This window comes from Pseudomonas sp. MWU12-2345, assembly GCF_023242385.1.
GTDB classification, from domain to species: domain Bacteria; phylum Pseudomonadota; class Gammaproteobacteria; order Pseudomonadales; family Pseudomonadaceae; genus Aquipseudomonas; species Aquipseudomonas gingeri_D.
This window is the reverse complement of the sequence record NZ_JALLJA010000019.1, coordinates 56,575-113,107: the sequence shown is the minus strand read 5'-3', so window position 1 is coordinate 113,107 and position 56,533 is coordinate 56,575. Positions and strand designations below refer to the sequence as shown.

The window sequence follows — 56,533 nt, the reverse complement described above, 5'->3', positions numbered from 1 at the left end:
TTTGAGAGTCTCGACCATGAATACCCAAGATAAAAAATCCGCCGCACTGCCGATCGCCCGCAAGCTGGGCATTGTCGGCGGCCTGGGCTCACTGGCCGGCGGCGATCTGTTCTTCAAGCTGGTCAAGTCCAGGGCGGTGTTGGCGGATCAGGGGCGCTATCACTTCCTCTTCGAACAGCATCCGTTCAAGGACGTGCTGCTGCCCCTGGACCGCGAGGCGAGCATGACCGCGCGCAAGTTCTATGTGTTCCAGGTCTGCCAGTCCTTCGAGGCGGGCGGGGTCGACGCGGTGGTGCTGCCGTGTTTCGCCAGCCAGACGTTCCGTGAAGAGATTCAGCAGGAACTGGGGATTCCGGTTCTCGACCTGATGGCGGCCCTGGCCGAACATATTCGCCGGATCGCCAAGCCGGGCACGCGATTGGGGATTCTGGCCTCGGACTATGTGCGTCACTCCGGTTTGTTCGAGCGCTATCTGGGCGGGGATTTCCAGCTGGTCTATCCCCCCGAACCGGACCAACGCGCCCTGATGGACGCCATGTATGGTCTCAACGGAATCAAGGACGGCTATCTGCAAGGTGTTTCGCTGGAAGGTGTGTACCAGGCTTGCCTGTCGCTACAGGAACTGGGCGCGAATCTGATCGTTCCGGGGTTGACCGAGCTTTCGCTGGTTTGCGCCGATTTGCAACGGCGCGGCCTGAGGGTGCTCGACATCAACGAGATCTATGCCGCCGCCGTGACCACCACCGACGATGAGCCAACCCATGCACCGTTTAAACTGGGAATCGTCGGCGGTGTCGGTCCGGCGGCCACCGTGGACTTTATGGCCAAGGTGGTCCGTCACACCCCGGCGGGACGCGACCAGGACCATATCAAAATGGTGGTGGAGCAGAATCCGCAGATCCCGGACCGCACGGCCAATCTGTTGTTCGACGAAGCCGACCCGACCCTGGCGCTCTATGCCACCTGCAAGCGCCTGGAAAGTGCCGGCGCGCAGGCCATCGCGATTCCGTGCAACACCGCCCATGCCTTCGTCGAGCGGCTCCAGCCTTATTTGCGGGTGCCGATCGTCAATATGCTCAGTGAAACCGTCGAGGCAATTGCCCGGCAACACGGCAGCGGCAAGCACATTGGCCTGCTCGCCACCTCGGGCACGGTGCAGAGCCAGGTCTACCACCAGGCCGCCCGCCATGCCGGCTTGCCCTTGCTGATTCCCGGCTTCGATTATCAGGAGCTGGTGATGAGCGCGATTTATGGCGAGCGTGGCATCAAGGCCGGGTTCACCGATGGCCTGTGCAAGGAGCAGTTGCTGCTGGCGGTCGAGCACCTGTGTGAGCTGGGCGCCGAGGTGATTATCCTCGGCTGCACGGAGTTGCCCCTGGTGCTCAGCCATTGCGACGACTTCCAAGTGCGCGGTCACCGTGTGGCGCTGGTGGACCCGACTTCCGTTCTGGCGCTGCGCTGTGTCAGCCTGGCGACCTCGAGCCGATCTGCACGGATAACCTATCGCGGCTGAAATGCTATCGCCGGCAAGCCGCCTCCTACAATGGGTCGCGTTGGGTGTTATCTACAGGCCTCAGGCGCTCCAGCGCTCCCGATACTCCAGCAGAAAATCGACAAACGCCTTCAACCGCAACGGCACATGTCGACCATGGGGGTAGAGCAGGGTGAACGGCCGCGAGCGGCCAGCGAAGGGTTGGAGCACTTCCACCAGCGAGCCGTCGGCCAGTTCCTTTTCGACAATGAAACGATAGGTCTGGAACAACCCTGCACCGTTCTTCGCCAGTGTCACTCCGCCCAATACATCATCGGAGCAGCAGTAGCTGCTCTCGGCCAGCAGCTCCCGCTCCTTGCCCTCGGCATCCTTGAACAACCAGGCAATCCGCCGACCGCTGCTGGGCAGTTCGAACTGGATGCACTCGTGCCGTGGCAGGTCTTCCAGGGTTTGCGGCGTACCGGCCCGTTGCAGGTATTCAGGCGTGGCGATCACCACCAGCGCGGCGTCTTCCAGGTGCCGGGCGATCAGCCCCGAGTCGGGCAGCACCCGAACGCGGATCGCCAGGTCGTAGCCTTCTTCGACGAAGTCGATATTGCGGTTGCTGATATGCACCTCGACCTTCACCGCCGGATGGCGTTCACGAAAGGCCGGTAGCAACGGCAGGATACGGTGATGGGCGTAAGGCGTCGGGATGCTGATGCGCAAGGTGCCGGCCGGTTCCTGTTGCTTGCCCATGACTTCCCGTTGCGCTTCGGTCAGTTGGGTCAGGGCCTGCTTGCATTGTTCGAAGTAGCCGCGGCCGCCCTCGGTCAGGCGTACGCTACGGGTGGTGCGGGTGAACAGGCGCACGCCGAGGCGTTCTTCCATGCGCGAGACCGAGCGACTCACCGCCGCCGGCGTGACCCCGGCCACCTGGGCGGCGGCGGTGAAACTGCCGGCCTCGGCCGCCAGGCAAAACAGCTCGATGCTGCCGAGCATGAGGTCGTCGAACTGTCGTTGCATGATTGATTACACTGGGGGATCAAATGAGGTACGGGCATCCGTATTTATCAAATGAGTGTGGGGCAATAAAGTGAGTTCCACCAGCGCGTCGCCAAACCTTCTTTCAACCACTGGAGCACAGCATGCCTTTTGTCAGCGTTCGTATTACCCGTGAGGGCGTGACCCGCGAGCAGAAAGCCCAGGTCATCGCCGAAATCACCGAGACCCTGCAACGGGTGCTCGGTAAACCGCCGGAGGTGACCCATATCGTGATCGAGGAGGTGGATACCGATAACTGGGGGCATGCCGGCTTGAGCGTCACGGAGCACCGCAAGTCCAAGGAGTAAAACCGGGTCCAATAGGGGGGCGAACCGATTCGCGTCTGCCGAGCATCAGGACGCGGTTGACCACGGTCTGTAGGAGCAGGGCTTGTCGGGACGCCGCATCGCCGCGAAGCTTTTGGCGATCTTGAAGGCCTCTTCGCTGGCAAGCCAGGCTCCTACAAGGGAGCGTGTTTCCAAGGTGAGTCTTGTGGTGTGGGGGCTGGCCTCAGTGGCCAGCTACCACCCGCGCCGAACCTTCGGCAGGCTCTGCATACACCGGCCCCAGTCGATCCAGTCGACCGCTCCAGGCCGTCAGTGCCAGGGCCACCAGCACCACCAATCCGCCAATCCAGGTGGTATGGATCAGGCCCAGGTTGGCGACGATCAGGCCACCGATCCAGGCCCCGCCGGCGATGCCGAGGTTGAAGGCGGCGATATTCAGGCCCGAAGCCACGTCCACCGCATGGGGTGTGTGATGCTCGGCCTGGCGCACCACGTAGATCTGCAGGCCCGGCACATTGCCGAAGGCCACTGCGCCCCAGGCCAGCACGGTCAACAGGACCAGCCACGGATTGCCGGCGGTGAAGGTCAGCACGAACAGCACGACCGCCAGCAGCAGGAAGATCAGCTTCAGCGCGCCAATGGGACCGCGTTTGTCCGCCAGTTTCCCGCCCCAGATATTACCCACCGCCACCGAGACACCGTAGACCAGCAGTACCAGGCTGACGGTGCCGGGCTGAAAGCCGGAGATGTCCTGAAGGATCGGCGCCAGAAAGGTAAAGGCGATAAAGGTGCCGCCATAACCGGCGGCGGTCATCGCATACACCAGCAGCAGACGCGGTTGCTTCAACACTTGCAGTTGTTGCAGCAGTGACGCCGGCTTGTTGTGCGTGATGTTCTTCGGCACATAGATCAGGCTGCCGATAAAGGCGATCACACCCAGGGCAGACACGGCGAGAAAGGTTTCGCGCCAGCCGAAATGCTGGCCGATAAAAGTCCCCAGGGGTACGCCGGTGACCAGGGCCACGGTCAGGCCGGTGAACATGATGGCGATCGCGCTGGCGGCCTTTTCCTTCGGCACCAGGCTGGTAGCGATGGTCGAACCGATGGAGAAAAACACCCCGTGGGCCAAGCCGGTGACGATGCGCGCGAGGATCAGCGACTCGTAGCTCGGCGCTTGCCAGGCCAGCAGGTTGCCGAGGGTGAACAGCACCATCAGCGACAGCAGCAGGAGTTTGCGCGGGACCTTGCCGGTGAGGGCGGTCAGCACCGGGGCGCCGATGGCGACACCCAGGGCATAGAGGCTGACCAGCAGGCCGGCGGAAGGCAGGTCGACACCGAGGTCGGCGCCGATGGTGGGTAACAGGCCAACGATGACGAACTCGGTCGTCCCGATGGCAAAGGCGCTGAGGGTCAGCGCCAGTAAGGCAATGGGCATGGCTGCAACTCCGGTAGGTTTGATCAGGAGCGCAGTGTCGGGGTTTCACTTGTGCGGAAAAAGACAGGTAAAGGCACAACATATTTGATCTGTAGGCAAATATTCATACGATATCGAACCGTCCAAATACCTATCGGGACGAACAAACGAACTTTGCCGCCCCATCGGCACTCAGTTTCTTACAGAGATGGTTGATGAGGTGTCCGGTTTTGTCCCGACTCAATACGACGCTACTGCTAACCCTGTTGCTCTTGTGTGCCTGCGCTGGGGCCGGGGCCGCCACGGCGCTGCCGCTGCCTGCCAGCGCACCCGCCAGCACGCCCGCCAAACCCGAGGTGCTGGTGCAGGGTGGATTGCTCGGCACCCTCAGTTCGAGCATCGACGAGGCGCAGAACCAGCTCGACCTCAATGGTCACCTGCTCGATACCTGGCGCCTGCGTGCCGACCGGGCGGCCGATGAGGTGGACCAGCTGGTCAGCCAGACCCACGAACGTTCGCCCTGGCGGGTGGCTGGCGACTTCCTGCTGCTGTCGCTGGTGTGGCTGGGTAGTTTCGCGGCCTTGAACACGGCAGGACGTCTTGTCGCCCGGCGTATCAACCGGCATCGTTGGTTACAGCCCCGTGAGCGCAGCCAGTCGGTGCTGGGTTACGCCTTGCCCTACTTGCTACCGGCGTTGCTCTCCCTGCCGTTGACCCTCTACGTCAGCCATTTTCTGCAAGCCTCGGTGGGGCGAGCGCTGGCGTTGTGCCTGTCCTACGCCACCAGCAGCGGTATTTTCACCAGCGCGGTGCTGCTTGGCCTGACGATATTGTTCGATTTCGGCCACAAGCGCCCGGCGGTGCGGATCATTCGCGCCGACAGCCCGCGCCAGTTGTTCGCGATCGGTTTCCTGGCCGCCTTGAGCGATGCCCTGACCAGCCCGCAGATTGCCTTGCAACTGGGTGGCAATATCACCAGCAGCATTGCCGTGTTCACCGGGCTGTTCGCCTCCATCCTGTTCGGCGTGCTGGTCTTCAGGTTGCGGCGACCGGTGGCGCACCTGATCCGCAATCGCCCGTTGAGCCAGCGCCTGAAGCAACCGGCGCTGCAGGAGTCGCTGCGGATCTTTTCCGGGCTCTGGTACTGGCCGATCCTGTTGATGGTGCTGGTCTCGACGGTCAATCTGATCGGTGCCGGCGAAGACAGCCAGAAGGCCTTGCGCTGCGCCTTGCTGACCACCGTGCTGCTGATTGCCACGGTGTTTCTCAGCACCGTGTTCCAACACCTGTTCAAGGCTCGTGGGATGGCGTCGATCCAGCGCAGCAGCGTGTACAAGGAGCGCTTGCTCAGCGTGCTGCATGCCGTGTTGCGTATCGCCCTGGCGGTGGGCTTTATCGAACTGCTGGGGCGGATCTGGGGTTTTTCGTTGTATGAATTCGCCGAGCAGAACAGCGTGGGCCGGGCCATCAGCGATTCCCTCAGCCGTATCGGCCTGATCCTGCTGGCGACCTGGTTGCTCTGGGTGGTGCTCGACACCGCGATCCAGGAATCCCTCAAGCCGCCGATCAACCGCCGCGCTTCGCGCCAGCCGAGCATGCGGGCAAAAACCATCCTGCCGCTGCTGCGCAATGCGTTGAAAGTGATCCTGCTGGTGATCGGTGCGATCACCACCCTGGCCAACCTGGGGATCAATGTCGCGCCCCTGTTGGCCGGTGCGGGGGTGGTGGGGCTGGCCATCGGTTTCGGCTCCCAGCAGTTGGTCCAGGATGTGATCACCGGGCTGTTCATCATCATCGAGGACACCCTGTCCATCGGCGACTGGGTGGTGCTCGATTCCGGTCATGCCGGTACGGTGGAGGGCCTGACCATTCGCACCTTGCGTCTGCGTGACGGCAAGGGGTTCGTGCACTCGGTGCCGTTCGGCCAGATCAAGGCGGTGACCAATCAATCTCGGCAATTCGCCTTTGCGTTTTTCTCGGTGCAGTTCACCTATGACACCGATGTCGACAAGGCCACCGAGTTGATTCGCGAGGCCGGGCGCTCGATCAGCGAGGACGCCCTGCTCAAGTTCAACCTGCAAGGTTCGTTGGAGGTGTTCGGGATCGATCGCATGGACCTCAACGGCGTGGTGCTGACGGCGCAGTTCCGCACGATCTCGGGTGGCCAGTACAGCGTGAACCGGGCGTTCAACGAGCGGCTGAAGAAGCTGGTGGACCAGAGTCCGTGGGTGCATTTCGCGCAGACTTATCCACAGCCGGTGATGCTGGCGTCGAGGATGCCGACGGTAGAGCAAGAGCCCGCGCCCCCAGGGGCCGTGTAGGCGTTTTCAGAGACGGTACTGGGTCAGTTTTTTTCGGACTTCGGCGGCGGCCACCTGATCCAGTTCCAGCCAATATGACTGCTGCCCGGCGATCTCCGCCGCAGCCGGAACACCGTCGCGATACACCAGGCGATTCCCCGCCAGCGCCGGCACCTTGGCGCCCGGCAGCAAGGTCCCCGCCAGATTCAACGGATCGGCGCCGCACACCGTGATCAGGCTACCGTCCGCCGGGCGCCGACGCACTTCGCGCAACAACGGAATCGCCTCTGGCAAGGCAAACTGCTCACCTGCCAGACCGCTGATAAAACGCCCACCACGAATCTCGCCGCGGGCTTCCAATCGATGAAAGGTACGCAGCAATTCCCGCCAACTCGGTAACCAGTCCGCCTCACGCTCCAGCAAGCGCCAGAACACCACGCCGTAACGCCGCAGCAAGGTCATGGCGATATATTCCAGGGTTTCGGCTGGCACTTGACCACCAGTCGGCACGACTACTGCGGAGCGCCGCAGCAAGGCCCAGCGTCCGGCATCGTCCATCCCGCCGACAAACGCCCCACGCCCACGCCGAGTACTGCGGGCCTGGCGTTTACTGGCCGGAGTGATCAGCGCCCGTAAGCCGGCAAAGCTGTCGGCATTCACCCAACCGGCGCCGACCAACTCCTGCAAGGCGGTTTCCAGCTCGGTGGGCAGCAGATGCGCCTCGTGCAGCAACTCATCGAAAAACAGCGCGCCCTGTTGCGTCAGCGCGGCATGAACCTTTTGCGTGCGCGGCGACAACTCTTCCATCGCCGTCTGTTCCGTCAGGCTGCTCCACAGCGCGACCTGGCCCCGGGGCAGCAACACCACCGGCGTACTGCGCGAGGCCGCGCTGGCGCTTTTGCCACGGGCACTGAGGCGGGCCCAGACCAGCTTGCCCGAGCGACACAACTCATCCAGCCAGCCCGGCGAATACTCCTTGATCCGCGCGGCCAGCACATCGCTGTCCCAGGCTCCGGCGGCAACCGGGTATCCTTCGAACTGGCTGACGATCATCGCCAGGGCCGCGCTGCCCTGGCCCTGGCAGGCGGGGGAAAGGTGTTGCCAGTCGAACAGGAAACGCATGAAGTCCTGCACCGCCACTGGCTCGATTTCCCGGCGCAGGCGCTTGACCGTGTAACGGTGGATGCGCGCCAGCAGGTGACGTTCGCACCACTGTTCCCGAGGTGCCCCCGGACTGAACTGACCCCGCAGCACATAACCTTCGCTTTCCAGCTTCGCCAGGGCCCGGGTCAGTGTGGCGCTGGAGAGCGCCAGGGGCTCGGCGATCTCGGGCAACGTCAGCGGGGAAAAACCGCTGAGGCGGGCGCGGACCACTTCGACGGCAGCCTCATCGGCCTCCCACGGCTGATCGAAACCCACTGGCGGTTGCAAGGGCGGGTTCCGCAACGCCTGTGGATAAAGTGCTTGCAGGCAGGTCAGGCGTTCCAGGGCGGTCCACAGTGCGTGGGATTTATCGACTTGCAAACGTGTGGCGCGACCTTGTACCGCGAGCGCCGCCAGCCAGGCTGACCACGAGGGATTGGCCTGGGCTTCGGCCTCGGTGATCGCCGCCAGGCTCATCAACGCCTCATGCATTTCATCCTCGCCGTTCGGTGCGGGCCAGGCTTCCTCGGCCACGGCCCGGATGGCTTCGGCATCCAAGGCGCCGAGGTCGTCGGTGCTGGTGGGATCGCTCCAGCGACGGTTCAGCACCGCCTGGGTGCGACGCTCTTCCAGCGGCGCGTCGTCGAGAAAAGTGTACGGCCGGGCGCTGAGAATTTCCGCCGCCAGGGGCGAGGGCGCCGGCAGGTCGCGGGCGATCAGCCGCACGTCGCCGGCCTCCATGCGCCGCAACAGGGCCAGCCAGCCTTCGCAGTCCATGGCCTCGTGCAGGCAGTCGTCGAGGGTCTGTTCCACCAGCGGGTGGTCGGGAATCTCGCGCTCGCCGGCAAGGTTTTCCAGGCAGGCGATCTGGTCCGGGAATACGCAGGCGGTCAGGTCTTCGCTTTTCATCCGCTGGATCTGCGGCGCCACCTTGCGTCCGCCGACAAAACGCGGCAGCGCCAGCGCGACCCCGGCATTCCAGCGCCAGCGCACGCCAAATAAAGGGGCGTCGAGCACGGCCTGGATCAGGATGTGTTCGGCCGTGCGGCTGTTGAGGTAACGCCAGACCTCGTCCAGGGCAAAGCTGTGGCTGGTGGACAGCGACAGCACGATGGCGTCTTCGCTGGCGGCAGCCTGCAATTCGAAGTTGAAGGTGCGGCAGAAACGCTTGCGCAAGGCCAGGCCCCAGGCACGGTTGATCCGGCTGCCGAACGGTGTGTGGATCACCAACTGGGTGCCGCCGGACTCGTCGAAGAAACGCTCCATGATCAGGGTGTCCTGCGAGGGCAGGGCACCGAGGCTTTGCCGGGCGCGGGCCAGGTACTCGACGATCTGTTCGGCGCTGGCCGGGTCCAGGCCGAGGGTCTGGCGCAGCCAGTCGAGGCTCGGCTGCAAGTCTCCCGGTGCGGCGCCCAGCAATTTATCCAGATGGGCCTGCAGGCGCGCCACGGCGAAGGACAGCTCTGTACTGCGCCCCGGTGCCTCGCCGAGCCAGAACGGAATGCTCGGCGGCTGGCCGTGGGCATCCTCGACCCGCACCTTGCCGGTCTCGACCCGCAGGATGCGATAGGAACTGTTGCCCAGCTGGAACACATCGCCGGCGATGCTTTCCACCGCGAAGTCCTCATGCACCGTGCCGATATTCAGGGCCTGGGGTTCGAGCAGCACGCTGTAGTCGGCGTTGTCCGGGATGGTCCCGCCGCTGGTGAGGGCGGTCAGTTGGCTGCCACGGCGGCCGCGCAGACTCTGGCTCAGGGCATCGCGGTGAATATAGGCGCTGCGCAGCCCCTGTCGACTGTTGAACCCTTCGGCGAGCATCCGCAGCAGCGCCTGATAGTGGGCCTCGTCCAGCTCGGCATAGGGCGCGGCGCGGCGGATCAGTTCCAGCAGCGGCTGTTCCTGCCATTCCTGGCAACTGACCTCGGCGACGATCTGCTGGGCCAGCACGTCCAGCGGCGCGCGGGGAATCAGCAAGGTGTCCAGTTCGCCCCGGTGCACGCAGTCGAGCAGGGCGGCGCACTCGATCAGTTCGTCCCGCGAAGTGGCGAACAGCCGACCCTTGGGCGTGCCGCCGACCTGGTGGCCGGAGCGTCCGACCCGTTGCAGAAAGGCCGCGATGGAGCGTGGCGAGCCGATCTGGCAGACCAGTTCCACCTCGCCGATATCGATCCCCAGTTCCAGCGAGGCGGTGGCGATCAGCACCTGCAGTTCGCCGCGCTTGAGCCGTTGTTCGGCATCCAGGCGCTGTTCCTTGGCCAGGCTGCCATGGTGGGCGGCCACCGCCTCCTTGCCCAGGCGCTCGCTCAAGTGCCGGGCCAGGCGTTCGGCCAGGCGTCGGGTATTGACGAAAATCAGCGTGGTGCGGTGCTGCCGGGCCAGTTCGGCCAGGCGTTCGTAGACCAGCTCCCAGACATCGTTGGCCATCACCGCCGTCAGCGGTACTGGCGGCACCTCGATGCCCAAGTCGCGGGGGCGGGCGTGGCCGATATCGATGATTTCGCAGGCGCGCCCCGTGCCCACCAGAAAGCGCGACACCGCGTTGATGGGCTTTTGCGTGGCCGACAGGCCGATACGCAGCAACGACTCGCCACACAATGCCTGCAAACGCTCCAGGCTCAGGGCCAGGTGGCTGCCGCGCTTGCTGGCGGCGATGGCGTGGATCTCGTCGACGATCACCGTACGAACAGTGCCCAGCATGCGTCGGCCGGAATCGGAACCGAGCAGTACATAAAGCGATTCCGGCGTGGTCACCAGGATATGCGGCGCGGTCTTGCGCAGGCGCGTGCGTTCGTTCTGCGGGGTGTCGCCGGTGCGTACCGCGGTGGTGATTGAGAGCGGCGGCAGGCCCTGCAGTTCGAGTTGTGCGGTGATGCCCGCCAGCGGGTCCTGCAGGTTGATACGGATATCGTTGGACAGCGCCTTGAGCGGCGAGACATAGACGATCAGGGTTTCGTCCGGCAGTTCGCCGCCCTGGGCCAGACCCTGCTGAACCAGGTCGTCGATCACCGCGAGAAAGGCCGTCAGGGTCTTGCCGGAGCCGGTGGGCGCGGCGACCAGCGTCGAGCGGCGCTGGCGGATCAACGGCCAGGCACGGGCCTGGGCGCCGGTCACGTCCGGGAAGGTGTTGCGAAACCAGGCGCTGACGGCCGGGTGGAAACCTGCCAGGGCGTCATGGGCCGATTCGGGAAGATTCATGGGTTTATTTATGCGGTCGTACGGGCCAAGTTGCAAGCCGATGGGCGCTCTCTGGCACTTTATCCGTGACGGTTGCGCGCAAAACCCGCAAAATGCAAGGATTCTGGCTATTGCCAGCGGTCGGCCACAAGCTGGCCGCCAATCACCATCGTTCTGAACAGACCTGGGCCTGCTGACTCTATGCGAATGCGCCTTATGTTACTGGGCGGCGGAAATGCCCTTGGGCAGGCGCTGATTCGCCTCGGTGCGGAGGAAGACATCGGTTTCCTCGCCCCCCGTCCGCCACAAGACGGCTGGGATGCCGCGAGCCTCACGCAACTGCTCGACGACACCCGTCCGGATGCGTTGATCAACCTCGCCTTCTACTTCGACTGGTTCCAGGCGGAGACGGTCGGCGAGGCGCGCCTGGCCGACCAGGAGCGCGCGGTCGAGCGACTGGCCGAACTTTGCCAGCACCACAACATCATCCTGCTGCAACCTTCCAGTTATCGGGTGTTCGACGGCTCGCGGGCCACCGCCTACAGCGAAAAAGACGAACCCGTGCCCCTGGGGCTGCGTGGCCAGGCGTTGTGGCGGATCGAGCAGAGCGTGCGCGCCACCTGCCCGCAACATGTGTTGCTGCGCTTCGGCTGGTTGCTCGACGACAGTACCGAGGGCACCCTCGGACGTTTCCTGGCCCGGGCCGAGAAACCCGACGAACTGCTGATGGCCGATGACCGACGTGGCAACCCGACGCCCGTGGACGACGCGGCCCGGGTGATCATCTCGGTGCTCAAGCAACTCGATTGTGCCGCGCCGCTGTGGGGCACCTACCACTACGCCGGCCACGAGGCGACCACGCCGCTGGCCCTGGGCCAGGCGATTCTCACCGAAGCCCGGCAGTTGCACCCGCTGGCGATCGAGGCGCCTACCGCCCAGGCTCATGCCGCGCGTCCAGATGCGGCGGAAGAGCCGCAGCACGCGGTGCTGGCCTGCAAGAAAATCCTCCATACCTTCGGCATCAAGCCGCGTGCCTGGCGTGCGGGGTTGCCGGCGCTACTCGACAGGTTCTATCGTCATGGTTGATGCCCCCATTCTTATCACCGGCGGCGCTGGCTTCATCGGCTCGAACCTGGCCGAAGCACTGCTGGAGCAAGGTTACTCGCTGCGTATCCTCGATGACCTATCCACCGGCAAACGCGGCAACCTGGCCCTGGACAATCCGCGGGTCGAACTGATTGAGGGCGATGTGGCCGATGCCGCCTTGGTGACACAAGTCATGCGTGGTTGTCAGGCCGTGGTGCACCTGGCGGCGGTGGCTTCGGTGCAGGCTTCGGTGGAGGACCCGGTGCGGACCCACCAGAGCAATTTCATCGGCACGCTGAATGTTTGCGAGGCCATGCGCCAGACGGGCGTCAAGCGGGTGTTGTTCGCTTCCAGCGCGGCGGTCTACGGCAATAATGGCGAAGGCGAGTCCATTGTCGAGGACACCACCAAGGCCCCGCTGACGCCCTATGCCTCGGACAAGCTGGCCAGCGAGCAGTACCTGGACTTCTACCGCCGCCAGCATGGCCTGGAACCGGTGATCTTCCGTTTCTTCAATGTCTTCGGGCCGCGCCAGGATCCGTCCTCGCCGTATTCCGGGGTGATCAGTATTTTCTGTGAGCGGGCGTTGAAGGGTTTGCCGATCACCATCTTCGGCGATGGCGAGCAGACCCGGGACTTTATCTACGTCGGTGATCTGGTGCAGATCCTGCTGCAGGCGCTTGAGGCACCGCAGGTGCAGGAAGGCGCGATCAATGTTGGCCTGAACCGGGCTACGACGCTCAGGCAGGTGCTGACGGCGCTGGGCGAGGTGGTCGGCGCACTGCCGCCGGTGACCTACGAGCCGGCGCGTTCTGGCGATATTCGCCATTCGCGGGCGAATAACCAGCGGATGCTGGAGCGTTTCGAGCTGGCCGAGCCGACGCCCATGAGTGTCGGCCTGGCGCGTTTGCTGGGGCGCTGAAGTCGATCACCCGAAATGAAAAAAGGCGCCTGATCGAGGCGCCTTTTTCATGGGGTGATGGAAAGCCGGTTTTGCTTAGAATTTATAGCCGATACCGACCATGTAGACCCATGGATCGACTTTCACGTCCACCTTGGTCTGGCCGACGCCCAGGGCGCTCGGCCCGTCGACGGTGGCCTTGGTGTCGATGTCCACGTACCAGACCGAGGCGTTGAGCAGCATGCGGTCAGTGAGCATGTAGTCGAAGCCCAGTTGACCGGCCAGGCCTACCGAGTTCTGCAGCTTCAGGTTGCTGAAGCCTTCATCCTTGCGCTTGCTGGTCAGGTCTTCACCGAAGAACATGGTGTAGTTGATGCCGACACCGGCGTAAGGCTGGAACTTCGAGGTGGCATCCAGTGGGTAGTACTGCAGCGACAGGGTCGGTGGCAGTTGCTTGATATCCCCCAGCTTGCCGTCCAGCGCCGGGCCGAGGCCCTTGACGGCGACTTCGTGGTGGAAAGGCGTTGCGGCCAGCAGTTCCAGGCCGATATGGTCGGTGAACATGTAGGCGAAGGCCAGGCCCAACTGGGTGTCGCTGTCCACCGTGGCCTTGGTGCCGGAGATTCGAGTGCCGTCGAGCTTCAGGTCGCCGCTGCTGTCGTTCGGTGCGACGGTGGCGGTACCGGCGCGGACGATGAAATCACCGGCCTGGTGGGCGTGGGCGAGGGGCGCGGCGAGTGCAAGCGCAACGAGAGAGGCGCTGAGCAGGGACTTGTGCATGGGGGGGCTCCAAAGGACGTTTTGAATTCACTGTGTCCAATGGTAATGAGCGCCCCGGGCCGGTCGTTGACTCAGCTCAATGAAAGGCCAATGGCGGGGGCGAGTCGGGAACTTTTGTGGGGGCCTGCCGGCCTCTTCGCGGGCAAGCCCTGCTCCTACAGTTTCATGTCGGTCACAAAACCTTGATCAGATCCTAATCCTGTAGGAGCAGGGCTTGCCCGCGAAGAGGTCCGACCAGGCACCGCTGGGCGACCAGCCTTACTCCGGTAATTCGTACACGTAGATCTTCTGCGCCTCCATGCTGTACCCCGCATCCGCCAGGTCGCTGGTGCTCTGCTTGACCTGCATGTCACCCTCGATCCAGTACGGCTGGTACAACTCGTCGACCTTGACCCCCAGCTCACTGGTCACATGCACGATCTGGTTTGACGGCGGCGGCGGTACATGGATGCAGGCGCCGAAGTACGGCACCAGCAGAAACTCCGTGGTCCGCCCTTCCTCGCTGACTTCCAACGGCACGATATACCCCGGCAGGCGCACATGCTGGCCGTCCAGCGCCTTGACCACCGGCGCATCGGGCAGCGACTGCTTGGCCGCCGGTGCCGCCTCGATGTTCATGCTGCCGATTTTCGACAGGTCATGCAGCGGCGTCATCTGCGGGATTTCCGGCGGCGCATCGGGCGGAATCATGTCCTGCCAGGCCAGTTCCTTGGGCTTGTCATCGGCCCACAACGGCGTGGCCGTCACCACGGACAGCGCCAGTAGCACAGCGGCCAGGACTTTATTCTTCATCGCAACACTCATAAACGGATGGACAGGCCATCGGCCAGGGATTGTCGATAGGCGCGCCACGCCGGCACGCTGCCCATCAACAGGGCGGCGACGAGGATACCGCCGAGCAGCGTCCATTCATATTCGCTTGGCCAGGAGAGTGGCAGGTACAGCCCGTAATTCGACTGCACATATCCCTGGGCCAGGGCGATGCACAGGTACAACAGGCCGACCCCGGCCACCACCCCGGACAACGCCAGGGCAAAGGCTTCCAGTATCAGCAGACTGGCAATATGCCAAGGCCGCGCGCCCACCGAGCGCAGGATCGCCATCTCCCGGCGCCGCTCGTTGAGGCTGGTGAGGATCGCCGTGAGCATGCCGATCAACCCGGTCAGGACCACAAACAGTGACACCACGAACAACGCCTTTTCCGCCGTGCCCATCAGGCTCCACAGCTCCTGCAAGGCCACGCCCGGGAGGATCGCCAGCATCGGCTCGCCCCGGAATTCATTGATCTCCCGTTGCAGGGCGAAGGTCGAGACCTTGTTGTTCAGGCCGAGCATGAAGGCGGTGATGGCTTGCGGCGTCAGGTCCATATTGCGGGCCTGATCGGCACTGATGCGTCCGGCACCATGGGCGGGTACGCCGTCGTGCCAATCGATGTGGATCGCCTCCATGCCGCCGAGGCTGATATGCAGCGTGCGGTCCACCGGCGTGCCGGTGCGCTTGAGGATGCCGACCACGGTGAAGGGCTTGTCGTCATGCTTGACCAGGCTGATGGCGGCCACGCCATGGGCCAGCACCAGCTTGTCGCCAAGCTTGTAGTGCAGGGCGTCGGCCACTTCGGCGCCGAGCACCACCTCGAACGGATCGGTGGCGAACGGGCGGCCTTCGGCCAGTTGCAGGTTCTGCTGGTGGCCGTACTGGTAATGCTCGAAATAGGCCTGGCTGGTGCCCAGTACGCGGTAGCCGCGGTGGGAGTCACCGAGGGACATCGGGATCGCCCACTTCACTTTCGGGTTATTGGCGAAGTGCTCGAAGCTGTCCCAACGGATGTTGTTGGTGGCGTTGCCGATGCGAAACACCGAGTACAGCAGCAGGTTCACCGAACCCGAGCGGGCGCCGACAATCAGGTCGGTGCCACTGATGGTGCTGGCGAAGCTGGCGCGGGCTTCGGTGCGCACGCGCTCCACGGCCAGCAGCAGGCAGACCGACAGGGCGATGGCGAAGGCCGTGAGCAGGGCGGTGAAGCGGCGGTTGGCCAGGCTGGCCAGGGCCAGACGAAACAGATACATCTCAGACCTCCGCGGGCGTGGCCGCGCGATTCAATTCGGACAGCGACAGGTGACGATCGAACAGCGGCGCCAGGCTCTGGTCATGGCTGACGAACAGCAGGCTGGAACCGGCTTCGCGGCATTCGGCGAACAGCAGTCGGATAAAGGCTTCGCGGGCATCGTAGTCCAGCGCTGAAGTCGGTTCGTCGGCGATCACCAGTTCGGGTTGGCCGATCAGCGCGCGGGCGGCAGCGACCCGTTGCTGCTGGCCGATGGACAGCGAGTCGGCGCGCCGTTCCAGCAGGGCCGGATCGCTCAGGCCGAGGTGGGCGAGCAGGGTCGCGGCGGCCTGGTCGGCACTGCCGTGGCGCTGGATTGCGCGGCGGGCGCGCAATTTGGAAAAGTGGCAAGGCAGCTCGACGTTCTCGCGTACCGAGAGGAACGGCAACAGGTTGAACTGCTGGAAAATATAACCGGTGTGATCGACGCGAAAACGGTCGCGGGCACCGGCGCCCAGTTCGGTGAGTTCCTGGCCGAGCAGGCGGATGCTGCCGCGGCTGGGTTTCTGCACGCCGCCGAGCAGGCCGAGCAAGGTGGTCTTGCCGCTGCCGCTGGGGCCTTTGAGGAACAGCGTTTCGCCCGGTTCCAGGCGGAACGCCGGGATGTCCAGCAACTGCGGATGACCGGGCCAGTTGAAGCCCAGGTCGGACAGTTCGATAAGTGCTTGGGTCATAAAGGCCGATTCACAGGTGGTGTGCTCTTGTAGGAGCCGGCTTGCCGGCGATGCGGGCGGCGCAGTGCTTCATGCAGACCGCGTTATCGATCATCGCCGGCAAGCCGGATTCCACAAGGATTGAGGTCGATCAGAATTTCAGGGTGGCAGCCTCAGGCGTGACGTCAACCCCTTGTTGACCACTGCCGGAAATCAACTGCACCTGGATCTTGTGGGTAGCCGGGAACGTCTTGAACACCTGGCCCAGGTCCAGGGTCTTCAGCGCGGCCGGGGTGGTGCAGGTGAACTGGTAGTGGGCGTGGATCTCGCTGTGATCGTGATGATGCTCGGCCACGGCGGGTTGGGTGCCGGCGGCGGCCTCCGGAGCGTGATCGTCGTCATCATCGTCATCGGCCTCTTCAGGCGCCGGATCGCCGAACAGCGGGCTTTGCAGTTCCTGGTTGGCCACTACGCAACCGGCGCCTTTCGGCAGGTTGAACAGCTCCAGCGGCTTGTCCAGCAGCGCGCGTACGGCGGCGACCTTGGCCTTGTCGGCGTCGCTGGTGGCCGGGTGTTCGAAGCCCACCAGGTTCATCGCCGGGCTTTGCAGTTCGAGTTCCAGGGTCTGGCCGTCCAGCGCGGCGTTCAGCCGGCCAACGCCGTGCTCGTGGGCACCGAGGCTGCCATGTTCGTGGGCTTCATGGGCCTGGGCGGCAACCAGCGGGAGCAGGGCAAAAGGCAGGGTGAGCAGCAGGTGGCGCATGGCGTTTCTCCAGGAACGGCAACAAGGGTGTTTTGTTATGTGATCTTATAACAATTTATGGCTTGTTCGGCCACCGACTTGGCGTCTCGGGTGACGCGTGGGAGCATGGGCGCCTGCAATCGCGAGGTGAGCATCATGGTGCGAATTCGAGGCACCATTGGCCAATGGCCGGTGGATTTGACGTTGGAGCTGGATGAGAGCGACTGGGCGCGCTTGGGGGCGCAGTTGCAGGTGACGGTGCCGGCCGAGTCGGGCGCTACGGTAGCGGCAAGGCCGGTGAGCCAGGACGACGCGCTGTGGCAGACGGCCAGGGACCTGGTGCGCCAGGCCGGGCAGATCGACGGGCCGCAGTTGCTCGGGCAGTTGGAAGCGTTGGCGGGGAGCACGGCGGCGGCCAAGCGCCTGTTGGTGCGCTTGCGTCATTGCAGCGAGGTCAAGGTGCTGAGCGGAACGGATTCGCCGCTTTACAGCTGGGTTGAGGCCTGAGGGCGGAACAGTCTTTGAGTGTGGGAGCGGAGCTTGCCCGCGAAGCTGTTGACGGCCTCAAGGGCCTCTTCACAGACAAAGCCAGCTCCCCACAAGGTCAGTACAACGCAGCAAACAGCCGGCGACGGTAGGTGGTCACCAGCGGATGGTCGTTGCCCAGCAGGTCGAACACCTGCAGCAAGGTCTTGTGCGGCAGGCCTTCGCTGTAACCACGATTACGGGTAAACAGCTTGAGCAAACCCTCCAGTGCCGCTTCGTACTGCTGGCGCGACAGTTGTTGTACCGCCAACTGATAAGCCGCTTCGTCATCCTGTGGGTTTTGCGCCAGGCGCGCTTTCAAGTCAGCGACCTCCGGCAGGTCAGCCGCCTGACGCAAGAACGTCAACTGCGCCTTGGCCCCGGCCAGCGCGGCCTTGTGCTCGTCGCTCTTCACGGCGTCGAGCACTGCCTGGGCTTCACCCAACTCACCGCGCTCGGCCAGGCAACGGCCATAAAGGATCAGCGCCTTGGCGTTGCTGTTGTCTTCACCCAGCAGTTCCTTGAGCACAGCTTCGGCATCGCCGATCCGACCGTCGGCAAACAGTGCTTCGGCCTGTTCAAGAGGATCGGCCTCCGCCGGCGGTGGCATCTGCACATGGGGTTCAAGCAGTTTGCGCACCGCCGATTCCGGCTGGGCACCCGCGAAACCGTCCACCGGCTGGCCGTCCTTGAACAGCACCACGGTGGGCAGGCTGCGAATGCCGAAGCGGGCGACGATGTCCTGCTCGGCATCGCAATCAACCTTGGCCAGCAGCAGTTCGCCCTGATAGCTCTCGGCAATCTGTTGCAGCATCGGCATCAGGGCCTTGCAGGGGGCGCACCACTCGGCCCAGAAGTCCACCAGCACCGGCTTGTGGAACGAGTTCTCGATTACCGACTGGTCGAAGTCAGCGGTGGTGGCGTCGAAAATGTAGGGGGAGGGCTGAGTCATCGGAATCTCGGAAAACGGGGAATGGAGCCACTATAAAGCCTGGGCCCGATGGCCGGAAGCAGGCTGACGCTGAGCATGGTAAAGGCTGACATGGCGAAACTCTTCCGGCTCCGCCAGGTCCGGCAGGGTGAAGGCTTCGAGCATTTCCAGGCGGCGATACAGCGGATGACGGAAATCCCGTACCCGTGAATCGGCCACCAAGGCCTCCTGGCCGCGACTGAGAAACTGATCGAGCAATGGCAGGTTTTCCCGGTCATAGAGCACATCCGCTACCAGGATCAGGTCGAAGCGATCGCTCTCGGCAAAGAAGTCCTCGCTGTAGCTCAGCTCCACGCCGTTGAGCGTGGCATTCGCCCGGCAGGCCGCGAGGGCCAGCGGGTCGAGGTCGCAAGCGACCACTTCGATTGCCCCGGCCCGGGCTGCGGCAATTGCCGCCACGCCGGAGCCGGCGCCGAAATCCAGCACCCGCTTGCCCGCCACCCAGTGGGGGTTTTCAGCCAGGTAGCGGGCCATGGCCAGACCGCTCGCCCAGCAGAAGCTCCAGTAGGGCGGCTCATGGAGGATTCGCCGGGTTTCCTCGGGGGTAAAGGCGCGATCCATGTTGTGCGCGTCGATCAGCCACAACTGCAATGCGGTCCCTGGCAACTCACAGGCCACCAATTGCGCATCGCCCAGCAACTCGCTCAAGGAGTGTTGCAGGCCTGGCGGTGCACTCATGGCGCGGTAAAAAATTGCAACTGGCCCAGGGCCTGGGTGGTCGGTTCGGTGATACTTCGCGATGGCAGATGCAGGATCAATTGCCCGGACAGGCTGGCCCGCCCGCGCAATTCCACGCGGCTGCCCACCGGGAACACTTCCGGGTTGAAGCGCAGGCGGAACGGCAGGATCTGGCCAGTGCCGTTGATCTTGCTGCTGGACAGCAATTGCTGCGGACGACCGCGTTCGTCGATCACCAACAGCGCCAGTTCCACCTCCGCGCCCTTGGGCACGCCCTGCAAGGTGCCGCTCAATTCACGCTGAAAAGCGGGCAAGGGCCCGAGCTCTTCATAGGGACTGACCGGTTTGCTCGTCTGCTGTTGGGCCGGTGCCACCGGAGCAGGCTTGGGCGGCGGGCTGCCGCAAGCGGCCAGGAGGCCGGCGAGACTGAGCAAAACAAGCGGTCGTACTGACATGAACGGCTCCAACGCAAGACGAAATCCGGTGCATCTCTATGGATAAAAGGTAGTCGGGCGACTGTATACCGCAAACCCTATGGCTTGTCTTGCCACGGGGATGCGCTACCATGGCCCTCCCATTTTTTGTTGCCTGCCACCATGCACTGTCCCTTCTGCGGTGCCAACGACACCAAAGTCATCGACTCGCGTCTGGTCGCCGAGGGCGAGCAGGTGCGCCGCCGGCGCGAATGCCTGGCCTGCGGTGAACGTTTTACCACCTTCGAGACCGCCGAACTGGTCCTGCCACGCCTGATCAAACAGGACGGCAGCCGCCAACCCTTCGACGAAGAAAAACTCCGCGCGGGCATGCAGCGCGCGCTGGAAAAGCGCCCGGTCAGTGTCGAACGCCTGGAGGCCGCACTGGTGCACATCAAGCACAAGCTGCGGGCCACCGGCGAGCGCGAGGTCAAGTCGCTGGTCGTCGGTGAACTGGTGATGACCGAGTTGCAGAAACTCGATGAAGTCGCCTATATCCGTTTCGCTTCGGTCTATCGCCGCTTCCAGGACCTCAACGAGTTCCGCGAAGAGATCGACCGCCTTGCCCGCGAGCCCGCCAAAGAATGAGCCTTTCCACCGAGCAGGCCGTCCTCGACGCCCACTACATGGCCCGTGCCCTGGAGCTGGCCCGCAAGGGCCGCTACTCGACGCACCCGAACCCACGGGTCGGCTGTGTGATCGTGCAGGCGGGCGTGGTGGTCGGCGAAGGCTGGCACGTGCGCGCCGGCGAACCCCATGCCGAGGTGCATGCCTTGCGCGAGGCGGGCGAAAACGCTCGCGGGGCCACGGCCTACGTGACCCTGGAGCCGTGCAGCCACTTCGGCCGTACACCGCCGTGTGCCGATGCGCTGGTCAAGGCCGGCGTGGGGCGGGTGGTTGCGGCCATGCAGGATCCCAATCCGGAAGTTGCCGGTCGCGGCCTCAAGCGCCTGGCCGATGCCGGCATCGCCGTACACAGCGGTGTGCTGGAAGGTGAAGCGCGGGCGCTGAACCAGGGTTTTCTCAAGCGCATGGAACACGGCATGCCGTTTGTGCGGGTCAAGTTGGCGATGAGCCTGGACGGTCGCACCGCCATGGCCAGCGGCGAAAGCCAGTGGATCACTGGCCCCGAGGCGCGTTCCGCCGTGCAGCGCCTGCGGGCCCAGGCCAGCGTGGTGCTGACCGGCGCCGACAGCGTGCTGACGGACAATGCGCGGATGACCGTGCGCCCCGCCGAACTGGGCCTCGATCCCGAACTGACCGCCCTGGCCGAACGCCGTCCACCCCTGCGGGTGTTGATCGACGGTCGCCTGCGGGTGCCGCTGGATGCCCCGTTCTTCACGGCAGGTCCTGCCTTGGTGGTGACCTGCGTTCCGGGTGCCGCCGAACGCTATCAAGCCCTGGGCCATGAATTGCTGGAAGTGCCCGGCGCCGAAGGTCATGTCGACCTGCGCCGGTTGCTGACGGAACTGGCCGCCCGTGGCATCAACGAAGTGCTGGTGGAAGCCGGCCCACGTCTGGCGGGCGCCTTTGCCCGGCAAGGCCTGGTGGACGAATACCAATTGTTTGTCGCTGGTCAGTTTCTCGGCTCCACGGCGCGCCCATTGTTGGACTGGCCGCTGGAACGGATGAACCAGGCGCCGCGGCTGAAAATCACCGAAATGCGCGCTGTCGGTAGTGACTGGCGAGTCACCGCAATACCTGATCCCGCACCCGGCGTATAATTTTTGGCTTGCGCCACGCGCGGGCCTGTTCTCGAGGAGGACTTCATGTTTACCGGCATTATCGAATCCATCGGCAGTATCCGTGCCCTGAACCCCAAGGGCGGCGACGTCCACGTCTACGTGGAAACCGGCAAGCTGGACCTGGCCGACGTCAAGCTCGGCGACAGCATCGCGGTCAACGGCGTCTGCCTGACCGCCGTCGAGCTGCCGGGCGACGGCTTCTGGGCCGACGTCAGCCGTGAAACCCTGGACTGCACCGCCTTCAACCAATTGAAGGCCGGCAGCCGGGTCAACCTGGAAAAAGCCCTGACCCCGACCACCCGCCTGGGTGGGCACCTGGTCAGCGGCCATGTCGACGGTGTCGGCGAAGTCGTCGCCCGTGAAGAAAACGCCCGGGCCATCCAGTTCCGTATCCGCGCGCCGAAAGACCTGGCCAAGTACATCGCCCACAAGGGCTCGATCACCGTCGACGGCACCAGCCTGACGGTCAACGCCGTGAACGGCGCCGAGTTCGAACTGACCATCGTCCCACACACACTGGCTGAAACCATCATGGCCGACTACCGTCCAGGCCGTGAGGTCAACCTCGAAGTCGACCTGCTGGCCCGTTACCTGGAGCGCCTGCTGCTGGGCGACAAGGCCGCGGAACCGTCGAGCGGCGGTATCACCGAAAGTTTCCTGGCCGCCAACGGCTACCTCAAATCCTGACACTCAAATTTTGAAAGAAGGAGGGTGCCGCGTGGCGCTCAACACGATTGAAGAACTGGTCGAAGACATTCGCCAGGGCAAGATGGTCATTCTCATGGATGACGAAGACCGCGAGAACGAAGGCGACCTGATCATGGCCGCCGAATGCTGCAAGGCCGAACACATCAACTTCATGGCCAAGCACGCCCGTGGCCTGATCTGCATGCCGATGAGCCGTGAGCGTTGCGAACTGCTCAAGCTGCCGCTGATGGCGCCGCGCAACGGTTCCGGTTTCGGCACCAAGTTCACCGTGTCGATCGAAGCCAGCGAAGGGGTGACCACCGGCATCTCCGCCGCCGACCGCGCCCGCACCGTGCAAGCGGCCGCGGCCAAGGACGCCAAGGCTGAAGACATCGTCAGCCCTGGTCATATCTTCCCGCTGATGGCCCAGCCCGGCGGCACCCTGGCCCGCGCCGGCCACACCGAAGCCGCCTGCGACCTGGCGCGCATGGCCGGTTTCGAGCCAAGCGGGGTGATCTGCGAGGTGATGAACGATGACGGCACCATGTCCCGTCGCGCCGAACTGGAAACCTTCGCCGCCGAACACAACATCAAGATCGGCACCATTGCCGACCTGATCCACTACCGGATGATTCACGAGCGTACCGTTCAGCGGATTGCCGAGCAGCCGCTGGACAGCGAACTGGGGCATTTCAACCTGGTGACCTATCGTGATTCGGTGGAAGGCGACGTGCACATGGCCCTGACCCTGGGCAGCTTCTGCGCCGAAGAGCCGACCCTGGTGCGGGTGCACAACATGGACCCGCTGCGTGACCTGCTGATGGTCAAGCAACCCGGGCGCTGGAGCCTGCGCGCGGCCATGGCCGCGGTGGCCGAGGCCGGCAGCGGTGTGGTGCTGTTGCTCGGTCATCCGCTGGATGGCGACGTCCTGCTGGCGCATATCCGTGAGACCGCCGAGCAGGTGCCGGCGAAAAAACCGACCACCTACAGCATCGTCGGTGCCGGTTCGCAGATCCTGCGGGACCTGGGCGTGCGGAAAATGCGCTTGATGAGTGCGCCGATGAAGTTTAATGCGATATCCGGTTTCGACCTGGAAGTAGTAGAATACGTGCCCTCCGAATAAAGACTGGCTGCTCGCGGCCCTTGATTCGCGGTTCAAATATCCCTGAGGGGCGCGTACTAGGCGCGCCCCGGCTCTTTAAGAGAATTGTCGAATGACCCTGAAGACCATCGAAGGTACCTTCATCGCCCCCAAAGGCCGTTACGCCCTGGTGGTCGGCCGCTTCAACAGCTTCGTTGTCGAAAGCCTGGTGAGCGGCGCCGTTGACGCCCTGGTTCGCCACGGTGTCAGCGAAAGCGACATCACTATCATCCGCGCACCGGGTGCCTTCGAAATCCCACTGGTGGCGCAGAAAGTCGCCCAGAAAGGCGACTTCTCGGCGATCATCGCCCTCGGCGCGGTCATTCGTGGCGGTACTCCGCACTTCGAATACGTGGCCGGCGAATGCACCAAGGGCCTGGCCCAGGTCTCCATGGAATTCGGCGTGCCAGTGGCCTTCGGCGTGCTGACCGTTGACTCCATCGAACAAGCCATCGAACGTTCCGGCACCAAAGCCGGCAACAAAGGCGCCGAAGCCGCCCTTTCCGCCCTGGAAATGGTCAGCTTGCTGGCGCAATTGGAGGCTGTGTGATTAGCGACGAAAGCGATCGTTTCAACCCGCGCGATCCGAAGCCTGAAGGCGCCGGCAAGCCTTCCAAAAGCGTCAAGCGTCGCGAAGCCCGTCAGCTCGCGACCCAGGCCCTGTACCAGTGGCACATGGCCAAGCAGTCGCTGAACGAGATCGAAGCGCAGTTCCGGGTCGACAACGATTTCAGTGACGTCGACGGCGCCTACTTCCGTGAAATCCTCCACGGCGTTCCGCAGTTCAAGAGCGAGATCGACACCGTTCTCAAGCCGTGCCTGGATATCGAGATCGAAGAACTGGATCCGGTTGAGCTGGCGGTATTGCGCCTGTCCACCTGGGAACTGCTCAAGCGCGTCGACGTGCCCTACCGCGTGGTGATCAACGAAGGGATCGAACTGGCCAAGGTCTACGGTTCCACCGACGGTCACAAGTTCGTCAACGGCGTGCTCGACAAACTGGCGCCGCGCCTGCGTGAAGCTGAAGTAAAGGCGTTCAAGCGCTGATCCGCGCTTGACCTGTGCATGGGCGAGTTCGAGCTGATCCGCAATTTCTTCGCCGCCGCGCCCTGTGCACAGGCCGGCGAGGGTGTTGCCCTGGGCATCGGCGACGACTGCGCCCTGCTGAGCGTCCCCGCCGGGGAGCAACTGGCGATTTCCACCGACACCCTGGTGGCCGGTGTGCATTTCGCCGATCCCTGCGACCCTTTCCTGCTCGGCCAGCGCGCGCTGGCTGTTGCCGCCAGTGACCTGGCCGCCATGGGCGCCACGCCCCTGGCCTTTACCCTTGCCCTGACCTTGCCGCACAACGATGCCGGTTGGTTGCAGGCTTTCGCCCGTGGCTTGAACCTGATGGCACAACACTGCGACTTGCGCCTGGTGGGCGGCGACACCACCCGTGGGCCGCTGTGCCTGACGCTGACGGTATTCGGCCGTGTGCCGACGGGCCAGGCGCTGACCCGCAGCGGCGCACAGGTCGGCGACCTGCTGTGTGTCGGCGGCGAGCTGGGCAATGCGGCGGGTGCCTTGCCGCTGGTGCTGGGGCAGTGTACGGCGGATTCGGCGATTGCCGGGCCGCTGCTGGACCACTACTGGTCGCCCAAGCCGCAACTGGTACTGGGTCAGTTCCTGCGCAACAAGGCGACCTCGGCACTGGATATCTCCGACGGGTTATTGGCCGATTGCGGACATATCGCGGCGGCATCCTCCGTCGGATTGCAGGTGGAGCGCGACGCGCTGCCCTTGTCTTCGGCGCTGCTGGCCTTTCTCGGCCAGGACGACGCCCGCGAGGCGGCCCTCAGCGGTGGCGATGACTACGTATTGGCCTTCACCCTGCCACCTGCCGAGTTGCCCGGGTTGCTGGCGGTGCACGGCTCGGTGCGGGTGATCGGACAGGTGGTGGCCGGGCAGGGCGTGGTCCTGCTGGACAGCGTCGGCCGCGATATCACGCCGGCACGCAGGGGCTACCAACATTTTCCGGAGACACCGTGACAGATCATCCCAAGCAGGTCCCGGCCGAGTTCGTGCCGCCCTCTGTGTGGCGCAATCCCTGGCATTTCCTGGCTTTCGGCTTCGGTTCCGGGACCTTGCCCAAGGCGCCGGGCACCTGGGGCTCGCTGGTTGCGCTACCCTTTATACCGTTATGGCAGATGTTGCCCGACTGGGGCTACTGGCTGATGCTTGGCGTCACCATGCTGTTCGGCTTCTGGCTGTGCGGGAAGGTCGCCAACGATCTGCGGGTACACGACCACGAAGGCATCGTCTGGGACGAGATGGTCGGGATGTGGATCACCCTCTGGCTGGTGCCGGACGGTTGGTACTGGTTGCTGGCGGGTTTTGCGCTGTTCCGCTTTTTCGACATCCTCAAGCCCTGGCCGATCCGCTGGATCGACCGGCATGTCCATGGCGGTGTCGGCATCATGCTCGACGACGTCCTGGCCGGGGTTTTTGCCTGGTTGGCCATGCAAGGGCTGGTGCACCTCTTTAGCTGAGGATTCAGGCATGTCTGGCTGTCGGTTGTGGGTCGTGCTGCTCTGTCTGTGGGCGGGTGGCGTTGTAGGCAATGTCGTTCAGGCCCGTGAGGAAACCTCTCTGCCCGGTGTGATCCACCTTGCCAGTGAGGAGTGGGTCGATTACACCGGCGCCGACGGACGTGGCATGGCCTGGGATATCATGCGCGAGATCTTCGAGCCCAAGGGCGTCAAGGTGCTGATCAGTACCGAGCCCTACGTTCGGGCCATCGGACTGGTGCAGCGGGGGGAGGCGGACGCCTGGGTCGCGGCTTATCGGCGCGAGGTGAAGGGCGCTCTTTATCCGCGCTGGCATTTCGACGTCGATCATCTCTATGCCCTGGGGCTGGCGAGCAACCCGCAGCCGAGCCTGGAAACCCTGGGTGTTTATCGTCTGGCCTGGATGCGCGGCTACAAATACCAGGATTACCTGCCCAACGTCCGCCATTACAACGAAATCGTGCGGCGTGACGGTGTCTTGTCGATGCTGGCCCACAGTCGTGCCGACTATTACATCGATGCGTTGTCCGAGGTGAACGAGGTACTGGGACATGCCGCGCACCCTGAAATGTTCCGGAGCAGCCATTTGCTCGACCTGCCGCTGTACCTGGGGTTTGCCGACAATGCGCGGGGGCGTGCACTGATGGCCCTGTATGATCAGCGTATGGAAGAACTGGTCAAAAGTGGCGAGTTACGGGCCATTTTCAAGCACTGGACGCAACCTTATCCGTTTGACACCCTGCCGGCGCCGGTGCCGACGAATCAAACTTATTGATAGTTATCATGGACAATTCAGCCTAAGCGTCTGTAGGAACCTACTGTTACAATGCGACCTCTGCGAATTTCCAGTCCTCATACTGATCAGGAGCACACGGTGCCCGTCGTTTTCGTCGCTGCTTCCAAACTGCCAACCCCCTTTGCGACCTTCACCATGAATGGCTTTCTCGAAGAAGCCACCGGTCGTGAACACGTCGTGCTGACCCTCGGGGATGTGGCGGATGGCGCACCGGTTCTTGGCCGTGTGCATTCCGAATGCCTGACCGGCGATGCCTTGTTCAGCCAGCGCTGCGATTGCGGATCCCAGCTGGAGGCGGCCCTGCGGGCCATTGCCCTCGAAGGTCGTGGCGTCTTGCTCTACCTGCGCCAGGAAGGACGCGGCATCGGCCTGATGAACAAGATCCGTGCCTATGAGTTGCAGGACGGTGGCGCCGACACGGTCGAGGCCAACGAGCGTCTGGGCTTTGCCGCCGACCAGCGTGACTATTCCATCTGCCGGCCGATGCTCGAACACCTGGGCATCAAGTCCTTGCGCCTGATGACCAACAATCCGCGCAAGGTCAAGGCCTTGACCGAGATGGGCATCACCGTGGCCGAGCGCGTGCCGCTGCAGACCGGACAGAACCCGCACAACAAACTCTACCTGGCGACCAAGGCCGGCAAGCTCGGCCATATGATGGGCAACGAGCACCAGAGCGAGGCCGACCCGGCGTGACCCGTGGTCAGGTGAAGCGTCGGCTGTCGGTGGGCTGGTGGAAACAGCTGGTGCTGAGTGTGTTGCCGCTGTTTGTCGCCAACTGGCTTTTTGGTCAGGCCGATCCCTTGCTGCCAGTGCTGGCGATGCCGTTTTTCATTGCCGGCGTGGCCTCGATGTTTGTCAGCTTGCGGTTTTTCGGGGCTTATAAGCGCTCGTTGATCGCGACGCAGGCGGCGCTGGATAGCCCGGAAGAGCCCGCGGCCTGGATCGAGCTGGCCAGCATGCGGCGCAAAGCCCTGGTGGTGGCCGCCTTGCCGACCTGGATCGGCACCCTGGCGGTGTTCGTCGGGCTGGAAGCAGTCCCATTGATGTTGCTGGTGTTATCCAGCGTGGTGCTGTTCTACCTCTATCGCATTCCGCGCCAACTCGGCTGATGCTTCGCTGGCGGGTGGCTGCTCTCGAGCCATTGGCAGGCACACATCAGCCGCTCTTTTGCCAATACTCCTACTCGATACTCAGAGGCGTCCGTCAATACGCTTTGAGAAGGTTTCCCTAAAATTCTTCTGCTCAAGCCTTGAGCTCTGTTTGCATGCAGACAGTCATTGAGTTTGATCAGGAGGGAAACCATGCGTCTGATATTGGCGGGAGTGGCTGCGATATTGACACTCAGTGGTTGTTTAGGCGGTATATCGACGTTGCTCGACTTCGGCGATCATCCGGTTACGAGCAAGGCAGCCCAAGGTAGTACCGTCAGCAAACAAGACATGCTGGCAATACAAAACCCCTCGCAGATCACGGCTATTCGGGGTGGAACCGCGCAATGCTTTGACTACGACCTGCACAATGAAAGTGGCAAGCGCCAACCGCTCTATGTCGGCTTCACGTCAACGGGCTTCGTCAATGCCTATGGCTTTTCCACTTGCGGGGACGCCATTCGCGCGGGCTATCTCAACTCGGACGGCCCGATGAAGCGCAATAACTGACGTTGGTTTGAGACCTGTACCCAGCGAGGCAGGCTCTCGCTGGGTATGAGTCAAAGATTCAAAAGCTGCATGCGTTCGCTGACCGATGCTTCGATCCCGGCCACATCCAACCCGCACTCCGCCAGCATCTGCGCCGGCTTCGCATGCTCGACGTACGCATCCGGCAGACCCAGGTGCAGGATCGGCTTGAGCAGGTTGTCACGCGCCAGGAACTCGCTGACTGCCGCACCGGCACCGCCCATGATGGCGTTTTCCTCGATGGTCACCAGCAACTCATGGCTGCCGGCAATCTCGCGTACCAGGGCTTCATCCAGGGGTTTGACGAAGCGCATGTCGACCACGGTCGCGTCGAGCTTCTCGGCGACGATCAGCGCTTCGGTCAACTGCACGCCAAACACCAGCAAGGCCACTTTGCTGCCCCGACGGCGAACCACACCCTTGCCGATCTCGATCGGTTCCAGGTTTTTCTCGATGGTCGCGTTCGGTCCGGTGCCACGCGGGTAACGCACTGCCGCCGGACCGTTGTACAGGTGGCCGGTGGTCAGCATCTTGCGCAGTTCGTTCTCGTCACTCGGCGTCATCACCAGCATGCCGGGGATGCAGCGCAGGTACGACAGGTCGAAACTGCCGGCGTGGGTCGGGCCGTCTTCGCCCACCAACCCGGCGCGGTCGATGGCGAACAGCACGTCGAGGTTCTGCACCGCGACGTCATGCACCAACTGGTCGTAACCGCGTTGCAGGAAGGTGGAGTAGATCGCCACCACCGGCTTGGCGCCTTCGCAGGCCATGCCGGCGGCGAAAGTTACCGCATGCTGCTCGGCAATCGCCACGTCGAAGTAGCGCAGCGGGAAACGCTCGCTGAAGGCCACGAGGTCCGAGCCTTCCTTCATTGCCGGGGTAATGCCCACCAGGCGCGGGTCGGCGGCGGCCATGTCGCACAGCCATTCGCCGAACACGCCGGAGTATTTCGGTCCGCTGGCCTTCTTCGGCGCGGCGGCCGGGGCGTCCAGGGGTTCGAGCTTGGTGATCGCGTGGTAACCGATCGGGTCGACTTCCGCCGGGGCGAAACCCTTGCCCTTCTTGGTCACCACATGCAGGAACTGCGGGCCCTTGAGGTCACGCATATTGCGCAGGGTGGCGATCAGGGTCGGCAGGTCATGGCCGTCGATCGGGCCGATATAGTTCCAGCCCAGCTCTTCGAACAGGGTGCCGGGGACCAGCATGCCCTTGGCGTATTCTTCGGTACGACGGGCGATTTCCCAGGCACCGGGCAGGCGCGACAGCACTTTCTTGCTGCCTTCGCGCATGCTCGCGTAGGTGCGGCTGGAGAGAATCTTCGCCAGGTAGTTCGACAGACCACCGACATTGCGCGAAATCGACATGTCGTTGTCGTTGAGGATCACCAGCATGTTGGCGTCGACTTCCGGCGCGTGGTTCAGCGCCTCGAAGGCCATGCCGGCGGTCAGCGCGCCATCACCGATCACGGCGATGGCCTTGCGATCACTGTTCTGCAGGCGAGCGGCGATGGCCATGCCCAGGGCGGCGCTGATGGAGGTGCTGGAGTGACCGACGCCAAAGGTGTCGTACTCGCTCTCCGAGCGGCGCGGAAAGGCGGCCAGGCCGCCTTTCTGACGCAGGGTGTGCATGCGCTCGCGCCGACCGGTGAGGATCTTGTGCGGATACGCCTGATGACCCACGTCCCACACCAGCCGGTCGTCCGGGGTGTCGAAGACATAGTGCAACGCGATGGTCAGTTCGATCACGCCGAGGCCGGCACCGAAGTGCCCGCCGGTCTGGCCGACCGAATAGAGCAATTCCAGGCGCAGTTCATCGGCCAGGGTTTCCAGCTCGGCTTCACCTAACCGGCGCAGGCCGGCCGGCGTGTCGGCACGGTCCAGCAGGGGCGTGGTCGGGCGCTTGCGGGGAATCTCATGGAACGTCGTGGGCATCAGGCGAATCGTTATAGGTATAGAAGAGGCGGCAGTTTACCTGATGCATCGCACGCTGCCCACGCGGAGCGTCGAAGTTGGCCGATATGTGGCCTTGGGCGCGGCGTTTGGCTCAGCTGCGACGTTCGACGATATAACGGGCCAGCTCTCTCAACGGCTCGGCGCACGCGTCAAACGGTCGCAGGGCGTGCAGCGCCTGGTCGCGCAGTTCCAGGGCGTAGGCCTTGGCCGCGTCCAGTCCGAGCAGGGCCGGGTAGGTCGGTTTGTCGCGGGCGATATCGGCGCCCTGGCGTTTGCCGAGGGTGGCGGTGTCGCTTTCCACGTCGAGAATATCGTCCTGCACCTGGAAAGCCAGGCCGATGGCCTGGGCGTAGGTCTGCAGCGAGCGCAATTCGTCTTTTTGCGCCAGGCCGCTGGCCAGGGCGCCGAGCTTGACGCTGGCTTCGATCAGCGCGCCGGTCTTGTGCCGGTGCATGGTTTCCAGGGCTTTCTGGTCGAGCTTGAGACCCACCGCACCGAGGTCGATGGCCTGGCCTCCGACCATGCCGGCCGGGCCGGCGGCCTGGGCCAGGGCGGTGACCATGCTCAGGCGGATCTCGCTGCTCAGGTCGCTCAGGCCCGGGTCGAGCAGGGCGCTGAAGGCCAGGCTTTGCAGGCCGTCGCCGGCGAGGATTGCGCAGGCTTCGTCGAAGGCCTTGTGGGTAGTCGGCTGGCCGCGACGCAGGTCGTCGTCGTCCATGGCCGGCAAATCGTCGTGGACCAGCGAGTAGGCGTGGATCAGCTCCACCGCGCAGGCCGCGCCGTTAGCCTGTTCCGGCTTGCCACCGAGGGCTTCGCAGGCGGCGTAGGCCAGTAGCGGGCGGACGCGTTTGCCGCCATTCATCACGCTGTAGCGCATGGCTTCATAGAGACGGGCGAGTTCGGGACTGGGGGCGCTGAACAGGGTATCGAGTGCGGCGTTGACCCGGGCCTGGCTGCTGGCCTGATAAGCTTTGATCATTCTGCTTGTTCCGCGTCGAAGGGCTCTTCGGCCAGCTCGCCGTCGCGCTCGAGGAGGATCTGCACCTTCTGCTCGGCCTGGGCGAGGGCGCCCTGGCAGTCACGGGTCAGGCGGATGCCTTGTTCGAAGGCGGTCAGCGAGTCTTCCAACGACAATTCGCCGTTCTCCAGGCGTTCGACCAGGGTTTGCAGGTCGGCAAGGGATTGCTCGAAGTCCAGGGAAGCTTTTTTGCGGGCCATGGCGGCGATCTCGGTAGGCGTTGAACGGGCGCGACACTAGCAGACGGCGGGTTTAGGGGCAAATGCGAGGGTTTGGCAATCATGGGTCAAGTGTTGGCCCGTGCTGGATGATTATCCTGATTTTCGATGAGGGGTATCCCGGTTTGTCCTGCTAGTCGGCACAAAGTTGTCTCTTTTATAGTAGTTCATCGATCAAGGATGAATGATCGATACGGACCTCCCTCTCGTCGCCTCCGATGTTCTCCTGCGCTTCTACCCATAAGGCTGTGATCCATGGCGTCTTCTTCCGCTCGTATTCCCGGTTCCGGCGTACTGCTGCTGATCATCCTGGCCTGCCAGTTGATGATCGTGCTCGACGTTACTGTGCTCTATACCGCTTTGCCGCATATTCAGAAGGCCCTGGACCTGTCGCTTCCCGACCTGACCTGGGTGCAGAACGCCTACACCCTGGCTTTTGGCGGCATGATGCTGCTCGGCGCCCGGGCCGGCGATCTGTTGGGCCGGCGCCGGGTGTTCCTGGTGGCGGTGACGGTGTTCACCCTGGCCTCGTTGCTGGGCGGCCTGGCCCAGTCGGCCCATGAACTGTTGATCGCCCGGGGCGTGCAGGGGATTGCCGCGGCATTTCTCGCGCCCTCGACCCTGGCGCTGATGATGACCTACTTCCCGCCGGGGCCTCAGCGACTGCGGGCCATCAGCTTCTACACCGCCGTGTCCGGTGGTGGTGGCGCGCTGGGGCTGGTGCTTGGCGGGGTGCTGACTGACCTGCTGTCCTGGCGTTGGGTGATGTTTATCAACCTGCCGGTGGGCATTGCGCTGCTGGCCCTGGCTTGGCGCTATCTGAAGGAAACCGAACGGCATACCGGTCACTTCGATCTGGCGGGGGCGTTGACCGTTACCTTTGGCATGAGCGCGCTGGTCTACTGTTTCGTCCGGGCCGGTGCCCAGGGTTGGGATGACGCCCTGACCCTCGGCGCGCTGGCCTGCGCCCTGGTGTTGCTGAGCCTGTTTGTCTGGATTGAACGGCGCGCCGAACAACCGATCATGCCGCTGCACCTGTTTGCCAGTGCCGAGCGCTCGGGTGCCTATGTCAGCCGTATGCTGTTGGTGGGCGGGATGGTCGGCACCTACTTCTTCCTGATCCAGTATGTGCAGGAAGTGCTGGGCTACACCGCGCTCAAGGCCGGTGAGGCGTTTCTGGCGCTGACCCTGACCCAGTTCGCCATGTCGGTGTATGGCGTGAAATGGCTGGCGCGGTACATGAGTTCGGCGGTGATGCTGTTCTGCGGGCTGGCGACGGCGCTGGTGGGGATGGCATTGCTGACCGGGCTGGGCTCGGACGTGGCCTATTTTCCACATTTGATGCTGCCGTTGATCATCCTCGGGATCGGTTGCGGCGCGGCGTTCGTGCCGCTGACCAGCGCCGGGATCGCCGGGGTGGAACCACAGAATGCCGGGGCCGCGTCGGGCTTGGTTAATGTCGCGCATCAGGTCGGTGGTTCGCTGGGGACGGCGGTGATCGTGGCGATTGTCGGCATGGCGGCGCGCTTGTCGCCTGCTCCGGCGGGGCTGGATGCTGACGCCCAGGCGCGGTTTGCCTTGAGCCATGCGCTGTCCGTGGGCGCCACCAGTTCGGCGACGTTTTTCGGGCTGGCGCTGCTGGTGGTGCTCTTCACCTCGCGCCATGCCCGTCGGCGGGAGCGCATTCAGGCGGCTGACGCGGCATCCTGAAGTCGTTCGGCGCCCGCGTCCAATTTGAGTGCCGATAAGGGCTGATGCTGTCGCGATTGTAATAATGCGATACAGGCACAGGTTTGTCCTGAGGTACGGCAATGTCGTATTTTTTATTCATGCACGCCATTACAAATGGCTTAATCCAACAACTTGCCTTCCGCGGTTTTGAAGCCATGGAAAGAGGAACTCAGTGATGAGTGATGAGCGGGAGCAGTTCCAGAAGGATCTGCTGGCCTCAGTCCGGCAGATGAAAGCGGGTAAAGAAGCGCGCGTCACCGGGGTGACATTGACTGCAGCTACCAATGTCGAACGGCCGCTCCGGCAGGTTGATTGGGTGGCATCGTCTACCTGTTTCCTATTGATGCAAGTGCGACGGGGCGATCAGGAAATCCTGCCAGAATAATGGCCTTTTGCCTTGTTTTTCGGCGATTTTTGGTTCAAAAACGACGATCCAGGTTCATTTGATGAGCCACCTCACAAATACCGCTTTGTCTCCATTGTCTAACAACCTTCGAATCGCTAACCTCTGCGGCTTCCCCTACCTGTCATCGACAGGTCTTCTCTGACCGATACCGTGTCGGGAGTGCGCTGTGGATCTTGCGCAGGGTTTTATAAAGCATGGCAAGGAGGCTGTTGATGCGCCGGTTTTTTCCCATCCTGATCGCTCTCTGGGCCACGACCGCCTGGGCCGAGCCCTCGGCCGAGCTTCAGGAGCCGACCGGCGGCTGGCGTTACGCAGGTCTCCTCGACCGCAAAGATGCGCCGCAAGTGGCCTATCCCACTCCGCCCATCGACCGTGGCATCCAGCGCAGCCGCACACCCATCGAAGGCCGGATCAATCCGCCCTCCGGCCCGCGTGAGCCCCATATCCTGTCGGTCAACGGCAACCCCCTGAATCTCTACACCGACGACGCCGGCCGCTTCGTGCGCCCCTATGCCTTCGGTGCCGGCTCAAACAGCGTCGAAGTCCGCAGCTCCACGGGCAAATCCCTCAAGCGCGTGCAGTTCTACGAAGCCAACAAGCAGATCACCCCGGCGCGTATCCGCGTGGTCCTTGGCTGGGACGACCCCAAGGCCGAACTCGACCTCCATATCATCACCCCCGACGGCCAGCACGCCTTCTACGCGCATCCCGCGTTGACCAATGGCGGCGGCCTCGACCCGGACGGCGTCGACGGCCCGGGCCCGGAAATGTTCACCATGACCGCGCCGCTGCACGGCACCTACCTGATTTATGTGAACTACTGGGGCAACTACAGCGCCAGCGACGGCTATAACTTTACCGAGCGCGCCAATCAGAACGAGGTCATCACCTCGCAGATCAACCTGGTGCTCAACGAAAACACCGTCGATGAAAAGCGCGAGAGCTTCACCGTGCCCCTGCGAGCCATCGGCGACCTGCTGCTGGTCAAGACCTTCAACTATTGAACATCCCGCTCCACGGATGAATGGGCTTTGCGAACATGAGCGATAACACAGCTTCCCCGGACGCCGCTGTACCGGCTGCCCCTCAACCTGCCGGCTCGCGCCGTTGGCTGGGCCTTGTGCTCGGGCTTTGCGTGGCCGGTACGGTGGCGGGCGGCCTGGGCTGGTTTTTCCACCACAAGCCGGCCGCCCCGGCGCCGGAACTGGCCCTGGAAAAGCTCGGCGTCAGTCGCCCGGATGCGCTGCTGGAAACCGCGTCGCTGAGCCAGTTGCCCAAGGACCTGCTCAGCGTGCCGTTCCTGCGCGACACCCTGACCGAGGATTTCGTTTTCTACTACGAAACCCACGGCGACCGTCTGGGCCTGATCGGCAGTCTGCGGCGGATCATCTACGAGCATGACCTCAAGCTGCAGGACAACCTGATCGAGCAACTCTTCGACCAGCCGGCGGATATCGCCCTGTGGCGCGGTGCCGATGGTCGGCTCAAGGACTTCCTGCTGGTGATGGACCGCGGCGGCCTGGCCAAACTGCTTGAGCCCCTGGCCCATGTCGCCCTGGACGACACCCAACTGACCAAGGTCGGCGAAGTGAAAGTCGGCGGCGACAGCGTGCCGCTCTATCGCCTGGCCTACAACGCCAGCAAAGCCCTGCTGTTCGCCTCCCGTGGCGATAAGCTGGTGGTGTTGTCCAACCCGGACAGGCTCTATGAGCAAACCAGCGACGACAGCGAAGTGGCACCGGGCGAGGTTTCGACCCAGGCCCTGGCGGCGTTGCTCAATGGCGACAAACTGTTCCCCGAGGCCTTCGGTCTCAAGCCCCGCGAAACGGTCGTGAAGCAGCGTATCTCGATTGCTTCCAGCGTCCTGGCCATGGGTTACCAGCGCTTTATCCCCAACTTCGCCGGCCTGCGCCTGGATATGGACGACAAGGGCTGGCACAGCTTTCTCGCCCTGGATGAGCAGGACAAAGCCGCCGACTTCGACTTCAAGCCGATCTGGCAAGCCATGCCGGTAGGCGCCAGCGCCTGCGTTGCCCTGCCACTGGCCGCCGAGCAGCAGCAACCGCTGCTGGTCAAGCTCGGCGCCGACGAGGCCACCGCGAAGAAACTCACCGAACACATGAGCGGTGCCGCCGGACTCTGCTGGTACGCCGACTCGCGCCTCTATACGCCGTTGCTGGTGGCCAACCTGACCAAGGACAACGACAGCCTCGACGCCGACCTGGGCAAACTCTTCGGCTCCATGGTCGGGAGCAAGGAAAGCAATGTCGACGGCGGTCTGTTCCCTATCGCTGAGCAACAGAAAGACGGCGTCCATGAGTGGAAGCGCCAGGTCAGTTCGAGCTTCGGCCAGTACGCCGCCAAGGAAGCCGAGAACCCCGACGCCATCACCGGCAAGGGTTTCTTCCGCGTAAGCCTGGCGCGACACGGTTCGACCTTGCTGTTCTCCCTGGACGACAAGCTGGTGGACAAGGCCCTCGGCACCCTCGACAAGCACTTCCCGCCGCTGGCCGACGTGCTGCCCAAGGACGTGCTGATGCCGGTCTACCTCGGCCCGGACTCCCTGGCGCAACTGATGCAGCAGGAAACCCTCGACAGCCTGCCCCAGGATATGGAGCCGGTGTTCCGCAACGCCGCCCAGACCCACCTGATTCCCAAGCTGCAAAAGCTCGCCGGTTTCGGTAAGTATGCCCTGACCCTGCCGGAAGGCAGCGAGCCGGACGGTCACTGGCAGTGGTTGCCTTTGCAATGGCGTGCAATGTGATTCCTCTGTTCAAGAGGTTGGGCTTGCTGGCGCTACTACTGAACACCGCGTTCAGTGCGCCCGCGTTCGCCCTCGAAACACCGCCCCTCGATGTCGAGCAGTCCCAGGTGTTCCGCGCCTGGTTCGTGCGCATCGCCCAGGAGCAACTGACCCAGGGCCCGAGTCCGCGCTGGTACCAGCAGGACTGCGCCGGCCTGGTGCGCTTCGCCGCCAACGAAGCGTTGAAAACCCATGACGACAAATGGTTGCGGGCCAATGGCCTGTCCAACCGCTACCTGCCGCCCGAACTGGTCCTGAGCGAGGGCCAGCGCAACCTGGCCCAGCAATGGCAGCAGGGCGGCGGCAAGGTCGGGCCCTATGTCAATGCGATCAAGCTGATCCAGTTCAACAGCCAACTGGTCAGCCGCGACCTCAACCAGGCGCGGCCCGGTGACCTGCTGTTCTTCGACCAGGGCGACGACCAGCACCTGATGATCTGGATGGGCCGCAACATCGCCTATCACACCGGCACCACCACCCCCACCGATAACGGCATGCGCTCCGCCAGCGTGCAGCAACTCATGACATGGAAGGACACCCGATGGATACCCGATGCAACGAACCCCAACTTCATCGGCGTCTACCGGCTGAACTTCCTCTCTCGATGAACGGGTCTCCCATGAAGCGTCTGTTTTCCCGAATGGTTTTCGCCCTGGCCGTGCTGCTGCCGGTTGTCGCCGGCGCCGCCGATGATTCCGTGCCGCCGAGCAACTACACGCCGGTGGCCGGCGAGAGTTTCTTCCTGCTGGCCGACAGCAGCTTCGCCAGCGACGAGCAGGCCCTGGTCCGCCTCGAAGCACCGGGCCGCGACTACCGGCGTTTCCGCATGGAGCCCTACGGCGGCGCGGATATCCGCGTGTACCGCATCGACCAGCCGCTGGAATTCCTCAAGCGCCAGAAAAATCTGCATCGGGTGGTCAGCGACGGCCAGTTCAAGGGCGAAGGTCTGTCCAACACCCTGGCCTACCTGTGGGACAACTGGTACCGCAAGTCCCGTCGCGTGATGCAGCGGGCGTTCTCCTACGAGTCGCGCAAGCAAGTGACCGAGGAAGTACCGGAACTGAAAATGGGCCAGGCCATCGCCGCGCCGACCCCGTATGACAACCACCCGCAATACGCGCCGCTGCCCGGCCTGCCGCTGGTCAGCCAGTTCCGCTACCCGCTGTGGGACGCTAAGCCGATCCAGCCGCCGAAGGGCGTCGACCTGGCCGGCTCCTCCAGCCAGTTCATCAGCGTCGCACCCGGCAACGTCTATATCCCGCTGGGTAAACTCAAGCCGGGCCTGTACCTGGTGGAAGCGCTGATCGGCAAATACCGTGCGACCACCGTGGTGTTCGTCTCCAACACCGTGGCCGTGAGCAAGATCGCTGGCGACGAGTTGCTGGTGTGGGCCGCGCGCAAGCATGAAGGCAGCTCGGTGCCCAAGGTCAAAGTGCTATGGACCGACGGCCTGGGCGTGATGAGCAGTGGCGAGACCGATGCTGATGGCCTGCTGCGCCTCAAGCACGTTAGCCCGGAACGCTCGTTCATGATTGGCGAGGACGACGAGGGCGGTGTGTTCGTCTCCGAGAACTTCTACTACGACAGCGAAATCTACGACACCAAGCTCTACGCCTTCACCGACCGGCCGCTGTACCGGCCGGGGGATTGGGTGTCGATGAAGATCGTCGGTCGCGAGTTCAAGAACGCCCGCGACTCGGTCAACCCGACCACCGCCCCGGTGCGCGTCAGTGTACTGGATGCCACCGGTACCACATTGCAGACCCTGGACCTGAACCTGGACGCCAAGTCTGGTACCCAAGGTCGTTTCCAACTGCCGGACAACGCCGTAGCCGGTGGTTACGAGTTGCGTTTCAACTACCGCGACCAGACCTACAGCAGCGCCTTTCGCGTCGCCGAATACATCAAGCCGCACTTTGAAATTTCCATGGACCTGGCCAAGCAGGACTTCCGCACTGGCGAGCCGATCAAGGGCAAATTGCTGCTGCTCTACCCGGACGGCAAGCCAGTGGCCGATGCCCGTGTGCAACTGAGCCTGCGTGCCCAGCAACTGTCCATGGTCGACAACGAGCTGCAATACCTCGGGCAATTCCCGGTGGAACTGACCAGCGCCGAGCTGACCACCGACGACAAGGGCCAGGCCGTGCTTGACCTGCCGGCGGCGGAAAAACCGAGCCGCTACATGCTCACCGTGTTCGCCAGCGATGGCGCGGCGTATCGGGTCAAGACCACCAAGGAAATCCTCATCGAGCGTGGCGCGGCCCGCTATCGCCTGTCGGCGCCACAGCGTTTCAGCGCGACCGGCGAGAAGGTTGCGTTCGGCTATGTCAGCGAATCCACCGTCGCCCAGCCCAACGCCGGCACGCCGAGCACCTATAGCTGGGTCCGTCTGGAAGACCAGTCCACCGGTGGCGGCAAACTGGCTGCCAATGACAAAGGCTTCAGCGTTACCTTCGACCGTCCTGGCACCTACAACCTGTCGCTCAAGGACGACCACGAACGCGTCCTCGGCGCCACCGGCCATTCGGTGACCGGCGATGGCGTGAAAGCCGTGCCCGGCACTGTGGAAATCCTTCTCGACAAACCCGAGTACCAGACCGGCGACGAAGCCCTGGCGCTGATCACCTTCCCGGAGCCCGTCACCGACGCGCTGCTGTCTCTGGAACGCGACAAGGTCGAGGCCACCGCGTTGCTGTCCAAGGGCGGCGACTGGTTGCGCCTGGAAAAAATCAGCGACACCCAATACCGTGCGCGGATTCCGGTGAAGGACAACTACGCCCCCAACCTGACCTTCTCGGTGCTCTACACCAAGGGCGGCGAATACAGCTTCCAGAACGCCGGCCTCAAGGTCACCACACCGCAGATCGATGTGGCCATCTCCACCGACAAGGACAGCTACCAACCGGGCGACACCGTCTCGGTGGACCTGACCACCCAGTTCGCCGGCAAGCCGATCCCGGCGCACCTGACCGTCAGCGTGGTGGATGAAATGATCTACGCGCTGCAACCGGAAGTGGCGCCGAGCATCGACCAGTTCTTCTACCACCCACGGCGCAACAACGTGCGCACCAGCGCCAGCCTGTCGTTTATCAGCTACGACGTGGCATTGCCGGGCAGCCCTGGCGCGCCGGGCAAGGCCAACCGCAGCGAGCGTGGGGTGAAAGTGCTGGAGCGGCCGCGTCGTGAAGACGTCGACACCGCCGCCTGGCAGCCGGAGCTGGTGACCGACGCCAACGGCAAGGTGCGTTTCACCTTCCGCATGCCGGACTCCCTGACCCGCTGGCGCATCACCGCCCGGGCCATTGCTGATGCCGGGCAAGTGGGGCAGAAGAACCAGTTCATCCGTTCCGACAAACCGCTGTACCTGAAATGGAGCGGCCCGACCCACTTCCGCACTGGCGACCAGCCGAAGCTTGGCCTGTTCGCTTTCAGCCAGGCCGACAAACCGGTCAAGACCGAACTGGTGATTCGTTATGCTGGCCAGGAACAGCGCCTGCCGCTGTCCCTGAACAAAGGCATCAACTACATCCCGCTGCCGGCGACCCCATTGAGCAGTGGCGACTGGAGTGCCGAGCTGCAACAGGATGGCAAGCCCCAGGATGCCCTGGCGGTGCGCTTGAGTGCAGTGGGTGATGGCTGGCAAGTGACACAAAGCCAGAGCCTCAGCGTGGCCAGCGGCGACACCCCGCTGAACCTGCCGGCGGACGCCAGCGATATTCGCCTGCGCCTCGACGACAGCCCGCAAGCGCTGTTCCGCGCCAACCTCGACGACCTGCTCAGCTACCCCTACGGCGGCGTTGAACAGACCGCCAGCCAACTGCTGCCATTGAGCATCGCCTACCCGGCGCTGTCGGCCAACGCCCAGGTCCGCGACCGTCTGCGCCTGATCATGCAGAACAGCCGCCTGCGCCTGGTCTCGATGGCTGGCCCGGATGCCTGGTTTACCTGGTGGGGTGAAGATGTCACACCGGATGCTTTCCTGACCGGTTACGCCTATTACGCCGACTGGCATGCCAGCAAGGCGCTGGGTATCAGCTTGCCGCCGGATCACTGGCAGCGGGTGCTGGATGTCTACGGCAAACAGGCTTCGGTCACGCCGTTGCTGCAACGGGCGCTGGTGCTGTCGTTCGCCAAGGACATGCAGTTGCCGGTGAGCACCCTGCTGAGCGGCCTGATGGACGAACTGGCGAAAGCCGGCGAGGGCGCCGACGGCAACCTGATGGACGATGGCCAGGACAGCGTGATCATGAGCGCACCGGATTCGGCTCTGGGCCTGGCCAGTGCGCGGGTACTGACTGCTGCCCTGGCGCGCCAGAGCAAAGTCGCTTTGCCGGATGCGTTCAGCAAGCAACTGCCCGCGGCCGAACAGCGCCTAGGCGCCAGCTCGCAGCCGTTCGCCAGTGCCTTGAACCTGTCGATCAAACCGTTCAACGCCGACCTGGCCCAGGACCTGTTGCAGCGCCTGCTGCCGCAGCAATCCACCCTGGAGCGCGCATTGGCCCTGACCTGGCTGCAACGCAGTGTCGAGCAGACCCCGAAAACGCTCACCCTGACCCCGGGTGAAGGCTGGCAAGCACGGCAGGGCGGTACCGGTGAAAACTACTGGCAATGGCAGGGCGCGGGTATCCCGAGCGTGCTGACCGTGAGCGGTGCACAGGAGCGTCCATTGCGGGCCAAACTGAGCTACCTCAGCCAGCAGAAAGTCCCGGACGACCTGCCGGTGCAGATCAAGCGCCGCCTGCTGGAACTGGTGCCGGGCGATGACGCCTACACCTTCAGCCTCAAGGCCGTGGGCGACAAACCGTTGTCCAGCGACAGTCTCTATCTGGACGAAGTGATCCTCACCACCAAGAGCCCCAAACCGCTGCGCTACGGCATGCTGGAAGTGCCGTTGCCGCCGGGTGCGGACGTTGAACGCACCACCTGGGGTGTCAACCTTGCCGGGTTGGCCGGTGCTGAAGCGACGCCGCTGGAGAAGGCGCACTTCGAACCGGGGCAGATGGCCTACGGTGTGCCGGTCAACAGCCTCAATGGTGAAGTACGTCTGCGCCACCTGATCCGCTTCTCGCAGAAGGGCCAGTTCAAGCTGCCGCCGGCGCGTTTCAGCCAGATCTATGCGCCAGAGCATCAGGCCCAGGAACAGAAGCCGGCCCTTGGGCAGATCACGGTCGAATGACATGACCCGCCCACTGGCCTGGTTACTGTTGTGCATCGTTCCTCTGCTGGCGACGGCAGAGGAAGCGCCCTTGCGCCTGGCCTGGAAAACCGCCGACGGTTATGAGCTGGTGCAGTTGAACACCACCCAGGTGCTCAACCGCGAGCCGTTGCCGGCGGATCTGCAAACGCCGCTGGGAAGCCTGTGGAAACTCTTCGTCTATGCCTGGTTGGTGGACACCAACCAGCAGGAGCCGGCCTACGATTGTCACGGTCAGGATCACGAGGAAGTCTATTGCTGCACCCCGGGCGGCAGCATTGCCCGGGATGCTGCGTTGGTCCGCTCCTGTGGTTTGTACTTTGATCCCAAGCGTTTGAAGATTGATGACGGCCAATGGCGCGACTACTGGCAGGCACGGCAGGCGCCTAGCTGGCTGCTGAGCTTCAACCAGCTGCAACCGCAAACCCGTGTGCCCGTGGTGCAATTGCTGGAAGCGCTACGCACGCTTCCGGCTCAGGGGACTGCGCGCAAACTGCTGCTGGACGTGGTGCTCAATGCTGCTGACGGCCAGGCGGTGGGGCTGCTGGGCGGTCGTGTACGGGTCAAGACCTGGAGCTGGCTCGGCGATCAGGATTCGCAGTCACGGCAGGGCGGTTTTGCCGGTTGGCTGGAAGACGGTACGCCGCTTTGGGTGGGTGGTCGCGGCACCAGCCAGATGGTGCTGCGGCACTACTCGGATGTGCTGGGCAGCTTCCTGCCATCGCCGTCGGCGGAAGATGCGGGGCGTTGCGTGCAGGTCGACTTGTTCTCCCGCTATCCACTCAAAGGTGTCACTCGCGCCGACGGCCAAGCCGCTCCCAGTGGAGCTTTGCAAGGTCACTATCGGGTCGACTTCGCCAATGGCAACCAGTTGGAGATCGAAAGCGCGGGCGAACTCTTCCTGCTGCAGAACGCCGGTCAACCGCAACTGGTGGCCCGGCTGGATCGCGAGGAATACGTCGCCCGCGTTCTGCAACGCGAAGCCAAGACTGAACCGGTCGAAGCCGCCAAGGCCCTGGCCGTGGCGATCCGCACCTACCTGTTGCAGAACGCTGGCCGTAGTGGCGACTGCCTGAGCATTGACGACAGCAGCGGCCGTCAGCGTGTTGCTCCACGTCCGGCTACTGCCGACGCTCGAGGTATCGCGGCCTGGACCAGCGACCTGGTGTTGGCGGGCAGTCCTGTGACCTACCACTCGGATCAAGCCGGCCCGGACAAGCTGTCCTGGCAACAGGCGGTGGAACAGGCCAACGGCGGCGAGCGCTATGACCAGATTCTCCAGCACGCTTACCCACGTGCGAGTTTGAGCCGCTGGGACAACCCGGTGGCTTCGTGCGAACCGTTGCCGGCAGCGCAGGAGTGGCTGCTCAAGCAACGCCGCGTCTGGCGTCAGCGCCTGGATCAGGAAGTCGGCTATAACGAATTGAACCAGTTTGCTGTTTGTCGGGTGTCTTACGGCCGGCCTTACGTCGACCGCGAACGCCAACGCATCTATGTGCGTGGCGTACTGACCCAACAGGACCGCCTCGACCTGACCCATGAATACCTGCACCTGGCGTTCGAGGCCCATCCGAATGGCCAGGACGAAGATTACGTCGAAGGGCTTGCCCGTCACCTGTTACTGGAATAGGCCATGAAATTGCGCATCTCCACCGTAGTCCTGTTCCTCAGCGCCCTGGTTGTGCTGAACGCGGTCCATGCTGACAGCGGCATCCAGCTCGACACCCCCAAGGGCGGCTGGCACGCCGGCTCCCCGGACGGCGAACACTTCCGCCAGACCGTCAACTACCCAGCCTCGTCGGTCAACACCCCGGCGGGCCAGGCGGACACGGCGCGGATCCGGGGCATGATCAAGGGCGCGCCGAAGAGCGCCAGGGTGCCAGGGAACCTGATCATCAATGGCGTGAGCATGCCGTTGAAGATCGATGAAGCAGGGAATTTTGACCGGCCGTTTTCGTTTCCCACTGGGAGCAACAGCGTTGAAGTGCGCAGCCCGGATGGGCAGCAGCGTAAGCGTGTGCAGTTTCTGAATGTGGGCGGTGGTGCTACGCCGGCCAAGTTGCGGATTCTGTTGTCGTGGGATACGGACGGCACTGACCTGGACCTGCATGTGGTGACGCCGGATGGCGCGCATATCTGGTACGGCGATCGGGTCGCTCCGAATGGCGCGGCGTTGGATGTGGATGTGACCACCGGCTACGGTCCGGAGATTTTCTCCATGCCCGCACCGATCAAAGGCCAGTACCTGATCTATGTGAACTACTTCGGTGGCGGTTATCGCAGTGACGATGACGAGAGCGGCGGGCAGGAAAATGCCGTGCAGCCTCTGACCACGGCGAAGGTCACGGTGATTACGGAAGAGGGGACGGTGAACGAGAAGATGGAGTCGTTCATCGTGCCTATGCGGGCACCGGGGGAGCTGACGTTGGCGAGGCGGTTTAGTTACCCCTGAGAATGCCCCGGTCCTGGCCTAACGTGTCGCTGTTTTGCGGTTTTGACGACACGTGGTGGGGATATGTCGCTGACGGCGACATGAGGGAATAACGTGTCGCTGAAATCGAGTTTTAGCGACACGTCGGAAATTTCGCTCTTATCTGATCCCAAATGCTGATGCTCGACGAGGATGTTGGGCGACAGACAGTCTCTGTGTGATGGTTAACGATGCGCGGCTAAGGTAAAGAGGGGCACGTCAGCATACGCCGCTGGGCCGGCTCCTCCCATAATCGGTAAAGTCCCGACCCAGGTCGATCTATTGGAAGCCGCGCCTACCATGCCTAATAAACTGCCCATTAATCTCGATGACCTGTTGCGCCAACGCACGGTTGAAGGCGAGCGCATCGAGTACAAAACGGGCTGGAATCCTGACGCTATCCTGCGCACGCTCTGCGCTTTCGCCAATGACTTTGAAAACCTGGGTGGCGGCTATGTAGTCATCGGGCAGGATTGTGATACAGACGGTCAGCCGCTGTTTCCTCCTATGGGCCTGGCCGATAATCAACTGGATAAAATCCAGCAGGAATTACTGGCGGCCTGCCAGTTGATTCAACCCGCGTACTTTCCGGTGCTCAGTGTGGAACGGGTCGAAGGTCGTAACCTGATCGTTTTATGGGCACCCGGCGGGCAGAACCGGCCTTACAAGGCACCAGCCTCTGTGACCGCCAAGCAGAAAGTCTGGCATTACTACATCCGCCGCTTCAGTAGCACGGTGGAGGCCAAGGGCGAGGTCGAGCAGGAACTATTGAGCCTCACTGCCAAGGTGCCGTTTGATGATCGCTTTCATCAGAGAGCGCGTGTCACCGAACTGTCGAAGCCGTTGATGCAGGAGTTCTTGCAGGAAGTGGGCAGTGCGTTGGCAGATGAAGCTGCGAGCTTGTCTGTCGAGGCGCTGGGGCGACAGATGAATGTGGTCGGCGGTCCAGTGGAGTCGCCTTGGCCGAAGAACATTGGTTTGCTGTTTTTCAATGAGTCGCCTGAGCGCTTTTTCCCAGGGACTCAGATTGATGTGCTGTGGTTTCCTGATGGGCCGGGCGGGGATCGCTTCGACGAGAAAATCTTCAAAGGCCCGTTGGCCAGTATGACCCGCGACGCGCTGAGCTTTATTCAGCGTAATTACTTGCAAGAGACGGTGATCAAGCACCCGGATCGTGCCGAGGCCACGCGGTTCTGGAACTTCCCTTTCGCAGCGGTTGAAGAAGCCCTGGTCAATGCGGTGTATCACCGATCTTATGAAGAGCGGGAACCGATTGAGGTTCGTATCAGCCGCGACGAATTAGTGATTTTGAGCTTTCCGGGACCTGATCGCTCCATCCGCCTGGAAGACTTTCAGGCCGGTCGGGTGGTGAGCCGCCGCTATCGTAATCGACGCATTGGCGAGTTTCTTAAGGAACTGGACCTGACTGAAGGTCGTTCGACTGGCATTCCGAAAATACTCAAGGTGATGGCTGTCAATGGTTCGCCTGCGCCATTGTTTGAAACCGATGACGAGCGGCTTTCCTATGTTGTGCGGCTGCCAGCGCACCCGCGTGCTCAGGTGCCAGACAGTGCGGCCGTGGAAGTCAACGCGGAAGTCAACGCGGAAGTCAACGCGGAAGTCGCTGCCTTGCTCAAGGTGGTGAAGGGAGAAATGAGTCGACAGCAATTACAGAGCGCCATGGGCTTGAAGCATGCAGAGTACTTTCGCAAAGCCTACGTTCTACCTGCGCTCGCTGCCGGCTATATGGAAATGACGTTGCCTGACCAACCGAAGAGTCGGTTGCAACGTTATCGGTTGACTGACGAAGGCCAACGCTGGTTGGCGGTTGAGCTGAAAAAATAAACGTGTTCTGGTGGCTGAAGAGTGTGTGATTTTTTGAATGGTGATGATTCCCCGATAGAGTTTCGAGATCGGGAGCATATTTCCCTTTTTCTATCGGGTTCATTGGAGGGTGGCAGCATTGACGATGCGGCTGAAGCCTTCGGTGTCGTGATTCGCGCTTATGGTGTGGACAAGATGGCCCGTGAATCGGGACTGCCCGTGGAGCATCTTGCTCGTTCATTTGGCGACAGGGGCGATCCTGATTTGAGCACTGTGCTGGCGGTGATGAAGGTACTGGACATACTCCTGACCACTCGAGTGAAGGACGAGCGGGAGGACGACTGATTTTTTGATACGTGTCTGTGTCAGTCACCACCAAGTGCCTAGGTGGTTTGCCGCCCCAAGGCGTTCAGGTACAGCGTGTCAGCCCCGATCTGAATATCCAGTTCCGTCCATTCAACGGTCCAGCCATCGACGCCAATGGCAGCACCAGCGAATGCCTTGGAATCGTGCAATGACTTCAAGCCCGGGTAGTGCTTGATATCGTCGTTCAGATCCAGGTCGAAAACCTGCCCGTTCACAAAGGTCAGCTTCAGCGTGAAATCCGGGTGTGCCTGCACAGCCTGCAGGCGAGGGCGTTTCATGGATGTCATTTTTTACTCAGCTAACAGCTCTGTCCGGTTATGCGCTCACCGCTATCATTCATTTGTGGATAAGGTCGCCTGACAGAGGCCTTGGATTCAGTGCAGGTTACTGGCGGCCAATCGTTTCAAAGCAATTTCAAGCGATTGATCGTCGAACAGCTTGTCTTTACGAGCGGCCGCATTTGCTCCACCTTCCCAATCTTGTAAAGCCTTGCGCACCGCAGGAATAGTCGGCTCCACGTTTTCGCGATACAACAACCAGTCCACCGTGGCCAACAGTTCCATACCAAATGGCGATTCGAAACCATCAATCAGCTGTGTGGTGCTTTCCAAGGCGTCTGTGAACTCTTTGGCTTCAGTCTTCAGGTAGGCCTGCAAAAAGGACTTTCGTTCCTGATCGAACCAGATCACATCATTGATGCCCGCATCACTGATGCGTTTATCGCAGTGCAGGTAGCTACCGTCGAGGTTGTCGAGCAGGTGATCCAGGCGGTTGGCATAAGGTCCATATTTGTGGGCGACGAACTGCAGATTTAAAGGATTCTCCGTGCCTGGGAGTTTTTCGATGGCGCGCTCGAGAAACCAAGCCAGCTTTTGGATTTCAAGCAGGCTACATTCCATCCCTAGAACCCAGTAGCGACGAACCAGCTCGGCGATGAGGGCTCGTGCCGGTGTCAATTTTTTCATTTCATCGGTGCCGCACATGATGCCAAGACGTCCTTTGATCAGTAGGTGATGGTGGGTTAGCGTTTCGGTTTGATAGCGCCCCATTTTGCATGAGTACTCATCGTCGTCATCAACTGCGGTCGCCCATCAGGCCCCGAGTAGTCGGGGCCTGATGGGCGACCTCGGAAGTCACCGCGGAAGTCACTAAGTAAGTCATCCACCGCTCAGAGCGCTTAACCCGGCGACCTTCGAACATGCTGGTGCTGTGCCGCAATCAAGTGGTGCTGCAACCGTCTTAAAAATCCCGCCTCGAAAGCATTGCGCCGATCCCCTTCCGGATGGTTGATACGCGCCTGCGTCAGTTGCCACCACAGCGGTTGGGTGTTTTGTCGCTCCAGCCAGCGCTCCACGCAACGGGTTCCACTGGCGATTTCCTGAGCAAACTGATCATCCCAGGGTGTAAGTGGCACAGAAGGGGAATCGCTTGAAGCATTGACGCGAACCATGGCCGGTGAATCGGATAACGGCGGAGGATGCCGCCGCTGCAAGGCCAGATCGTAAAGCGCGAGGGCATCCTCGATCAGTTTGTCAGCCAAATCCTTTTGTTGTTGATCCTCAAAGGCGAGCGAGCGGGCACCGTCCAGGCAGAGCCGGGCGGCATGACGTAACCGATCGACCGCTTCGTCGTGGCTCAGCGAGGCGAGTTTGATGAGCGAGGGGATGGGCAAACGGGAGAGTAATGAGCGATCAATCATGGAGGTGTTCTCCGTGATCGAGACATGTCGACTCCAGACGGAGTGGGCGGTGCCCGGGCGTAAAAGGAGGGTAGGTCATTTTCCTTATGGTCCCTGGTTGGATTAAGGAACCGCCATCCGCCGTTCTGACACGGTTAGGGTGGCGGACCGCACGAGGGTCAGAAACCGGCAACCAAGGAAACCGGCCAGGCCGAAGCCTGCCTCGCGCGGTCCACCATAGATGCAGCAGCCAGACGCCAAAAAGCGCCGACTACGGGTAGCTATGGCGCGTGCCGCGCAACCAGACTAATCGAAGGGGGTAGAGCTGTTTAAGTTCCAGTGGGACTTAAATTTCGTGCGAAGTATCCGATAGAGGTAGGGAAATGTCTTGCGGTTCGTGTTGCGTGCGTTTGGTCGGGGGCTAGGCTCTGGCACCATGGAAGTCACTGCCAAACTGACTCAGTGTGATTGGCCGGCTGGAAATTCAGCCAACGTAGTTTCGAAAGCTCGCTCTGAAATCCAAGGGCTTCAGGTACAACTGATCCGACAGATCCCCGCGCAGAATGAAGAGCTTTGGCGCGTTGCGCAGCTCAAACACCCGGTAGAGAAAGAACTGTTGATCCATCTCTTTTGAGAACTGCAACTCGTTGTGGCTGATGATGAAGGGCGCTGCTATTCCATTGTTGGTGGTTTTGACTTCGATGTACCGATGGTCCACCGGTGTATCGAAGGACAAAATATCGAACCCGGCACCGTCGCCTCGGGTGTCCGATATCCATTCCAGTTGCTGAATCAGATCCGGGTAGCCAGCTTCCTGCAATCGCTGGTGCTCGTAGCCGATGACCCATTCTTCTCCGCTGCGACCCAGTTGTCGGTTGGCTTCGTCACGTGCCGCGAAATTGAGCTTACGGGGTATGCGGATGCGCGATGCGGCTTCGGATGCCTGAAGTAAAGCTTCCTTCTTGGGCGCATCCACCAGCACGGTGCCGGTGTAGGTCTTTTCCCCGGGCGCCTTCACTTCCTCCAGTGCATCAACAACTTTGTGCATGACGCTGCGGTTGTCTGTGACATAGGCCTGAACCGCTTGACGCAGCAAAAGCTGGCTGTTGCCTCGGGGCTTGTAGCCCTGAATAAATGGCAATTCCAGACCGGCCAAAATGGCGCTGATGTTCGAATGCTTGAGTTCCACCGAACCTTTGCTTCGTCCGTTGAGGCGGGTGCGCAATGCGCTGTTGTGTTCGGTTTTGTTGTAGGGGCGCTGTTCAGCTTCAAGCCTCAGCATCTCAAAGTAATCGGCTACGGTCGCATCGACTTCGTCCTGGGACCAGTCCTCTCCGATTCGGATCACCTCGAACCCGAGCGACTGCAATTTGGCCGCGACGGTCGCTTCATTTTCCACAAGTGCTGTCGCGCTCAGTGGGCCGTCAGATGGGAATTGCACTCCGTAGGCAACCGCCACAACGGCTTTGATATCGCACTGTTCGCCATTTCGTGGATTGCGTACCAGGAAGTACCTCGATTTTCCGAAGCCATACCGCTTCAGAAAGGCAGAGCGTCCCAGGGTTGAAAACTCGTCAAAGGCGGCTTGGACGGCGGCAGGGCTTTGCAGTCTGGAGAGATCATTCATTTCGCGTCATGCGCCACTATGTAAGTCAAATCCTGTGAATTTGCAGGAGAGTCTCACATAAAAAGCGAAGTCTTAGAAATGGCTGTCCAGAGAAGGAAAAATATCCTGTTGGCTCGACGAAAAATCTTACGAGCACCTGATGGGGAGAGCTTTCTAGTCGTCAGTAAAAAGGGGAGCACAGCTCCCCCCTAAATCGCACTGGGCTTGTACCTGTCAGTTTGTTATCCCAGCGGGCTGGTCCTCAATCACGGAATCAACTTGTCGTTGAGCCAACTCAATCAGATGCACCACGCCCATCGCCACCTTGCGGTTCGCACCCGTGAGGTTGTCAGCATTTTCATAGGCGGTGGCGGCAGCGGAGTCCAGTATTGAGCTCGCGTTGACGAGGGCTTCTTCTCGGCTTTGTGGCGCCGGGGGCTTGCCTTGTATTCCTGCGATACCAGGGCGTTTTGGACCGCCGCCCTGAGGCAGCATGTAGTACGCCAAGGCGCGATCAGCGGCTTGGGGGTCAATGCTTTCGATTCCGGAGGTTCCCGGTGGGTTGGGTGTGACTTTGTACATGGCAAATCTCCAATCTCACGGATGGAGCCGTCACCAGTATCGCTACCAAACGATTTGAGGGTGGCGGCTGTACACAGGTTGGTAGACCGGAAGATTGGAGAAACCGGCGCGCCCGAAGGTGCCCTGCGCACAGCCACCATAAAATGCAGGCAATAAAAAACGCCTCATTCCAAGGGGGCGCTGTGCGCCAATCTATACCGGGCTACCAAACCCGATCACTGATATGCAGTGACGGACTGAAGACTAGCCAGCGAAATTGGCAGGCACAAGCGCTCAGGATTTTCTAGGAAACTTCATTCAAAGGAAAGCGAGTTGTCTTGCTGGCACTGCAAGATCACTGAAAAAGCGCAGCTGATTTGACGGTGTTAAAACGCTGAAAGGGCAGTTGGCCGGGAGCGCGAATTCTCCTGCTGGGCCCTCGATTTTCCAGGTACTTAGGACTGATACGACTCAGTGGTTATGTGGATTTCAACGACCTGTCAAATACCAGGCCCAGTCACATGGGCCGGCAATCTGGCCAAGCGGTCCCACCCTTCTGCGCTGATCCCTGAGCTGTTCGGCAACCACAATTTTTGTAGTGGCAACTGCTCCAACACGGACACCACGGCTGAAGTGAGCTGCGATTCCCCCGGACCCGCCGCGAGTGTCAGATCTCGCAGTGGCAAATGCGCCAGGTGGGCGACTCCGGCGTCAGTGAGCCAAGGACTTTCATACAACCCGAGGCGCCGCAGCGGCAGATCGCGCAAGCAGGCCAAGTCGGCGTCGCGTAGATCCAGACCGCTTATCTCCAGTTGCTCCAACGGCAATCCCAATTCGACGAGCATTCGTAAAGCCTTGCCGTCAATGCCGTGACAAAAACTGAGATTAAGCCGCTTCAGCGGTAGACCGGCCAGTTGTTTCAGTTCCTTCCCGGTGATGTCGTTCAATGAAAGGTCCAGCGATTCCAGTTCCAGACCGCGCAGATCGCGCAACGTATGCGCGTCGATGCCTTGCACATCGGAGAGCCCCAGGCGCTTCAGTGGAAACGCGTGCAGCACATCGAGCCGCTCGATCATTTGCTGTGAAGATTTAAGATCCAGATCGGCGAGTGGCATGCCTTCCAGTTCGGCAATGTCGTCCTCGCCGATATACGAAGATTGCAGCGAAAGCCGTTCGATCGGCAGGCCCTGGATGGCGTGGAGCATGGTGTCGGTTGCGTAACAGTAATCGAGGCTCAGCGAGCGCAATGCGGTCAGGCCGCGGAGCCAGGAAGGGTCCTTCAGGATTGCGCCATTCCAACCTAGCGATAGCTGCTCGAGTGGATGATTGCGCAAGTGCTGCATTCCACGTGAAGTGAGTTCCCCTGCGCGTTCGAATGTGAGTGAACGCAACTTGAGTCGTGACAGTCCGAGCAGGCCGTCGTCGGTGACCTCATCACAACGGTTCAACGACAACTCCTGCAGCGCGCCACTACCGAGTTGCTGGAGGAAACGGTCGTCGAAGTCTTCGCCGTAGGTTTCCAACTTCAGTCGGCGCAACCGTTCGAGTGACGGGAGGCTGCTGGCGTTTTCATCGCGCGAAAAGCCACTGATTTCCAATGTCTCGAGGGCAACGGCTGGCAAACTTTGCCATACAGTCTGATCAAAGCTGAAATTCGGGCCGTTGAGTACCAGCGTACGCAGTGGCAGCCCAGCCAGGGCGTCAAACCACTCAGGCTCGGCATTCTCCAACTCGACATGGTCTACGGGCAGTCCACGAAGCTGCGACAACAATGCCTTGGGGCGATTGGTATGCGCGGTGGCGCTCAACTGCGCAACTGCGGCGATAGCGGCCGGATCGCACAGGCCGGCGGCTACTCGTAGGCCATCCAGGGAAGCCTCTCCGCTGTTGAGCAAATCGCGATAGAGCGAAGCGCGCGCTGCAATGTCATCGGGTGTGGCAGAGAGTTGGGCCATCAGGGCGTTGCGGTTCAGCACTATTGACGAGTCCGAAGTGAGTGAGCCGAAAGGATTGATGGAGGTATTAGCCAGTGAAGTCAGCCAAGTGTCCAGAGGCATGCGTGAAAAAAGGGGAGCAGGCTCCCCTTTATGCCGCGCTGCTTTCCGTCAGTTTGTGACCCCAGCAGGCTGTTCTTCAATCACTGAATCCACCTGCCGTTGAGCCAACTCGATCAGATGCACGACGCCCATCGCCACCTTTCGGTTCGCACCCGTGAGGTTGTCGGCATTTTCATAGGCGGTGGCGGCAGCGGAGTCCAGGATTGAGCTGGCGTTGACGAGGGCTTCTTCTCGGCTTTGCGGGGTAGAGGCTCTCTCTTGTGTTCCTACGATACCAGGGCGTTTTGGACCGCCGCCTTGAGGCAGTATGTAGTACGCCAAGGCGCGATCAGCGGCTTGGGGGTCAATGCTTTCGACACCGGAGGTTCCCGGTGGGTTGGGTGTGACTTTGTACATGGTAAATCTCCAATCTGGCGGTTGGAGCCACCACGCCGTCGCGACTAAACGATTGTGGGTGGCAGCTGTGCACAGGTTAGTCGACCGGAAGATTGGAGAAACCGGCGCACCACGAGGGTGCCCTGCGCACAGCCACCATAAAATGTAGGCAATAAAAAACGCCTCATTCCAAGGGGGCGCTGTGCGCCAATCTATCCCGGGCGACTAAACCCGATCACTGAATAAGCAGTGACGGACTGAAGACTAGTCATCGAAATTAGCAGGCGCAAGCGGTCAGGATTTTCTAGGAAATTTCACGCAAGGGAAAGCGAGTTGTCTTGCCGGCTCTGCCAAATCACCGGAAAAACGACCTCTCATCTCATTCAATTTTGTAACCATCTCCGAGCACGCCCTCATGCAACGCCGGCTGAGTAACCTCATACAACCCGTTGGTTGGCCTCCTGCACCTGATCTCGACGCCCCAAGAAACCTGACCACGCCACAATGGACATAGTCAGGTTGTGCCTCCGAGGCTACAGTAATTGACTATTACGTATTTTTTGATGCCTGAGGGCTACAAATGAGTACCTTGTTCGATGTGGCGCAAATGCTGAAGGATGCTCGCCGCGAGGCCCATCTCAGTCAGGAGGCGATCGCGAGCCGTGCAGGCGTGGCGCGTTCGACCGTCGCTCGCATGGAGACCTTGGCCAAAAGTGATATGAGTGTTTCGGCTTTGGTGCGATTGCTGGAGGCGGCGGGTTATGACTTGAAGCTGGTGAAGGCCGGCCATCAGCGTACGGTTGAGGATATTCTCGCTGAACAGCGACAGGGAGTGCTTGAGCGATGATTCTGGACGTCCATGTCAGCTGGAGAGTGGTGGTCAAGTCGTACCGCAAATGGGACGAATACGTGTTGAAGTATTTTCCCGGTACAGCCTCACCGGCATTCAGCGCGCTATAGCCACTTGTAAAACCACTGGACTGGATGCCGCTGATCATTTTTCTGGCATCACGAAAATGATCGAGATCGCTACATCCGCCGATGCTCAGTCATCGCCGACAGCACCACTGACGTCGCCGCTGTCCTCGTCTCCACCCCCAGCTTGATATACACATGCTCCAGATGCTTGTTCACCGTACGCGGGCTCAAGTCCAGAATGGTGCCGATATCGCGATTGGTTTTTCCACAGGCCACCCAGCGCAGCACCTCCACCTCACGCCCCGTCAGTTGAAAGCGTGCCGACAACACCTGGCTGGCCGGTTCGTCGTTCAGGCTCAAGGCCGCCACTGGCTGTGATGCCGCCCGCGCCGACAACAGCGTGCGTGAGGTACGCAAATGCGCCGCAACCCGAGCCAGCACCTCATCAATCTGAATCGGCTTGGTCACATAATCACTGCCACCCACTTCAAACCCCTGCACCACATGCCGACTCTCCGTCAGCGCAGTCATAAACAGCACCGGAATATCAGCACTCTCCGGCTGCGCCTTGATCCGCCGACAGGTCTCAAACCCATCCAGCCCCGGCATCATTGCATCGAGCAAGATCAGGTCCGGGCGCCGCCGCTCAATCCGGTTCAACGCACTCAACCCATCCAGCGCCACCAGCACCATATAACCGGCATCGTTAAGCGCATCGGAGAGCAGAGCGAGGTTATCCGGCGTGTCATCCACAATCAGCACGACACCGGGTTCAGCGACTGTGGTCAGTGCATTCATCTTCTGCCTCCTTGAGGGTACGGTTGATTTCGTCCAGGCGAAAGTTCTTCAGCAGTTTGTGGATTGAACCGATAAACGCCGCCGTGTCTGGCGCTTCAGCCTGGATGCTGTTGAGCTTTTCCTGCAAGCCACGGACATAGCCGATGGCGCTGAGTTCGCCGAGGGCGACAAGGTCAGGGTGTGAGGGCAAGACCCAGGGTTCGGGGAGTGCCGCCGGCGCCGGCTTTTCACGCCGCACCCAATGCAGATCAAGTTGCTTCTGAATCCTCTCCAGCAACTCCGGCGTGCGCACCGGCTTGGCCAGATAGTCATTGCAGGCACTCGCCAGGTTGCGTTCGTCGCTGAAGGCATTGGCCGAGATCACGATGATCGGCACCGTGGACAGCGCATTGCGGCGGATCAGGCGGCTTGTCTCCCAGCCATCCATGGTCGGCATCGACAGGTCCATAAGAATCAGGTCCGGCCCCAGCAACGCGACCTGACGAATCGCTTCCTGGCCGTTGCTGGCCTGCACCACTTCGAAGCCCAACGGTGTGAGCATGCCGTTGAGCACCTTGCGATGGTCCACATGATCGTCCACCACCAGCACCCGGCGTCGTGGTCCCTGGTAGCCGATGATGTCGTGCTCGACATGGACCACGGCTCGGGGCGCCCGCACCTGGGAAAGAAACAGCCGCACCTGGAAGCAGGTGCCCTTGTCCTGCTGGCTCCTGACCTGCAACTCGCCGCCCATCAGCGAGGTGAGCATGCGGGTGATGGTCAGGCCCAGGCCGACGCCCTTGTCCTGGCGCATCAGGTCGCCGCGCTCGAACGGCTGGAAGATCCGCTCGATATGCTCGGGGTCGATGCCGATACCGGTGTCGATGATCTCGAAGTTCGCGGTTTCGCGCATGTAACTGACCCGCAGGCAAACCTCGCCGCTGTCGGTGAAATTCACCGCATTTCCCAGCAGGTTGATCAGAATTTGCCGCACACGTTTTTCATCGCCACGCACCACCGCCGGCATCTTGCCGATCAGCTCCAGGCGAAAGCGCAGACCTTTCTCCTGGGCCTGCGGAGTGAACATCAGCTCCAGGTCATGGATCAGTTCCGGGAACGGAATTTCCGTCAGCTCCAGGCGCAGTTTGCCGGCCTCGATCTTGGCCACGTCGAGCAGGCCGTCGATCAGCGACAGCAGGTGCGAGCCACTGCGCAGAATGGTCGCCAGGGCATCCTGGTGTTGTTCCGGCATCGCCGCGTCGCGCTGCAGGTTTTGGGTAAAACCGAGGATGCTGTTGAGCGGCGTGCGCAGTTCATGGGACAGCCCGGTGATATAGCGACTCTTGGCCGCGTTGGCCGCCTCGGAGGCTTCCTTGGCATCTTGCAACGCCTGGTCGGTGACACGGTGGGCGGCGATTTCCTGCATCAGCAACTGGGTCTGGCGGTCCGATTCCTCCTGGGCGACGTGGCGGCTTTCCCGGGTCAGGACGATCCACCAGGCGAGGATCGCGGCCAGCATCGAGAGGGTCAGGAATGCCTTGAAAAACGCCTGGTACAAAGTCGCCGAATGGGGCAGCCCCTGGGACGCCTGGCCATAGATCAGCGCAAGGGCGCCGCTGAGCATCAGGATCAGTACCAGCAGCAGACCGAGGTAATGCATCAACCGGGTATGCAGGCGCGGCACCATAGTGCTGGGCAGCAACCAGCGCAACAACGACTCGAACTGTGCGGACAAACGCCCCTGGGGTTTGCAACGATCGCCGCAACGCGCATCCAGCGAACAGCACAGCGAGCAGATGGGCGTGCTGTAGGCCGGACAGAACGCCATGTCCGCGACTTCGAACGGATTACTGCACAGACCGCAGGTGACCTGCGTACTCGGTTGCACCGGACGCAGCAGCAACGGGTCGCTGGTGCGGGCGATGTAATAGCGGCTGCCGGTGGCCCAGGCCAGCAGCGGAACCATGATCAGCGCGGTACCGAGGGCGACAAAGGGCGGCGCGGCCTGGGCCAGGGCACCGAACAGTCCGAAGTGGGCGAGGATCGACAGCAACGAGGCAATCACCATCGAGCCGACGCCCACCGGGTTGATGTCGTAGAGGTGCGCGCGCTTGAATTCGATGTGCTTCGGCGACAGCCCCAAGGGCTTGTTGATCACCAGATCCGCGACCACCGAGCCGATCCAGGCGGTGGCGATATTGGCGTAGAGACCGAGT

The 56,533-nt window shown here is 62.1% G+C and carries 51 protein-coding genes and 2 pseudogenes (2 of these 53 running past the window's edge); 30 read left to right on the top strand and 23 right to left on the bottom strand.

Translation table 11 applies throughout. The annotated features are described in order from the left end of the window. Positions 1-5: the 3' end of a dicarboxylate/amino acid:cation symporter gene (locus M5C71_RS28195; protein WP_248769278.1), read on the top strand. 1,300 nt of this gene lie to the left of the window's left edge; 5 of the gene's 1,305 nt are visible here — the last part of the coding sequence; the start codon falls outside the window, past its left edge; the stop codon is at positions 3-5. 11 nt (positions 6-16) lie between these two features. After that, positions 17-1,513: an amino acid racemase gene (locus tag M5C71_RS28190; RefSeq protein ID WP_248769277.1), complete on the top strand. Its 1,497-nt coding sequence runs from the start codon at positions 17-19 to the stop codon at positions 1,511-1,513. Positions 1,514-1,573: 60 nt separating this feature from the next. On the opposite strand, the gene M5C71_RS28185 is transcribed toward M5C71_RS28190, so the two are convergent. Continuing rightward, positions 1,574-2,497 carry a LysR family transcriptional regulator gene (locus tag M5C71_RS28185; RefSeq protein ID WP_248769276.1) on the bottom strand — a complete coding sequence of 308 codons (924 nt, stop codon included), beginning with the start codon at positions 2,495-2,497 and terminating at the stop codon, positions 1,574-1,576. A gap of 122 nt (positions 2,498-2,619) precedes the next feature. Here M5C71_RS28185 and M5C71_RS28180 point away from each other — a divergent pair, with 122 nt between their 5' ends. Then, positions 2,620-2,823 carry a 4-oxalocrotonate tautomerase family protein gene (locus tag M5C71_RS28180; RefSeq protein WP_100944373.1) on the top strand — a complete coding sequence of 68 codons (204 nt, stop codon included), beginning with the start codon at positions 2,620-2,622 and terminating at the stop codon, positions 2,821-2,823. A 202-nt stretch (positions 2,824-3,025) separates the two neighbouring features. On the opposite strand, the gene M5C71_RS28175 is transcribed toward M5C71_RS28180, so the two are convergent. Then, positions 3,026-4,237, bottom strand: a complete 1,212-nt coding sequence (locus tag M5C71_RS28175; protein ID WP_103495543.1) for an MFS transporter — start codon at positions 4,235-4,237, stop codon at positions 3,026-3,028. 209 nt (positions 4,238-4,446) lie between these two features. Between M5C71_RS28175 and M5C71_RS28170 the strand changes: the two genes are divergently transcribed. Further along, the gene (locus M5C71_RS28170) at positions 4,447-6,537 is read left to right on the top strand and encodes a mechanosensitive ion channel domain-containing protein (RefSeq protein ID WP_248769275.1); all 2,091 of its coding nucleotides are present in this window, start codon (positions 4,447-4,449) and stop codon (positions 6,535-6,537) included. Positions 6,538-6,543: 6 nt separating this feature from the next. On the opposite strand, the gene M5C71_RS28165 is transcribed toward M5C71_RS28170, so the two are convergent. Further along, a complete protein-coding gene (locus M5C71_RS28165; protein WP_248769274.1) occupies positions 6,544-10,854 on the bottom strand; it encodes a DEAD/DEAH box helicase in 4,311 nt (1,436 codons plus the stop codon). 180 nt (positions 10,855-11,034) lie between these two features. Between M5C71_RS28165 and M5C71_RS28160 the strand changes: the two genes are divergently transcribed. Beyond that, positions 11,035-11,919, top strand: a complete 885-nt coding sequence (locus M5C71_RS28160) for a sugar nucleotide-binding protein (RefSeq protein WP_103495546.1) — start codon at positions 11,035-11,037, stop codon at positions 11,917-11,919. Continuing rightward, positions 11,912-12,841 (top strand): NAD-dependent epimerase/dehydratase family protein, encoded by a 930-nt coding sequence (locus tag M5C71_RS28155; RefSeq protein WP_248769273.1) that lies wholly within the window; start codon positions 11,912-11,914, stop codon positions 12,839-12,841. Before M5C71_RS28160 ends, M5C71_RS28155 begins: the two co-directional genes overlap by 8 nt. Before the next feature lie 75 nt (positions 12,842-12,916). Here M5C71_RS28155 and M5C71_RS28150 read toward each other — a convergent pair whose 3' ends face one another. From M5C71_RS28150 to M5C71_RS28130, 5 genes are all read right to left on the bottom strand, one after another. Beyond that, the gene (locus M5C71_RS28150) at positions 12,917-13,600 is read right to left on the bottom strand and encodes an OmpW family outer membrane protein (RefSeq protein ID WP_103495548.1); all 684 of its coding nucleotides are present in this window, start codon (positions 13,598-13,600) and stop codon (positions 12,917-12,919) included. Between the two features lie 258 nt (positions 13,601-13,858). Beyond that, the gene (locus tag M5C71_RS28145; RefSeq protein ID WP_103495549.1) at positions 13,859-14,392 is read right to left on the bottom strand and encodes a DUF3299 domain-containing protein; all 534 of its coding nucleotides are present in this window, start codon (positions 14,390-14,392) and stop codon (positions 13,859-13,861) included. A gap of 8 nt (positions 14,393-14,400) precedes the next feature. Beyond that, positions 14,401-15,666: an ABC transporter permease gene (locus M5C71_RS28140; RefSeq protein ID WP_248769272.1), complete on the bottom strand. Its 1,266-nt coding sequence runs from the start codon at positions 15,664-15,666 to the stop codon at positions 14,401-14,403. A 1-nt stretch (position 15,667) separates the two neighbouring features. Then, positions 15,668-16,378, bottom strand: a complete 711-nt coding sequence (locus M5C71_RS28135) for an ABC transporter ATP-binding protein (protein ID WP_177101699.1) — start codon at positions 16,376-16,378, stop codon at positions 15,668-15,670. Between the two features lie 130 nt (positions 16,379-16,508). Beyond that, positions 16,509-17,120 carry a DUF2796 domain-containing protein gene (locus M5C71_RS28130; RefSeq protein WP_248769271.1) on the bottom strand — a complete coding sequence of 204 codons (612 nt, stop codon included), beginning with the start codon at positions 17,118-17,120 and terminating at the stop codon, positions 16,509-16,511. Positions 17,121-17,255: 135 nt separating this feature from the next. Between M5C71_RS28130 and M5C71_RS28125 the strand changes: the two genes are divergently transcribed. Further along, positions 17,256-17,606: a hypothetical protein gene (locus M5C71_RS28125; RefSeq protein ID WP_248769270.1), complete on the top strand. Its 351-nt coding sequence runs from the start codon at positions 17,256-17,258 to the stop codon at positions 17,604-17,606. A gap of 97 nt (positions 17,607-17,703) precedes the next feature. Here the strand turns inward: M5C71_RS28125 and trxA are convergent, their stop codons facing one another. From trxA to M5C71_RS28110, 3 genes are read right to left on the bottom strand one after another with little or no spacing between them, the layout of a single operon-like run. After that, on the bottom strand, positions 17,704-18,576 hold the full coding sequence (gene trxA / locus M5C71_RS28120) for a thioredoxin (RefSeq protein WP_103495551.1): 873 nt from the start codon (positions 18,574-18,576) through the stop codon (positions 17,704-17,706). Positions 18,577-18,606: 30 nt separating this feature from the next. Next, complete coding sequence (locus tag M5C71_RS28115; RefSeq protein ID WP_103495552.1) at positions 18,607-19,293, bottom strand: 50S ribosomal protein L11 methyltransferase; 687 nt, start codon at positions 19,291-19,293, stop codon at positions 18,607-18,609. Further along, positions 19,290-19,748, bottom strand: coding sequence for a hypothetical protein (locus M5C71_RS28110; protein ID WP_248769269.1), 459 nt, complete (start codon positions 19,746-19,748; stop codon positions 19,290-19,292). Before M5C71_RS28110 ends, M5C71_RS28115 begins: the two co-directional genes overlap by 4 nt. A 141-nt stretch (positions 19,749-19,889) precedes the next feature. Between M5C71_RS28110 and nrdR the strand changes: the two genes are divergently transcribed. The 12 genes from nrdR (at position 19,890) to M5C71_RS28050 (ending at position 28,345) form a co-directional block, all read left to right on the top strand. Continuing rightward, positions 19,890-20,354, top strand: coding sequence for a transcriptional regulator NrdR (nrdR, locus tag M5C71_RS28105; RefSeq protein WP_177101692.1), 465 nt, complete (start codon positions 19,890-19,892; stop codon positions 20,352-20,354). Further along, the gene (gene ribD, locus M5C71_RS28100; RefSeq protein WP_248769268.1) at positions 20,351-21,490 is read left to right on the top strand and encodes a bifunctional diaminohydroxyphosphoribosylaminopyrimidine deaminase/5-amino-6-(5-phosphoribosylamino)uracil reductase RibD; all 1,140 of its coding nucleotides are present in this window, start codon (positions 20,351-20,353) and stop codon (positions 21,488-21,490) included. Before nrdR ends, ribD begins: the two co-directional genes overlap by 4 nt. A gap of 45 nt (positions 21,491-21,535) precedes the next feature. Then, positions 21,536-22,198, top strand: a complete 663-nt coding sequence (locus M5C71_RS28095; RefSeq protein WP_103495556.1) for a riboflavin synthase — start codon at positions 21,536-21,538, stop codon at positions 22,196-22,198. 31 nt (positions 22,199-22,229) lie between these two features. Then, positions 22,230-23,321: a bifunctional 3,4-dihydroxy-2-butanone-4-phosphate synthase/GTP cyclohydrolase II gene (gene ribBA, locus M5C71_RS28090; protein WP_100944390.1), complete on the top strand. Its 1,092-nt coding sequence runs from the start codon at positions 22,230-22,232 to the stop codon at positions 23,319-23,321. 91 nt (positions 23,322-23,412) lie between these two features. After that, a complete protein-coding gene (ribE, locus tag M5C71_RS28085) occupies positions 23,413-23,889 on the top strand; it encodes a 6,7-dimethyl-8-ribityllumazine synthase (RefSeq protein WP_040071241.1) in 477 nt (158 codons plus the stop codon). Further along, positions 23,886-24,386 carry a transcription antitermination factor NusB gene (nusB, locus tag M5C71_RS28080; protein ID WP_177101688.1) on the top strand — a complete coding sequence of 167 codons (501 nt, stop codon included), beginning with the start codon at positions 23,886-23,888 and terminating at the stop codon, positions 24,384-24,386. Before ribE ends, nusB begins: the two co-directional genes overlap by 4 nt. Positions 24,387-24,404: 18 nt before the next feature. Further along, positions 24,405-25,370, top strand: a complete 966-nt coding sequence (gene thiL, locus M5C71_RS28075; protein ID WP_103497106.1) for a thiamine-phosphate kinase — start codon at positions 24,405-24,407, stop codon at positions 25,368-25,370. Next, the gene (locus M5C71_RS28070; RefSeq protein ID WP_177101685.1) at positions 25,367-25,870 is read left to right on the top strand and encodes a phosphatidylglycerophosphatase A; all 504 of its coding nucleotides are present in this window, start codon (positions 25,367-25,369) and stop codon (positions 25,868-25,870) included. The genes thiL and M5C71_RS28070 overlap by 4 nt, the downstream gene beginning before the upstream one ends. A 10-nt stretch (positions 25,871-25,880) precedes the next feature. Continuing rightward, a complete protein-coding gene (locus tag M5C71_RS28065; protein WP_103497108.1) occupies positions 25,881-26,663 on the top strand; it encodes a transporter substrate-binding domain-containing protein in 783 nt (260 codons plus the stop codon). Between the two features lie 99 nt (positions 26,664-26,762). Continuing rightward, a complete protein-coding gene (ribA, locus tag M5C71_RS28060; RefSeq protein WP_177101683.1) occupies positions 26,763-27,380 on the top strand; it encodes a GTP cyclohydrolase II in 618 nt (205 codons plus the stop codon). Then, entirely contained in the window at positions 27,377-27,796 is a 420-nt protein-coding gene (locus M5C71_RS28055) for an MFS transporter (protein ID WP_103497110.1), read from the top strand. The genes ribA and M5C71_RS28055 overlap by 4 nt, the downstream gene beginning before the upstream one ends. Positions 27,797-27,988: 192 nt before the next feature. Beyond that, positions 27,989-28,345: a hypothetical protein gene (locus M5C71_RS28050; protein WP_248769267.1), complete on the top strand. Its 357-nt coding sequence runs from the start codon at positions 27,989-27,991 to the stop codon at positions 28,343-28,345. Between the two features lie 50 nt (positions 28,346-28,395). Here M5C71_RS28050 and dxs read toward each other — a convergent pair whose 3' ends face one another. The 3 genes from dxs to M5C71_RS28035 all read right to left on the bottom strand — a co-directional run bounded on the left by dxs (position 28,396) and on the right by M5C71_RS28035 (position 31,533). Then, entirely contained in the window at positions 28,396-30,294 is a 1,899-nt protein-coding gene (gene dxs, locus M5C71_RS28045; protein WP_248769266.1) for a 1-deoxy-D-xylulose-5-phosphate synthase, read from the bottom strand. A 112-nt stretch (positions 30,295-30,406) separates the two neighbouring features. Then, positions 30,407-31,294, bottom strand: coding sequence for a (2E,6E)-farnesyl diphosphate synthase (gene ispA / locus M5C71_RS28040; RefSeq protein WP_103497113.1), 888 nt, complete (start codon positions 31,292-31,294; stop codon positions 30,407-30,409). Beyond that, on the bottom strand, positions 31,291-31,533 hold the full coding sequence (locus M5C71_RS28035; RefSeq protein ID WP_100944400.1) for an exodeoxyribonuclease VII small subunit: 243 nt from the start codon (positions 31,531-31,533) through the stop codon (positions 31,291-31,293). Before M5C71_RS28035 ends, ispA begins: the two co-directional genes overlap by 4 nt. Before the next feature lie 273 nt (positions 31,534-31,806). Between M5C71_RS28035 and M5C71_RS28030 the strand changes: the two genes are divergently transcribed. The 10 genes and pseudogenes from M5C71_RS28030 (at position 31,807) to M5C71_RS27985 (ending at position 46,324) form a co-directional block, all read left to right on the top strand. Further along, on the top strand, positions 31,807-33,261 hold the full coding sequence (locus M5C71_RS28030) for an MFS transporter (RefSeq protein WP_248769265.1): 1,455 nt from the start codon (positions 31,807-31,809) through the stop codon (positions 33,259-33,261). Positions 33,262-33,457: 196 nt separating this feature from the next. After that, a pseudogene (locus tag M5C71_RS28025) lies at positions 33,458-33,562 on the top strand (transcriptional regulator); the annotation flags it as partial. Between the two features lie 338 nt (positions 33,563-33,900). Continuing rightward, positions 33,901-34,692 (top strand): DUF2135 domain-containing protein, encoded by a 792-nt coding sequence (locus tag M5C71_RS28020; RefSeq protein ID WP_100944404.1) that lies wholly within the window; start codon positions 33,901-33,903, stop codon positions 34,690-34,692. A gap of 35 nt (positions 34,693-34,727) precedes the next feature. Next, positions 34,728-36,452: a DUF2138 domain-containing protein gene (locus M5C71_RS28015; RefSeq protein WP_248746838.1), complete on the top strand. Its 1,725-nt coding sequence runs from the start codon at positions 34,728-34,730 to the stop codon at positions 36,450-36,452. Beyond that, positions 36,449-37,099, top strand: a complete 651-nt coding sequence (locus M5C71_RS28010; RefSeq protein ID WP_248746839.1) for a DUF1175 family protein — start codon at positions 36,449-36,451, stop codon at positions 37,097-37,099. Before M5C71_RS28015 ends, M5C71_RS28010 begins: the two co-directional genes overlap by 4 nt. Beyond that, positions 37,096-41,667, top strand: a complete 4,572-nt coding sequence (locus tag M5C71_RS28005) for an alpha-2-macroglobulin (protein ID WP_248769264.1) — start codon at positions 37,096-37,098, stop codon at positions 41,665-41,667. The genes M5C71_RS28010 and M5C71_RS28005 overlap by 4 nt, the downstream gene beginning before the upstream one ends. Before the next feature lies 1 nt (position 41,668). After that, positions 41,669-43,315 (top strand): DUF2300 domain-containing protein, encoded by a 1,647-nt coding sequence (locus tag M5C71_RS28000; protein ID WP_248769263.1) that lies wholly within the window; start codon positions 41,669-41,671, stop codon positions 43,313-43,315. Between the two features lie 3 nt (positions 43,316-43,318). Further along, complete coding sequence (locus M5C71_RS27995; protein ID WP_248769262.1) at positions 43,319-44,137, top strand: DUF2135 domain-containing protein; 819 nt, start codon at positions 43,319-43,321, stop codon at positions 44,135-44,137. A gap of 318 nt (positions 44,138-44,455) precedes the next feature. Continuing rightward, a complete protein-coding gene (locus tag M5C71_RS27990) occupies positions 44,456-46,000 on the top strand; it encodes a Fic family protein (protein ID WP_248769261.1) in 1,545 nt (514 codons plus the stop codon). 21 nt (positions 46,001-46,021) lie between these two features. Continuing rightward, positions 46,022-46,324 (top strand): transcriptional regulator, encoded by a 303-nt coding sequence (locus tag M5C71_RS27985; RefSeq protein ID WP_248769260.1) that lies wholly within the window; start codon positions 46,022-46,024, stop codon positions 46,322-46,324. 38 nt (positions 46,325-46,362) lie between these two features. On the opposite strand, the gene M5C71_RS27980 is transcribed toward M5C71_RS27985, so the two are convergent. The 7 genes and pseudogenes from M5C71_RS27980 to M5C71_RS27950 all read right to left on the bottom strand — a co-directional run bounded on the left by M5C71_RS27980 (position 46,363) and on the right by M5C71_RS27950 (position 52,643). After that, positions 46,363-46,623, bottom strand: coding sequence for a DUF2442 domain-containing protein (locus tag M5C71_RS27980; protein ID WP_349294021.1), 261 nt, complete (start codon positions 46,621-46,623; stop codon positions 46,363-46,365). Positions 46,624-46,719: 96 nt separating this feature from the next. Continuing rightward, positions 46,720-47,307, bottom strand: a pseudogene (locus M5C71_RS27975) (Appr-1-p processing protein); the annotation flags it as partial. A gap of 215 nt (positions 47,308-47,522) precedes the next feature. Further along, complete coding sequence (locus M5C71_RS27970; RefSeq protein WP_248769259.1) at positions 47,523-48,044, bottom strand: LasR-specific antiactivator QslA; 522 nt, start codon at positions 48,042-48,044, stop codon at positions 47,523-47,525. A 463-nt stretch (positions 48,045-48,507) separates the two neighbouring features. Then, positions 48,508-49,650: a DUF3883 domain-containing protein gene (locus M5C71_RS27965; protein ID WP_248746843.1), complete on the bottom strand. Its 1,143-nt coding sequence runs from the start codon at positions 49,648-49,650 to the stop codon at positions 48,508-48,510. A gap of 213 nt (positions 49,651-49,863) precedes the next feature. Beyond that, positions 49,864-50,211: a hypothetical protein gene (locus tag M5C71_RS27960; RefSeq protein ID WP_177104656.1), complete on the bottom strand. Its 348-nt coding sequence runs from the start codon at positions 50,209-50,211 to the stop codon at positions 49,864-49,866. Between the two features lie 479 nt (positions 50,212-50,690). Beyond that, positions 50,691-52,145 carry a leucine-rich repeat domain-containing protein gene (locus M5C71_RS27955; protein ID WP_248769282.1) on the bottom strand — a complete coding sequence of 485 codons (1,455 nt, stop codon included), beginning with the start codon at positions 52,143-52,145 and terminating at the stop codon, positions 50,691-50,693. Positions 52,146-52,295: 150 nt separating this feature from the next. Then, complete coding sequence (locus M5C71_RS27950; protein WP_152742114.1) at positions 52,296-52,643, bottom strand: hypothetical protein; 348 nt, start codon at positions 52,641-52,643, stop codon at positions 52,296-52,298. Positions 52,644-53,202: 559 nt separating this feature from the next. Here M5C71_RS27950 and M5C71_RS27945 point away from each other — a divergent pair. Continuing rightward, complete coding sequence (locus M5C71_RS27945; RefSeq protein WP_248769258.1) at positions 53,203-53,469, top strand: helix-turn-helix transcriptional regulator; 267 nt, start codon at positions 53,203-53,205, stop codon at positions 53,467-53,469. A 182-nt stretch (positions 53,470-53,651) separates the two neighbouring features. Here the strand turns inward: M5C71_RS27945 and M5C71_RS27940 are convergent, their stop codons facing one another. Together M5C71_RS27940 and M5C71_RS27935 are read right to left on the bottom strand one after the other, a co-directional pair. Next, positions 53,652-54,338: a response regulator transcription factor gene (locus M5C71_RS27940; RefSeq protein WP_152742113.1), complete on the bottom strand. Its 687-nt coding sequence runs from the start codon at positions 54,336-54,338 to the stop codon at positions 53,652-53,654. Next, on the bottom strand, positions 54,313-56,533 hold the 3' portion of the coding sequence (locus tag M5C71_RS27935; protein WP_248769257.1) for an ATP-binding protein. 1,157 nt of this gene lie beyond the right edge of the window; 2,221 of the gene's 3,378 nt are visible here — the last part of the coding sequence; the start codon falls outside the window, past its right edge — the gene reads right to left on this strand; the stop codon is at positions 54,313-54,315. The genes M5C71_RS27940 and M5C71_RS27935 overlap by 26 nt, the downstream gene beginning before the upstream one ends.

What these genes read in the sequence shown, in the direction of transcription:
- M5C71_RS28190 (WP_248769277.1), top strand. Translation starts at nt 17, where the DNA reads ATGAATACCCAAGATAAAAAATCCGCCGCACTGCCGATCGCCCGCAAG.
- M5C71_RS28185 (WP_248769276.1), bottom strand. Translation starts at nt 2,497, where the DNA reads ATGCAACGACAGTTCGACGACCTCATGCTCGGCAGCATCGAGCTGTTT.
- M5C71_RS28180 (WP_100944373.1), top strand. Translation starts at nt 2,620, where the DNA reads ATGCCTTTTGTCAGCGTTCGTATTACCCGTGAGGGCGTGACCCGCGAG.
- M5C71_RS28175 (WP_103495543.1), bottom strand. Translation starts at nt 4,237, where the DNA reads ATGCCCATTGCCTTACTGGCGCTGACCCTCAGCGCCTTTGCCATCGGG.
- M5C71_RS28165 (WP_248769274.1), bottom strand. Translation starts at nt 10,854, where the DNA reads ATGAATCTTCCCGAATCGGCCCATGACGCCCTGGCAGGTTTCCACCCG.
- M5C71_RS28160 (WP_103495546.1), top strand. Translation starts at nt 11,035, where the DNA reads ATGCGAATGCGCCTTATGTTACTGGGCGGCGGAAATGCCCTTGGGCAG.
- M5C71_RS28155 (WP_248769273.1), top strand. Translation starts at nt 11,912, where the DNA reads ATGGTTGATGCCCCCATTCTTATCACCGGCGGCGCTGGCTTCATCGGC.
- M5C71_RS28150 (WP_103495548.1), bottom strand. Translation starts at nt 13,600, where the DNA reads ATGCACAAGTCCCTGCTCAGCGCCTCTCTCGTTGCGCTTGCACTCGCC.
- M5C71_RS28145 (WP_103495549.1), bottom strand. Translation starts at nt 14,392, where the DNA reads ATGAAGAATAAAGTCCTGGCCGCTGTGCTACTGGCGCTGTCCGTGGTG.
- M5C71_RS28140 (WP_248769272.1), bottom strand. Translation starts at nt 15,666, where the DNA reads ATGTATCTGTTTCGTCTGGCCCTGGCCAGCCTGGCCAACCGCCGCTTC.
- M5C71_RS28135 (WP_177101699.1), bottom strand. Translation starts at nt 16,378, where the DNA reads ATGACCCAAGCACTTATCGAACTGTCCGACCTGGGCTTCAACTGGCCC.
- M5C71_RS28130 (WP_248769271.1), bottom strand. Translation starts at nt 17,120, where the DNA reads ATGCGCCACCTGCTGCTCACCCTGCCTTTTGCCCTGCTCCCGCTGGTT.
- M5C71_RS28125 (WP_248769270.1), top strand. Translation starts at nt 17,256, where the DNA reads ATGGTGCGAATTCGAGGCACCATTGGCCAATGGCCGGTGGATTTGACG.
- trxA (WP_103495551.1), bottom strand. Translation starts at nt 18,576, where the DNA reads ATGACTCAGCCCTCCCCCTACATTTTCGACGCCACCACCGCTGACTTC.
- M5C71_RS28115 (WP_103495552.1), bottom strand. Translation starts at nt 19,293, where the DNA reads ATGAGTGCACCGCCAGGCCTGCAACACTCCTTGAGCGAGTTGCTGGGC.
- M5C71_RS28110 (WP_248769269.1), bottom strand. Translation starts at nt 19,748, where the DNA reads ATGTCAGTACGACCGCTTGTTTTGCTCAGTCTCGCCGGCCTCCTGGCC.
- nrdR (WP_177101692.1), top strand. Translation starts at nt 19,890, where the DNA reads ATGCACTGTCCCTTCTGCGGTGCCAACGACACCAAAGTCATCGACTCG.
- ribD (WP_248769268.1), top strand. Translation starts at nt 20,351, where the DNA reads ATGAGCCTTTCCACCGAGCAGGCCGTCCTCGACGCCCACTACATGGCC.
- M5C71_RS28095 (WP_103495556.1), top strand. Translation starts at nt 21,536, where the DNA reads ATGTTTACCGGCATTATCGAATCCATCGGCAGTATCCGTGCCCTGAAC.
- ribE (WP_040071241.1), top strand. Translation starts at nt 23,413, where the DNA reads ATGACCCTGAAGACCATCGAAGGTACCTTCATCGCCCCCAAAGGCCGT.
- thiL (WP_103497106.1), top strand. Translation starts at nt 24,405, where the DNA reads ATGGGCGAGTTCGAGCTGATCCGCAATTTCTTCGCCGCCGCGCCCTGT.
- M5C71_RS28065 (WP_103497108.1), top strand. Translation starts at nt 25,881, where the DNA reads ATGTCTGGCTGTCGGTTGTGGGTCGTGCTGCTCTGTCTGTGGGCGGGT.
- M5C71_RS28050 (WP_248769267.1), top strand. Translation starts at nt 27,989, where the DNA reads ATGCGTCTGATATTGGCGGGAGTGGCTGCGATATTGACACTCAGTGGT.
- dxs (WP_248769266.1), bottom strand. Translation starts at nt 30,294, where the DNA reads ATGCCCACGACGTTCCATGAGATTCCCCGCAAGCGCCCGACCACGCCC.
- ispA (WP_103497113.1), bottom strand. Translation starts at nt 31,294, where the DNA reads ATGATCAAAGCTTATCAGGCCAGCAGCCAGGCCCGGGTCAACGCCGCA.
- M5C71_RS28035 (WP_100944400.1), bottom strand. Translation starts at nt 31,533, where the DNA reads ATGGCCCGCAAAAAAGCTTCCCTGGACTTCGAGCAATCCCTTGCCGAC.
- M5C71_RS28030 (WP_248769265.1), top strand. Translation starts at nt 31,807, where the DNA reads ATGGCGTCTTCTTCCGCTCGTATTCCCGGTTCCGGCGTACTGCTGCTG.
- M5C71_RS28020 (WP_100944404.1), top strand. Translation starts at nt 33,901, where the DNA reads ATGCGCCGGTTTTTTCCCATCCTGATCGCTCTCTGGGCCACGACCGCC.
- M5C71_RS28015 (WP_248746838.1), top strand. Translation starts at nt 34,728, where the DNA reads ATGAGCGATAACACAGCTTCCCCGGACGCCGCTGTACCGGCTGCCCCT.
- M5C71_RS28005 (WP_248769264.1), top strand. Translation starts at nt 37,096, where the DNA reads ATGAACGGGTCTCCCATGAAGCGTCTGTTTTCCCGAATGGTTTTCGCC.
- M5C71_RS28000 (WP_248769263.1), top strand. Translation starts at nt 41,669, where the DNA reads ATGACCCGCCCACTGGCCTGGTTACTGTTGTGCATCGTTCCTCTGCTG.
- M5C71_RS27995 (WP_248769262.1), top strand. Translation starts at nt 43,319, where the DNA reads ATGAAATTGCGCATCTCCACCGTAGTCCTGTTCCTCAGCGCCCTGGTT.
- M5C71_RS27990 (WP_248769261.1), top strand. Translation starts at nt 44,456, where the DNA reads ATGCCTAATAAACTGCCCATTAATCTCGATGACCTGTTGCGCCAACGC.
- M5C71_RS27980 (WP_349294021.1), bottom strand. Translation starts at nt 46,623, where the DNA reads ATGAAACGCCCTCGCCTGCAGGCTGTGCAGGCACACCCGGATTTCACG.
- M5C71_RS27970 (WP_248769259.1), bottom strand. Translation starts at nt 48,044, where the DNA reads ATGATTGATCGCTCATTACTCTCCCGTTTGCCCATCCCCTCGCTCATC.
- M5C71_RS27965 (WP_248746843.1), bottom strand. Translation starts at nt 49,650, where the DNA reads ATGAATGATCTCTCCAGACTGCAAAGCCCTGCCGCCGTCCAAGCCGCC.
- M5C71_RS27960 (WP_177104656.1), bottom strand. Translation starts at nt 50,211, where the DNA reads ATGTACAAAGTCACACCCAACCCACCGGGAACCTCCGGAATCGAAAGC.
- M5C71_RS27955 (WP_248769282.1), bottom strand. Translation starts at nt 52,145, where the DNA reads ATGGCCCAACTCTCTGCCACACCCGATGACATTGCAGCGCGCGCTTCG.
- M5C71_RS27950 (WP_152742114.1), bottom strand. Translation starts at nt 52,643, where the DNA reads ATGTACAAAGTCACACCCAACCCACCGGGAACCTCCGGTGTCGAAAGC.
- M5C71_RS27945 (WP_248769258.1), top strand. Translation starts at nt 53,203, where the DNA reads ATGAGTACCTTGTTCGATGTGGCGCAAATGCTGAAGGATGCTCGCCGC.
- M5C71_RS27940 (WP_152742113.1), bottom strand. Translation starts at nt 54,338, where the DNA reads ATGAATGCACTGACCACAGTCGCTGAACCCGGTGTCGTGCTGATTGTG.